We start from the raw sequence: 41,844 nt of genomic DNA, 5'->3' as shown, positions 1-41,844 counted from the left end.
CGCCCGGATCGCATCCTTTCACCTGGCGCCCGGCGGTGCGGAACTCGACCTCGCTCGCTACGCGGGCTCGGGACTCGAACAGTCCTACCCGCTTATCGGGCGCCATGCAAAAGGATAAAGCGCGCCAACCGCCATGGATGGCGGGAATGCAGGTTTTGCAGGAGCAAAAACCTGTCTGATGGAGATGCTGACACCCACCTCCCGGCCCTCGTGCCGCATTTTTAGCTCAGAACAAAAATCGCACTGACGCCGCTGCACCGGCTTCAATGCCTCGGGGGTCGCTTTCGAAAAGGCGATGCTCCTCGCCAGGTTTTTCTCGCTCGCGTTGCATCGACCGTAAGCGCATAGTGCTTTTACCGATCTATAGTGTGGCCGACGCTAGCACAAGGGCAGGGTGGCGGGTAGCAGATTACGACCAATCAGGGCGCGTTTATCCTTTTGCCGGACAGCCGATCAGCGGGAGGACTGTCTGAGTCCTGAGCGGTGAAGCCGCGAAGTCGAGTTCCGCCCCGCCGGCTGTCCGGTGAAAGGATGCGATCCGGTCGTAATCTGCTACCCGGTGCCCGGACCGTTCTCGAGTGGAGTCGATGCTCAGCCGCCAGCGAGCTTGGCAGTGATGCCGCGTTCGGCGAGCAGCTGCTGGATCAGTGTGCGCTGGTCGCCCTGGATCTCGATTGTGCCGCCCTTGACTGCGCCACCGCAGCCGCAGCGCGTTTTCAGGTCTTTAGCCAGCTTCTCCAGATCTGATGCATTCATCGCCAGTCCCTCGACAATGGAGACACCCTTGCCCTTACGGCCTTTGGTTTCGCGGCGGATTCTGACCTTGCCGTCGCCCAGTATCTGTTGGGAGGCGGTTTCGCCACAGCGGCAGTCGTCGAGTGGCATCTGGCACTCAGGGCAGAGGCGTCCCTTGTCGGTGCTGTAGACCGAGCGCGTGGAGAGGCCAGCAAGTTGTTCCTGCAGCGTCTTGTTCATGGCAGCTTGTCAGTTGCGGTAGAGCGGGGGCAAAGCGTAGGGTGCGGCCTGGCGCTCAGCGCGGCGTTGCTGTGCATGCTGGTCACGGTAACGTGTCAGCAGATCCTGCAGTTGCTGTCGCTGTTCGCTGGTATAGGCGTCTTTGCCACTGTTGCCGCTGTACAGGGATGCCTGCAGCTGTGTGAAGGCTTCGCGAATGTCAGCACTGTCCAGCCGTGCCGCCAGGTCGTCCAGGTTGTAGAGGCCGGCATCCATAAAGTACTGACGGCCCCAGGCAATCAGCTGCAGGCGGATCTGCTGAGCGTCGGCATTTTTCAGGCGGTTGCCCAGTTCAGTAAATGCCTGTTTCTCCTGGCCGTCTTCGATATCGCTGGCGTAGGCTTCAGTCTTGTGAATGACAGGTGCTTCGGTCTGCTCATTGCGCTGCTGCTGACGTCGCCACAGCCACCACATCATGCCCAGTACCACAATAATCAGCAGAGCCATCAGATTCAGTATCCAGGCCGGCGTCTGAACTTCGCTGATCAGTTCATCCTGCAGCGAGTCGAGAGAGGCCAGGGTCAGATCGCTGCCTTCCTGGCCGGCTTCAACGGCCTCTTCTGTAACACCGCCCACGGGCGCGATGCGGATAAACGACGACGGTATGACGGCCTCGCGCTGTTCATCTTCGTCTGTATCCCACCAGGGCAGATTGATTTCCGGAATGACCACTGAACCGGCCTCGGTGGCTACCAGCTCGTAGCTCTCTACCCGAGTACCAACAACATTGCCGTCGATAACCGTGCGCTCGATGTCAGCCGGTTCCGGGTAGACATTCATGCCTTCGATTTCGTTTTGCGACAGTGGCGGCAGGGCGGCACCATCGAGGCCACTGGCGACCACGGTGATGGTACGCCGTACTGAATCACCGGGCTGCAGGGTGGTGATGTCGCGACTCCAGTTTTCGGTAATCTGTATGTTCTGGGCGGGCAGCCAGGTGTTCTCCGGGAAGCCGGCAGGCCTTTCTTTCACTTCCACCGTGTAGCCATCGGCGAAGGCGGTGATCGGGCGCATATTGGGGTTGCGGAACACAAAGTTACTGGAGCCGTCGGTCAGCTCGCCGCGGAAGACAATATCGGGGATTTCCAGTTCGCCACTGCGCTGCGGGAAGATCACATAGTTGATTTCGTAAACGCCGTAACGCGTGCCATCGATCAGCCGCTCGTATTGATGGGGTGGACCCAGCGTCTGGACCACAGCACCCTCCGGAGCGACTTCCGTAAAGTTGGGATTGCGGATGCCGGCAATCGTGTAATACAGGCGGATTGTGTAGAGCAACTGCTCCTGAACATAAATGGAGTCTTTACTGAGCACTGTCTCCATAAACACATCCTGGCCGTTGCCAGGGCCGGTGCCGGTTGGCTCGGTTACAGTGATTGTGTAGGAAGGGGTCTGTTCGCCCGCAACAGCGATAGAGGGTATTTCCTGCTCACCCAGGTGGCGGGGAAACAGTACCAGTCGGTAGTCAGTCCAGGATTCTATGCGGTTATTGACCGAGCGCAGATGGCTGGCTGAGCGCGTGGATACGACTTCAAAGGAATCGCGCAGTGGCTCCAGGTCAATCTGCACGCCGCCTTGCTGGCCATGCACGCGAACGGTCAAGGTGACGGTTTCGCCGCGCACGAGCTCAGTGCGGTCAAGCTGGGTTTCTACCCGCGCCTGTTGCCCCAGTGCAGTGGCACTGAACAGCAGAACCGTCATCAGGACGGTCAGTAGGCTTGTCAGGCTAAGCAGACGTTTCATAGTTCACCGTGTCATGTGTATCGTATTGTTGCAGGCATCTCACTGGCTTGCCTGGCGACGTTCCAGCATGCGACGTCGCGACTCGAACTGGAACTTGCGCTGCAGCAGTTCACCAGGATTGTCTTCAATGCGCCGCAGGAACTGTTCAAGAGACTCCTGGTCTTCCTCAAACTCGGTGTTCTCGCTGCGCTGATTCTTCTGCGAATCGTCAGTCTGGGCGTCTTCAGTTTCCTGAGGCGGTGTTTCCTGCTCCTGGGGTTCCTGAGGCTCCTGCTCCTGAGGTTCCTGTTCATCCTCCAGCGCAGGCTCCGCTTCTTCCTCGTTCTCTTCGCTTTCAGCCTCAGCCTCAGACTGCTCCTGCTGTTCCTGTTCCTGCTGTTCCTGCTCCTGTTGCTCCTGCTGTTGTTGCAACAGTTGTTCTACAATTTCTTTGTTGTGCAGTGCATCGGCGTGATCAGGTTCCTGGGCCAGGACGCGATCATAGGCGGCGATGGATTCTTCAAAGCGCTCCGCGTGAGCCAGGGCATTGCCGAGGTTGTAAAGAGAGCGTACGTCGTCTGACTGGCTGAAGCCTTCAATGGCGGCCTGGTAGTTACCGGCTTTATAGTTAGCAGCTGCACGCCAGGCCTCATTCTCGAACAGCATGGCTGCCACGGCCGGGTTGTCTTCTTCCAGCGCGCGGGCGGCGCGCTGATCGCTGTTCAGATAGATGGCACGCCAGTCAAACTCGGGCGGGCCAACCGGCATCTGCATGTCCTGTGGAGCACCGCCAATACCCATTTCCTGGGTCAGGCCCTGAACCTCGTCTGGCGTGGGCAGTTGTGTCTGGCTTTGCGTTTGAGTCTGCACCTGGGTCAGCGGATCAGTTGAGTCGGGCTCCTGCTCATCCTGCTGTGCCATCACAGGTGTCGGCTGCGCCAGGGTGGCCAGCAGGCCGGCAGTAAGCGCCACTTGCAACACCCAGCCGCGACGGAAGCACAGCGCGCAAAGTGGCAGCATCAACAGCAGCAGCCAGGGCCCGGCATCGCGCCACAGCTCAACTTCTTCTTCAGTTTCCAGGAAAGTATCGTTTTCGCCACGACGCAGGCTCTCTGCCAGCACGGTTTCCAGATCGTTACCGTCAACGGTGATGTCATGATAACGGCCACCCAGTGTCGCGGCGACATCCTGCAAAGCACCGCGATCCATGGCGCTGATCACTACCTGACCATTGCTGTCACGCAGGAATTCACCGCCAGCGGCTGGAATCGGTGCGCCCTGACGGGTGCCTACGCCGATGATATGAACGGGGTAGCCACCGGTACCGGCGTCACGCAGCGCGCCGACTTCGTCAGCCGGAACACCCGAGGTTATCAGCAGAATTCGGCCATTGGTGGTACCGGCTTCGCGCATAAGATCGTTGGCCATCGAGACGGCCATCGCCGGATTGTTGCCAATCACGGGCATGATATTGGGGTTAAGGGCGGGTACCATGGCGCGGATACTGACACTGTCGTCCGTCAGCGGTGTCACCAGGTGAGCTTCGCCGGCGTAGACCAGCAATGCCGTCTGGCCTTCACGGCGGATATCAAGGATATCCATGATCTTGCGGCGCGCCACGGTGATTCGGTTGGGTTCGAAATCATTGGCGAACATGCCCAGGCTCAGATCCAGCACAATAACCAGTGCGTCCTGGCGCTGCTGTACTGGCTGGGTCTGTTTCGACCAGGTAGGTCCAGACAGGGCAACAATGCCCAGTACCCATACTGCCAGCAGCAGGTACAGTGGCAGTCGCTGCGAGGTGTTTTTGCTGGCATTGAGCAGGTAGGGAAGCAGGCTCTGATCAATGACCTTGTGCCAGGCTGAACCCTGCGCGTCCAGTTTCCACAGGCGACGGAAAAAAAACAGAGCCGGAATCAGGGCCAGCAGCCACAAGGGGCGCAGGAAATGGAAATCGGCGATCGCCTGTGCGAGTGTCACAGATTCGTTCATGCAGACTCTCCACCGGGGACTGAGTCACGGCTCTGTCCCGCGTTCATTGCTGGCGGCATGGCACGTAGCGCCAGCAGGAAGCTGAGCAGCAGTGCCGCACCCAGCGGCCAGTGGAAAAGCTGCGTTTCCGGTCGGTAAGTCTGCTCGTCCTGCTCGATCGGTTCCATGGCATCGAGTTCGTCGTAGATCTCTACCATGTCTTCCAGCGTGCGGGCACGGAAATACAACCCTCCGGTCAGCTCAGCTGCCTCGGCCATGGCTTCATCGTCGATCTCGGAGACCAGGGCGCCGGGCCGGCTGCCGCCAAACATGGAGCGCTGCGCAAACTGATCAGAGGCGACACCCACAATGTGCATCTTGATGCCTTCGGTGCGCGCCAGTTGTGCGGCCTGCAGTGGAGCCAGTTCACCGGCATTGTTGATGCCGTCAGTCAGCAGGATCAGAACGCGGTTGTTCTCTGGCTGTTGGCGCAGCTGTTTAACGCTGAGACCGATGGCATCGCCAATGGCCGTGGCTGATTCGTCGATCATGCCGATCTCCAGCTCCTCGACCATCTGCTGAACGGTTGCCAGATCATAGGTCATCGGTGTCAGCATGTAGGCGTGTGCAGCAAACAGGGTCAGGCCGAGCCGGTCACCGGTGCGCTTTTCCACAAAGTCGCCAATAACGGCTTTCATGACCTGGAATCGCGACAGCTGGGTGTTGTTCAGGAACATGTCCCGCGCTTCCATACTGCCCGACATGTCCAGGGTCAGCATCATGTCACGCCCGGTCGTGGGAATCTCGATCGGTTCGCCGACCCACTGTGGGCGGCTGGCGGCAATCACAACCAGCGTCCAGATCAGACCGCAGAAAATCAGCGTCAGCAGATTGCGTGTGTAGTCATGTGTTGTGTCAGTGTGCAGTTGGACCAGCTGGCGATAGAAGGGCACGCGCAGCGCTGCGTCCTGGCGTGGTGCCCGAGGCATGAACCAGTAGATCAGCAGTGGCAGTGGCAGGGCCAGAAAAACCCAGGGCCAGGAAAATTCAAGCATGATGTGCGCTCGCCGTGCTTGTTGGTTGCTTGCTGCTTTCGATTCTAGCCATATACATGCCCTTTATCCAATGGGCGGCCATCTCGTGCAGCGCGTCGATATCCACGTCACAGCGCGGTGCAAAACGCCCCTGCGCCAGTGCCGTGGCCAGTTGTGGTGTCAGCAGTCCGCGTGAGTCATGGCGGCGCAGGAAGTCGACCCAGGCATCGCCGCTCAGACCAGCTACCTGGTCATGCGGGAAGTGCGCCAGTGCCACACGGCGCAGTACGCTGTTGACGTTGTTTACGTATAGCAGCCGTTGCTGCATGTCATCACTACCAGCGCTCTGCAGTTGCTGGTGATACTCGTTCAGTGCCTGCTCGGCCTGTTTCAGGCGGCGAGCGCGCTGCATTCTCAGCATCAGGCGCCACAGTCCATACAGTGCCAGTGCCGCTAGCAGCACAATCAGCACCCACCAGCCCGGAGCCAGCGGCCACCAGCCAACTGGTTGCGGGTTGTGTATGTCTGCCAACTGGCTTAAAGCTTCTGCGATGTCCATTGATGTATCCGTTCGACGACTGGCTCGTCAGTTCTGAATGTCAGCAGTGGTATCTGCAGTTTGTTCATTTCGCCCTGCAGAAAGTCCAGCCGCTGCTGAAACACGCTGCGATAGCTTTCCCGTGCCTTTTTATTGAATGTGTTGAGTGTACCTTTGTCCTGGCCATCGGTAATACTGTAGTAACCGGGCACGGGCAGGTTCTCTTCCAGCGGGTCGTAGACAAAGCAGCAGACAACATTGTTATGGCGGGAAATCTGCGACAGATACTGAAAACCTGCATCATCGATGCTGGTGAAATCGCTGATGATGTAAAGCGTGCTGCCCGGTTTCGTGATCCGGCGGATTCGGCCCAGCGTGGTCGCCAGACTGCCTGCCTCAGGGTCAGTATTGGCGGCGCGGCGTGTCGCCGAGGCTGCCAGTTCCATATTAAACAGATGCACCTGGTTGAGCAGGTGCAGGGCAGAACGCCGGCTGCGCTTGGGGCGCACCAGACTGAAATCATCGTCTCCGTATACCAGGCCGCCGACACGGTCGCCGTTGTCGATGGCCATCCAGCAGAAAATGGCTGCCGCCTGGGCAGCAACAACTGATTTAAAGGCGGTCTTGCTGCCAAAAAACATGGTGCTGGACTGGTCGATCGCAACCAGCACCGGGCGTTCGCGCTCTTCTCGGTAGACCTTGGTAAAAGGCTTGCCGATGCGGGCGGTGACACGCCAGTCGATGGTACGGATGTCGTCACCAGGCTGATAGGGGCGAAATTCTTCGAAGTCGATGCCGCGGCCGCGCATCTTGGACATATGCAGGCCCGAGATGCCCGCCACTGAGCGTTTGTGCGAGGCATATTCGATGGTACGCGCCGCGTAGCGCTGCAGCAGCAGATCCTGCAGCGTGATCACGGCGCCGTGAGCCTGATACAGCTCCTGGTGCGGCAGAGTGCTGGCTGTTGGACTCATAAGGTCTCCAGAGACAGGTCGGCAGATGCAGCGTCAGTCAGACAGATCATGACTGCGTTCAAGCCGACGGAACTCGCTCCAGAATCGTGCTGAGAACCTTATCGGGCGTAATGCCGCTGGCTTCCGCCTCAAAGCTGAGCAGTACCCGGTGGCGCAGCACGTCGAACATCACTGCCTGCACATCGTCGGGGCTGACAAAGTCCTTGCCCTTGATCCAGGCATGGGCGCGGGCACAGCGATCCAGAGAGATCGTACCCCGTGGGCTGGCACCAAAGTCAATCCAGCCGGCCAGGTCGTCGCCGTAGGTGGCCGGGTTTCGCGTCGCCATGATCAATTGAATGATGTATTCCTCAACAGCCGGCGTCATGTGCATGGCCAGGATCTCCTGACGTGCAGCAAACAGATCTTCCTGGCTCATCACCTGGGGCGCTTCCGGCGCGACATGGCGAGCCTCTTCGCGGACCAGGTGCAGAATGTCACGCTCTGCTTCGGTGTTGGGATAACCTATGGATACATGCATCAGGAAGCGGTCAAGCTGGGCTTCCGGCAGCGGATAAGTACCTTCCTGTTCGATCGGGTTTTGGGTCGCCATAACCAGGAACAGCGGAGGCAGCTGGAAGGACTCACGTCCGACAGATACCTGATGCTCGGCCATGGCCTCCAGCAGTGCTGACTGCACTTTGGCCGGAGCACGGTTGATTTCGTCAGCCAGAACCAGGTTGTGGAAAATCGGGCCAGGCTGGAATCGGAAAGATCCATCTTCAGGGCGGAAGATCTCGGTACCGGTAATGTCGCTGGGCAGCAGGTCAGGAGTAAACTGGATGCGGTGGAAGTCGCCTTCAACAGCGCGGGAAAGATCTTTAATTGCCTTGGTCTTGGCCAGGCCAGGAGCCCCCTCTACCAGCAAGTGGCCATCCGCCAGCAGAGCGATCAACAGACGGTCAACCAACTTCTCCTGTCCGATGATCTGCTGCGTCAACCAGGTCTTTAATGCTGTTATTGTATTGTGGTGGCTCATAAATTTTCCTGTAACGTGCTGCTGCTTAAACTTGGCGGAAGTCAGCGATTGTAACCAATTCAAAGTTTATGTCTAGCAGCCCGGCCAGTGAGTTTGTCGCAGAGTGTGGCAGCCATGTGACGGCGATTGGCATCGGCTTGAGGCGCCTGGCTGGTTTATAATGATGATTTGCGTTCCCCTGGAGTAATAAGCCGATGTACTCATTGATGCGGTCTGCGCTATTCGCGCTGCCGGAAGAAACGTCTCACAGCGTTGCCCTTGGCAGCCTGGATCTTGCCAACTCACTGCATTTGAGCACGCTGCTCGGCGGCGCCCGCGCCGGCAGGGGCAAGCCGGTCAGCGTCATGGGTCTGGAGTTTCCCAACGCGCTTGGGCTGGCGGCAGGACTGGACAAGAACGCCGATCATATCGACGGGCTGGCGGCGCTGGGTTTCGGTTTTGTTGAAATTGGTACCGTGACACCGCGCCCGCAACCCGGCAACCCGAAGCCACGTCTGTTTCGACTTACCGCGCAGCAGGCCATCATCAACCGCATGGGTTTTAATAATAAGGGTATCGATTACGCACTGTCGCGGATTCAAAACAGCCGCTTCAAGGGCGTGCTGGGCATCAACATCGGCAAGAACTTTGACACGCCGGTCGAACAGGCTGCCGAAGATTATCTGATTGGACTGCGCAAGGCATGGCCACTGGCCAGCTACATCGTGGTCAATCTTTCCTCACCTAATACGCCGGGCCTGCGCACGCTGCAGTATGGTGAAGAGCTGCGACGATTGCTGACGCTGTTGAAGGAAGAACAGCATCGTCTGGCCAGTGCCGACGGTCGCCAGGTACCGCTGGTCATAAAAATTGCACCGGATCTCAATGACGAAGAACTGGGTTTGATTGCGCGGACCTTGCTCGAGTTTGCGGTCGATGGCGTCAGCGCCACCAATACCACGCTGTCGCGCGATGGGGTACAGGACAATCCGCGCCATGCCGAGGCAGGCGGTTTGAGTGGTGCGCCATTGCGCGATAAATCCACACAGGTGATTGCCGGACTGCACCGCGAACTCGATGGTCGCCTGCCCATCATAGGCATCGGTGGAATTGGCTCGCTGCAGGATGCACAGCAGAAGCTGGCAGCCGGTGCATCGCTGGTACAGATATACAGTGGATTTATTTATCACGGACCGGCACTGGTGCGCGAGATAGTTGAGGGGCTATGAGTCAGCAGTCTGACAACAACGCCGGGACACCGGCGATACTTTTGTATACCACCGCAGGTTGTCATTTGTGCGAGCAGGCCGAGGCCTTGCTGGAGCCTGTTGTCAGGCTTAACAAGCTGCACTGGCGTCCGGTGGATATCGCAGAATCCGAGCAGCTGGTAGAGCGCTACGGTTTGCGTATTCCTGTCATTCGCGTCGATGGTGCCAGCCAGGATCTGGGCTGGCCGTTCGATGAGCCGCAATTGCTGGACTATCTGTCACGTCACCTTTGAGGTCGCTGGCGATCAACCCGGCAGTTTAAACAGACGCCGGGCGTTGGCAGTGGTCTCGGCAGCCACCTGATCAACGGGGCGCTGGCAATGCTCTGCCACCACACGCAGTACCTCAGGCAGCCAGGCAGGTTCATTGCGCCGCGTTTTGGGTCGCGGGCGCAGGCTGCGCGGTAGCAGATAGGGCGCATCAGTTTCCAGCAGCAGTCGGTCGGCCGGAATATCCCGGACGAACTCATGCAGGTGTGCGCCGCGCCGCTCATCACATATCCAGCCGGTAATGCCGATATGCATGTCCAGATCCAGATAGTCATACAGGGCCTGCCGCTGGTCAGTAAAGCAGTGCACCACGCCGCCACTCAGCTGATCGCGAAACTCTTTGAGAATGGGCAGGAATCGATCGTGGGCGTCACGCTGGTGCAGAAATACCGGTTTGCCGGTGTCGACTGCCATGGCCAGGTGTTCAGCAAACACCCGTTCCTGCGATGGGCGCGGTGAGAAATCCCGATTAAAATCCAGTCCTGTCTCACCAACTGCCTTGACCAGTGGGTCACCAAGCAGCTCACGGATGCCGGCAAGGACCTCCGCGTCTGCATGCTGCGCTTCGTGCGGGTGAATACCGGCCGTGGCTGACATGTCAGGCCACTTTTTACACAAGGCCAGCGCTTTTTGAGAGGCAGGCAACGTGGTACCTGTCACCAGGTGATGAACAAGCCCGGCAGCATGCGCGCGTTGCAGCACGTCTTCCAGGTCGTGGTCGAATGATTCGTGGCCCAGGTTGGCGCCGATGTCGATTAGCTGTAAATTCATGGCGCGCGATTATAGCAGTGGTATGCTGGCAGATTAAGCGGCTATCTAGGATAATGGCGCGCATGCCAGGCCGCTTGACCGCGAAACACACCGAATAGCATTGGATAGCAGCACATGAATCAGCAACACCTGCCAGAGAAAAAAGCACTCAACTGGGCCGAACTGGGATTTCAGTATCAATCTACCGAGTATCGGTTTCGCGCCGTACACCGCAACGGTGAGTGGTCCGAGGGCGAACTGATTACCGATAAAATGATCAGTGTGCATGAAGGTGCACCGGCATTGCATTACGCCCAGCAGTGTTTTGAAGGCCTGAAGGCACAAACGGCTCCTGATGGCCGTGTATTGTTGTTCCGTCCAGACCTGAATGCAGAGCGTATGCGACAGGCTGCCGGTCGCCTGCTGATGCCGCATGTGCCTGAAGAGCTGTTTATAAAAGGTGTGGAATCAGCTGTGCGCGCCAACTATGCATGGATCCCGCCACATGGCTCCGGTGCTGCCCTGTATATTCGCCCGATGCTGATCGGGGTGGGCGAGAACCTGGGACTGAAAACTGCCAAGGAGTTTGAATTCCGCGTGTTTGTATCGCCGGTCGGACCCTATTACAAGAGCGCTGGTCTGGCGACGATTTCACTGGCGGTGTCTGATCTGGATCGAGCCGCACCGGCAGGTACAGGTAATTATAAAATCGGTGCCAACTATGCTGGTGGTCTGCTGGCCACCCGTCAGGCGCAGGAGCTGGGCGCCAACGAGGCGCTGTTCCTGGATGCGCGCGAACGCCGTTATATTGATGAGGCCGGGTCTGCCAATATCGTGGTTGCCATGACCGGTGGCCGCTTTGTGACGCCTGGCTCCAGTGCAGTGCTGCCCAGTGTCACACGCCGTTCCATCATGGCGCTGGCTGAACAAGAGCTGGGCCTGAAAACAGAGCAGCGCGGTATCGATCTGCGCGGTGAGATAGCTGATTTTGAAGAGGTGGCAGCCTGTGGTACCGCAGCGGTCATCTCTCCGGTTGGCAAGATCCTGGTGGATGGAAACTGGTACAGCTTCTATGGCAACGGCGAAGAGCCGGGCCCGATCACCCAGAAACTTTACGAGCTGCTGGTGGGTATTCAGCGCGGTGAAATCGCTGACAAATACCACTGGACACACGAAGTCAGCATCTGACTGAATTCGCAGTAAAGCTTGACCCCCAGCGACCGAATCTTTATATATGTCGGCTTCATTGCGGATGTGCTGCATAGCCAGCGCACCCCAAAAGCCACGGCGCCGATGTATATCAATTTCAGGAAATCAGTATTTTAATGAGTAAATCTCTAGTCATAGTCGAGTCCCCCGCCAAGGCCAAAACCATCAACAAATATCTGGGCAGCGAGTTTGTTGTAAAGTCCAGTGTTGGCCATATTCGGGATCTGCCGGTATCAGGCAGCGGCAATAATACTGACCCTACCGAACGTGCCAAAGAGGCCGCCAAGACGCGTGCCATGAGCCCGGAGAAGAAAGCGGCCCACAAGCAAAAGAAAGCGCGTGAGCAGTTGATCGCGCGCATGGGTGTGGATCCGGAACACGGCTGGAAGGCGCGTTATGAGATTCTGCCCGGCAAGGAAAAAGTGGTCGCCGAGCTCAAAAAACTGGCCAAGAACGCCGACACCATCTACCTCGCAACGGACTTGGATAGAGAGGGGGAGGCCATTGCCTGGCACCTCCGCGAAGCTATTGGTGGAGACGATACCCGATACCGCCGTGTCGTGTTTAACGAGATCACCAAAAAGGCCATCAATGAGGCATTTTCGCATCCCGGCGATCTGGACATGCGTTATGTCGAAGCACAGCAGGCACGGCGTTTTCTTGACCGTGTGGTCGGGTTTATGGTGTCGCCGCTGCTGTGGAGCAAGGTCGCCAGAGGCCTGTCCGCCGGACGTGTGCAATCGGTTGCAGTGCGCCTGATCGTTGAGCGTGAACGCGAAATTCGCAAGTTCATCCCGGAAGAGTTCTGGGAGATGTATGCCGACACGCTGACGACTCACAAGGACGAGCTGCGGCTGCAGGTTAACAAGCAGGCGGGTGAAAACTACCGCCCGGGCAGTGCCGATGAGTCCGCCCGCGCCGAGAAAGCGCTGGAACAGGCCCGGTTCATTGTCAGTGGGCGTGAAGACAAACCCACCAGTTCCAAACCGCGTCCGCCGCTGATTACCTCAACACTGCAACAGGCCGCAAGTACGCGACTGGGTTTCGGCGTCAAAAAAACCATGACGCTGGCGCAGCGACTGTACGAGGCTGGTTACATCACCTATATGCGTACCGACTCAACTCACCTGAGTGCTGATGCGCTGACCATGTGTCGTGACTATATCGAAGACAATTTCGGCAAACGCTACCTGACCGAGAAACCGGTGCAGTACAGCGCGCGTGAAGGGGCGCAGGAGGCACACGAAGCCATCCGCCCGACTGATGTCAATACAGCACCTACCCAGCTCTCCAATATGGAGCGTGATGCGGAGCGTCTTTACGCACTGATCTGGGCGCATTTTGTAGCCTGTCAGATGCCACCAGCACGCTATCTGAGCTCCGTCATCACAGTTACAGCAGGTGACTTCGAGCTGCGCACCAAAGGGCGTATCATGCAGTTTGATGGTTATCTGAAAGTACTGCCGTCCAAAGAAGAAGACGTGGTACTTCCAGATGTCAGCAAGGGAGAGGAGCTCAAACTCAAGGCGCTGGATCCCAAGCAGAACTTTACCAAGCCGCCTGCGCGCTACACGGAAGCCAGCCTTGTCAAAGAGCTGGAAAAGCGAGGTATTGGCAGACCATCAACCTATGCCTCTATTATTTCCACAATTCAGGAGCGTGGCTACGTCAAGGTAGAAGGCCGCCGTTTCTTTGCACAAAAGATGGGTGACATTGTCACCGAACGCCTGCATGAAAGTTTCACCGAGCTGATGGACTACGACTTCACAGCGCGAATGGAAGACTCGCTGGATGAAGTCGCCAACGGCGATAAAGACTGGAAACACTTGCTGGACGATTTCTATCAGGATTTCACTGGCCAGCTGAGCAAAGCCTCTTCATCTGATGACGAAGGCATGCGTGCCAATACGCCCACCGATACGGACATCAAATGTCCGGACTGTGGCCGTCCCATGCAGATTCGTACCGCATCAACCGGTGTCTTCCTGGGATGTTCTGGTTATGCACTGCCGCCCAAAGAGCGCTGCAAAACAACCATCAACCTGACGCCCGGCGAAGAAGCCATCAATATTGATGACGAGGAAGAGGCCGAAGCGCTGGAGAACCGCCGTCTGCGCGAGCGTCATCGCTGCAAGTTGTGCAACACCAGCATGGACAGCTATCTGATCGACAGCACACGCAAGCTGCATGTGTGCGGCAACAATCCGGACTGCCCTGGTTACGAAGTCGAGCAGGGCAGCTTCAAGATCAAGGGCTACGACGGTCCTGTCATTGAGTGTGACAAGTGCGGCTCTGACATGCAGCTGAAGACAGGCCGTTTCGGCAAGTATTTTGGTTGTACCGGCAGCGAGTGCAAAAACACCCGCAAACTGCTGCGCAGCGGCGAACCGGCGCCACCCAAGATGGACCCGGTACCCATGCCCGAGCTGGCCTGTGAAAAAGTCGACGACCATTACGTACTGCGCGATGGTGCTGCCGGTATATTCCTGGCCGCCAGCAAGTTCCCTAAGAACCGCGAAACACGTGCGCCGCTGCTGAAGGAATTACTGCCGCATAAAGATGAGATCGACAGCAAGTACAGCTTCCTGTTCAAAGGACCGCTGGTCGACGGCGATGGTAATCCCACCATCGTGCGCTTTAGTCGCAAGGCGAAGGAGCATTATCTCCTTACGGAAGTGGACAAGAAAGCCACAGGTTGGAAGGCGGTATATAAAAACGGCAAGTGGGTAGTAGAGAAATAGTCTGTGGAAGGCGCAGTGCCGCGCCATTGCTTCGTTTAAAACCGGCTTAGAATGCTCATTTACAATTTGTAAACTGCGCTTCTGCGCCGGTTTTTGCCTCGCACTGACACGACTCTTCACCTTCCACTCATACGTGTCTCGAAGATTGGAATCAGCTGGAACCTACCACTTCCCACATATTATGCAAAAGCGCAGCAGCCGCCGGCAGTACTAGGCGAAAAGCCGGCGAGGGAGGTGACGACTGCATGGATGCAGGAGTTAGAGCGACGCAGGAAGCCAAAGCCGAGTTTACAATTACGTAAATGATCCTTCCGAGCCGGCTTTTCAACGACGTAATGCCAAGGCTGATGCGCTTTTAGCTGTGGCGGCGAATGACGCCGACACTGATCCCTTCAATCGTAAAGCTGTCGCGGCGTAAATCCACTTCGATCGGTTCGTAGTCGTCGTTTTCGGGCATCAGTCGCAGGCGGTGGCGTTCGCTGGTTTCTTCCAGGCGTTTGACGGTGACATCTTCTTCCAGGCGGGCGACGATGATGTCGCCGTGGCGTGCTTTGCTGGTTTTGTGTACGGCCAGCAGGTCGCCTTCAAAAATGCCGACGTTGATCATGCTGGTGCCTTTGACGGTGAGCAGGTAGTCAGCGGCGGGGCTGAACATGGCGGCAGGCACATTGACGTATTCATCAATGCACTCCTGGGCCAGTATCGGGCTGCCGGCGGCAACCTGGCCAACAACCGGCAGACCCTGATTGGCGGCTTCGTCCTGATCGGCCAGGTCTGGCAGGCGGATGCCGCGCGAGGCGCCCGGCACGATTTCAATGGCCTTTTTGCGAGCCAGCGCCTTGAGGTGTTCCTCGGCGGCATTGGCCGACTTGAAACCCATTTTCTGGGCTATCTCCGAGCGTGTCGGCGGATAACCGGTATCCTGTTGATATTCGCGGATAAACTCAAGAATCTGTGCCTGTCTTGGGGTCAGTGCCTGCATGGTACCCATCCTGTTGATCCATTCAGCCTGTGATTATATACAGTTATGCGATCTGAACAAGCCTTTTGTGGGATTGCTGGCGATAGGCGATAATGTCACACGTCAACAATCCCAGGATTCGAGAGGCCCCGATGAACCCCGCCAAGCAAGGCCCAGGTGTGCTGATGCTGGACCTGTCAGGTCAGACACTCACCGATGATGAACGTGCGCTGCTGCAACATCCGCAGGTCGGCGGCGTGATCCTGTTTTCACGCAATATTGCCGGACCGGCCCAGGTTCAGGCCTTAACCGCAGACATCCGTGCCTGCCGCCCGGACATTCTGCTGGCTGTGGATCAGGAGGGTGGCCGCGTTCAGCGCCTGCGCGATGGATTTACCAGGCTGCCGCCGATGTATGCCCTGCATACGCTGTTCAGCAAGGAGCCTGAGCAGGCGCGTGTCATGTCCCATGACCTGGGTTGGCTGATGGCTTCCGAGGTGCTGGCCGCAGGCTTTGATATCAGCTTTGCGCCGGTTCTGGATCTGCATACCGGGATCAGCGAAGTGATCGGCGATCGCGCATTTTCCTCGCGTCTGGATACGCTGGTAGATCTGGCGACAGCATTCATGGCTGGCATGCACGAAGCTGGTATGGCGACGACGGGTAAACACTTCCCCGGACATGGCAGTGTGGCAGCCGATTCCCATCTGGATCTGCCTGTCGACGACAGATCGCTGTCGCAGATTGAAGAGCAGGATCTGCAGGCTTTTGTGCGGTGCCTTCCGTCACTGGATGCTGTGATGCCGGCGCATGTCGTTTACCCCGCGGCCGATGCGCACTGCGCAGGCTTCTCAAGGTACTGGCTGCAGACGGTCCTGCGTGAGCGACTTGGGTTTGATGGCGTCATTTTCAGCGATGACCTGGTGATGGCGGCGGCCGGTGCGGCAGGTGATATGTCGCAACGGGTTAACCAGGCCCTCAAGGCCGGCTGCGACATGCTGCTGGTTTGCAATGACAGGGCAGCCGCACTGGACGCATTGCGAGCGCTGGACGAAGCGAGGCCCGCTCCATCGCCGCGCCTGCAAGGGATGCGACGCCGCTGTTCGCAGCAGCCAGACCTGGTAGCGCTCCAATCAGATACCCGCGTGATCGATATCCGCAACCGAATTTCCATGCTGTAAACAATCAGAGTTTTAAACGCTATGCAGACCGAAAACATGCAGGACGTGCTGGACAAGGCTCAGTGCCTGTTCAGCGAATCCGAAATTGCCACTGCGCTGGACAGCCTGGCCAGCGAAATCACCGCGGCTGTCGGTGACAAGACCCCGCTGGTGCTGTGTGTCATGAACGGCGGCATCGTCTTGACGGGACATCTGGCACCACGGTTGAAGTTTCCGCTGAACCTGGACTATATCCACGCGACTCGCTACCGTGAGCAACTGACCGGCAGTCAATTGCACTGGCGTGTGACACCTGCCTCATCCCTGCAGGACCGGGTCGTACTGGTGCTTGACGATATCTTTGACGAGGGCGAAACGCTGGCGGCCATCGTCAGCTGGTGCCGGGAGCAGGGTGCAGCGGAAGTCTACAGCGCTGTGCTGGTCGACAAACAGCACGATCGCAAGACGGCCGATCTGAAAAAGGCGGACTTTACCGCTCTGTATGCCGAGGACAAATACCTGTTCGGATACGGTATGGATTACAAAGGTTTCTGGAGGAATGCACCGGGCATTTTTGCGGTCGACTAGTCAGACGGGACACTACCTTACCCAGGAGGTCAGATGAGCAGCTCCGAGATCAAGACTGATAATCTGTTGAAGCACATCAAAACCAATCGGGGCCCGGCACCGGTGCACGACTGGGATCCGCCGTACTGCGGCGAGATGGACATGCGCATTGCAGCCGACGGACGCTGGTATCATGAAGGTTCGCCGATCGGGCGCAAGCGCCTGGTGCAATTATTTTCCTCGATTCTGCGGCTGGATCCGGATGGCTTTCATTATCTGGTGACGCCGGTGGAGAAAGTGCGCATCCAGGTTGACGATTGCCCGTTTGTAGCGCAGCTCGTCGATGTCGTCGAGCGCGATGGGCAGCAGGTGCTTCGGTTTACCCTGAATACTGATGAAGTTGTCGAAGCCGGGCCCGATAACCGGATCGAAGTCACTTTCGACGCTGATCAGCAGCCTCATCCAGTGCTGGAAGTGCGTCATGGGCTCAAGGCACTGATCATCCGTTCGGTTTTTTATTCGCTTGTGGAAGTTGCCGAGACGAGCCCTGTGGATGACAAAAAAAATAACAAAAACAATGATCTGGAGAAGGTTCTAGTCGTGTCCAGTCAGGGCTGCAAGTTTGAACTGGGACGCTTTCAGGGGTAAACCCGGGCCGCGGTTTTATTGACGCGCGCGCTCAAAAACGGCATTATTGTCAGCCTTTTTGGGGCCGCAGGCATTTACCACTGGCACCCACAAGCCATTTTTCTAATCAGTAAAAGTTGGAGAATCCATGAAGATTCTGGTAGCGATCAAACGTGTAGTTGATCCATATGTGAAGGTTCGTGTTAAAGCTGATAACAGTGGTGTGGATCTGGCCAATGCCAAAATGGCGGTCAATCCTTTCTGCGAAATTGCCGTGGAAGAGGCAGTGCGTCTGAAAGAGAAAGGCATCGCCGAAGAAATTATTGTTGTCTCTATTGGCGAGAAGAACTGTCAGGAACAGATCCGTACTGCACTGGCGCTGGGCGCTGATCGCGGCATTCACGTAGAGGCACCCGTTGATGTGCAGCCACTGCCGGTGGCGCGCATGCTGCAGAAGATTGTGGAGAAAGAAGGCGTCGAAATGGTCATTCTGGGCAAGCAGTCCGTCGATTCGGACAACAACCAGGTTGGTCAGATGCTGGGTGCGTTGACTGGCATGCCACAGGGCACATTCGCCTGCAAACTGGAAGTTGCTGACGGCAAAGCGAAGGTCACCCGTGAAATCGATGGTGGCGAACAGACCGTTTCACTGAAGCTGCCGGCCATCGTAACCACTGACCTGCGTCTGAACGAGCCGCGCTACGCTTCTCTGCCAAATATCATGAAAGCCAAGAAAAAGACGATTGACTCCCTCACACCTGAGGAGCTTGGTGTCGACGTCAGCTCTGGATTGAAGGTTATCTCTGTTGAGCCACCACCCGCTCGCTCTGCCGGTATCAAGGTGGAAAGTGTGGACGAGCTGATCAGCAAACTGAAAACCGAAGCAAAAGTTATCTAAGGGGTAGGGCAGAACATGAGCATTTTGGTAATAGCAGATCACGATAACGCCGCCCTGAAACCGGCGACCCTGAATACAGTTACAGCCGCGAAAGAAATTGGCTCAGATATCACAGTGCTGGTAGCCGGCTCCGGATGCGATGCGGTGGCCAAGGCCGCTGCAGCCATCGATGGTGTCAGCAAAGTTCTGGTGGCCGATAACGAAGCCTACAAAAATCAGCTGCCGGAAAACCTGGCCGAGCTGGTGGCTGAAGTTGGTAAAGATGCCAGCCACATTCTGGCCCCGGCAACTACCAGCGGCAAAAACTTCATGCCACGTGTTGCAGCCCTGCTGGGTGTTGCACAGATTTCAGACATCACCGCTGTAAAATCAGAAGACACATTTGTGCGACCAATTTACGCCGGTAACGCGCTGGCTACTGTGCAGTCTTCTGATAGTGTGAAGGTGATTACCGTACGTGGTACAGCCTTTGATGCGGCAGCTGCTGAAGGCGGCTCAGCCAGCGTGGAGACGACTGACGTGGTCAAGACCCAGGAAGTTGCTGAGTTCATCAGCGAAGAGCTGACCAAGTCTGAGCGTCCTGAATTGACCGGCGCCAAGATTGTCATCTCTGGTGGTCGCGGCATGCAGAATGGTGAAAACTTCGCCATGCTGGAAAAGGTTGCAGACAAGCTGGGTGCAGCCATCGGCGCATCACGCGCTGCGGTAGACGCGGGCTTTGTACCGAACGACATGCAGGTCGGTCAGACTGGTAAAATCGTTGCCCCCGAGCTGTACATTGCTGTTGGCATTTCTGGTGCCATTCAGCACCTCGCCGGCATGAAGGACAGTAAGGTAATCGTGGCGATCAACAAAGACGAGGAAGCGCCAATCTTCCAGGTAGCAGACTATGGTCTGGTCGCTGACCTGTTCAAGGCGGTACCCGAGCTCGAAGAGAAGCTGTAAGTCTCACACGCTTTAAGCGCTTACAAAAAAAGGCAGTGGTTTTTCAACCACTGCCTTTTTTGTTGTCTGACATTTGATCCCTGACAGCATCACACGGCCGTCAGGGATCCGGTTCAGTCTTACTGCTTGTTGCTGTCCTCTGAGTCAGTCTGGCTGTCAGATTCAGCCTGCTTGCGAGCCTTCTCTTCTTCCAGGCGACGGCGACGAATCTCCCGTGGGTCGTTAGGCGCACGTCCGCCGCTCGCTGGCGCAGCCTGGGCGCTGGACTCAGGCTTTGATTCAGGCTGCTGCTCTGGAGCAGCGGCTTGCGCTGGTTCAGCCTGCACAGTTTCGGCTTTTTCAGGTTCTGATTTAGCCAGCTTCGCTTCTTCGGCCTTCTCAACTTTCTGTTCTTTACCGGCCTTCTCGGCTTTCTCAGCTGCAACAGCTGCCTTGGCAGGCTTGTCGTCAGCTGCTGCTTTGGGCTCTGCGTCAGCGCTGGCTGCTTCCGGCTTGGCGGCCTGCGGTTTTTTCTCGCCAGAGTCCGTCTCTTTAGACTCTGAAGTCTCTGCCGGCCCGGCAGCCTTCTCCTCAGCTTTTGGCTCAGTCTTTTTGGCTGGTTTCTCGATAGCTGCTTTTTCAGCGACTGTTGCAGATTCAGTCACATCGGCTGCATTCTCAGAATCAGCTGAATCGGTTGAGTTGTCGTCCCCCGTAGACTTGTCAGCGCCTGCCTTGTCTGCGCTGGACTTGCCGCGACGCGAACGTCCGCCACGACTGCGGCGTCGTTTGGGTTTTTCAGGCTGTTCATCGGCATTCTGAGCCTGTTCGTCAGAGTCCTGCGTAGCCTTCGTCGACTCGCTTGCTCCTGCGTCTGCTGGCTGCTCAGCGGCAGCAACTGCCTGCTTGTCCTGTTTGTCCTGCTTGTCGGATGTTGCGCTGGCAGCAGTTTCTGCTTCATTGCCGGCAGTGTCTGTCGCCTGTGCGTCAGCAGCGACCTGCTGATCGTCTGTGCTCTCGGTCTGACCGTCGGGATGCGGGCCGCGCTTGCGCTTGGTAGTGTTGCGCGGCTTGCGCTCGCCCTTGGGTCGACGATTGCTGTTGTCCTGCTGATCGCCAGACTGCTCGTCACTGCTGTCAGACGATGACTTGTCAGCACTGCCACGATCCTGACGGTTGCCGACCTGGCTGTCATCATCAGAGCGGTTACGGCCGCGACCGCCACGACGACGGCTGCGCTGAGGCTTGTTGTCTCCGTCCTTGTCGTTGCTCTTGTCCTGGCTCTTGTCAGCCTGGGCTTTGCCGCCACGTTCGTCTGATTTCTGTTCTTCGCGCTTCTGGTCGTCACGTGGTGCGCGTGAATCGTCCCGGCTGCGTGAGTCGCCACCGCGGCCGCGATTGCCGCGATTGCGATTGCGGTCACTGCCACCGCTGCGCGAGCGATTGCGATTGTTGCCGCTGCCGCGCTGTTCGGTTTTGTTTTCTTCCTCTTCTTCGTCGTTGGCAGCGCCAAACAGCTCGCCAAACACTGACAACAGGGAGCCAAGGAAACCTTTTTTGGCGGGTGCTGACTTGCCTGCCGGCTTGTCACGTGACTCAGTGGCGCGTGGTGCCGGTGCGGCTGGCACTGTGGGTGCCTGCACTGCAGCCTGCTGCACGGGCAGCGGCTTCTGCGTCTGGCCGATTTCTTCGACGTGATCGTGTTCGGTTTCGATTTCAAAGCTGGCCAGCGCCACGCCGCCATCCTGGGCGCTCAGGCTCTGGATTTCGTAGTGGGGAGTCTCCAGCGACGGGCTGGGGATGATCAGCAGGCGGGTCTTGCTCTGCTGTTCGATGGCAGCCACCGCATTACGCTTTTCATTCAGCAGATAAGAGGCCACGTTGAGTGGCACAATCGCACGAATCTCGGCGCTTTTCTTCTTGTTTGCCTCTTCCTGCAGAATACGCAGGATGGACAGACACAGTGATTTCACATCACGGATCGTGCCCTGACCGCTACAACGCGGGCAGACCACAGCATTGGTTTCTTCAAGTGACGGACGCAGGCGCTGACGTGACATCTCCAGCAGGCCAAAGCGGGAGATACGGCCAACCTGAACGCGTGCACGGTCGGCTTCCAGCGCATCGCGGACGCGGTTTTCAACTTCTTTCTGATTCTTGGTGGAGGCCATATCGATAAAATCGATGACCACCAGGCCGCCCATGTCACGCAGGCGCAACTGACGGGCAATCTCATCTGCCGCTTCCAGGTTGGTATTCAACGCCGTTTCTTCGATGTCAGAACCGCGTGTGGCACGCGAGGAGTTGATATCGATGGAGATCAGGGCTTCGGTTGGATCAATGACAATGGAGCCACCGGAGGGCAGTTTAACTTCACGCTGGAAGGCGGATTCGATCTGGTTTTCAATCTGGTAGCGATTGAACAGCGGCAGCGGATCCTGATAGTGCTTGATACGCGCTTCGTAGTGCGGCATCACCTGACGCACAAAGTTCAGGGCTTCTTCGTAGGCTTCCTGGGTGTCAAACAGCACTTCGCCGATGTCCTGGCGCAGGTAGTCTCGGATGCAGCGGATGATGACATTACTTTCCTGGTAGATCAGGAAGGGGGCTTTTTTCTGGTCGGAGGCATCCTTGATGGACTGCCACAGCGACAGCAGGTAATCGAGGTCCCACTGCAGATCTTCCTGGTTTTTGCCAACGCCGGCGGTGCGCACGATGATGCCCATGCCGTCCGGAATATTCAGGCTGTTGATGGCTTCACGAATCTCGGAACGCTCATCACCCTCAATGCGACGTGAAATGCCGCCAGCGCGGGGGTTGTTCGGCATAAGAACCAGATAGCGGCCGGCCAGACTGATAAATGTGGTCAGCGCTGCGCCCTTGTTGCCACGCTCTTCCTTCTCAACCTGAATGATGACTTCGGTGCCTTCGGCAACGGCTTCCTTGATGTTGACGCGGCCGCCGTCAGATTTGCCGGTGAAGTATTCGGGAGCGATTTCCTTGAGCGGCAAAAAGCCATGACGCTCAGCGCCAAAATCGACGAAGGCGGCTTCAAGACTGGGTTCTACGCGGGTGATGCGGCCTTTGAAAATGCTGGCCTTTTTCTGAATGCGGGTGCGGTTTTCGATATCGAGGTCGTACAGTTTCTGGCCATCGACCAGCGCAACGCGCAGTTCTTCTTCCTGCGTTGCGTTTATTAGCATTCTTTTCATAGTGAATTCACATCTCTGTTGAACCAGATCGGTGAATCCAGGTGCGAAACTGACAGGGACCTGTGGCGGGCAGGAACCAACGCGGGGAGCTGCCTGATTCAACTAGTGAATCAGAAATCCTTTTGGAACAATGGCTTGCAGTTGTTGTGCGGCTGCTGTGCTACGGTATTCAGTCAGCCTCAGGCGACAATGCATAACCGTCATTAACCATGTATCCCATCGCTGCGCAATTTGGCGCGCGATACGTTTGTTCGTGCCGCGGTCAAGCCCCGGCCTGCCCGAACCCCGGCTCAGTTGTTGTTGGAAGCCAGTCGGGTAAGGGCTGTGGTGCGCGCTCGTTGTTAACGGTTGCCACCAGCAAAAAATCGCTTTCTGGACTCCGCCCGCTGTGTTGTCACGCGGGTTCCGGATCCGGTTACTTAAGTTAGGTTGTTGGGTTAAAGGGGACGGAGGGATTTAGCACTCTAAATCCCTCCGTCCCCTTTAACACAGTCTTACTGTAAAAACTTGCGTACAAAAATCTTAACAGTTCATCGCCATCGCAATGGCGGAATACTTTAAAATCTGGCTGCTGGCCTTACATGCAGAACAAGCAGCTCCGCGACTATAGCAGTAAGATTTGCATTGTTCAAACATTATGTTTTTATCGAACGGTCGCTGGGCAGCCCTAAACGTCTGGTTTGTTTTAAATTTCCGGCTCGACTAGAATCCGGGCATGAAAATTTTTGCCTACCAGAGACTCAGCAGTTTCGAGCAGGATGACGACGCAGTCGGATTCAGTGATCCGCGCGAGCGCGAGCAACTGCTGGACTACTGTCGTCGGCAGGGCTGGCCGGAGCCGCGCTGGGTGCGCGAGGTCAGCCATGACTGGAGAGAGGGCTTCAGTCAGCGTCTGTTGCCCGATTCGGAGGGTACGCACGATGGCTGGCGACCCCCACCGGGCAGCGATCTGCTGGTGGCCAGTCTGCGCCGACTGGTCAATGGTGCGCAGGACCTGGAACAGACGCTGGAGTGGCTGCGCGGCAATGATATCTGCCTGCATGTCGTCAGTCTTGATGCCGAGCTTAGCCAGACCCGGACATTAAAGCGTACGCGGGTGGATTTTGATGCGATCCTGGCAGAGCTGGCCGTCATTGAAGGCCGGCGCGGAGCCCAGCGTATGCTCAAGGTCAAACATGAGCAGCGCAGCAAGGGGCGCTTCCTGGGAGGCAGCAAACCTTTTGGATATATGATTCACAGCAATGGCAAACTCATCGAAAACCCGCTGGAGCAACGTGTGTTGAAACAGATTCGCCAGTTGCGCTCACAGGGGCTTTCGCTGCGGGCGATCGCCAGCCGTGTCAGCACGCCAATCGCACCGGTCAGCTTCAAGACGGTTCAGCGTGTGCTGCAGCGTGAACAGCAGGAGCAGGACTGATCATGCGCAAACCCCTGGCGCTGTTCATTGGTTTACGCTTCGTTCGCGCTCGCAAGAAAAATCAGCTGGTTTCCTTTGTATCACTTATCTCCATGCTGGGCATTGCGCTGGGTGTACTGGCGCTGATTGCCGTGCTTTCGGTGATTAATGCCTCTACGGGCACCATGCGTGAGGAAACACTGAAGGCCGTTCCGCATGCAGCGGTCACGCTGCCAGACGATCTGCTTGACTGGCGGGAGGCGGCTGACAGCCTTGCAGCCGCGCCTGGAGTGGTTGCGGTGGCGCCATTTCTGGAAAGTGAAGCCTGGCTGCAGTTTGATGGCCGCGGTGAGTTTGTTAATGTCCGCGGTGTAACACCGGAGACTGAAAAACAGATTTTGCAATCGCCGGACAGTCAGCTGCAGGCCATGCTGGATTTCCTGGCGGAAACACCCGATGGCATTATCCTTGGCACCCGGCTTGCCGGTCAGCTGGGCCTTTACCCGGGCATGCAGATGTCGGTCACGCCGCTCAACAGCCTGCTGCAGCGGCGTACCGAGGATGCCCGCAGTTTCCAGATGGTGGGTGTTGCTGATTTTGGTTTCTATGACAATGACGCCATGGCGCTGGTCAACCTGCCAGTCGCCAGCCAGTTACTGACCGGCCGCGACGACGCGGTTCCGCAATTGCGGCTGCGGGTGGACGATGTCCTGAATGCTGGCGTCATCGCACGTGAGGCGGTTGCTGGCCGGTGGCCAGTAGCCAGCTGGAACGAAACCCGTCGCAGCCTTTTCGACGCACTGCGCATGGAGAAAATCCTGACCGGCTTCATGCTGCTGATGATTGTGGTCATCGGCGCCGTGAATATTGTGGCGACACTGGTGATGGCGGTGGCTGACAAGAACGCCGATATCGCCATCCTGCGCACCATGGGGGCCAGCCGGGCAACTGTCATGTCAGTGTTTGTGATTCAGGGTTTCGCCGCGGGCGTGCTGGGCACGCTGCTCGGCGCCGCCGGTGGTGTGTTGCTGGCAATGAACCTGGGGCAGATCACGCGTGCATTCCAGGGAGCACTGAATGCGATGCTGGCACCAGGTGATGTCTATATGATTGCCCATCTGGATGCGCTGATTCTTTGGTCTGATGTCGTGCTGGTCTGTCTGTGTGCGCTGGGTGTCAGTCTGCTGGCCACCCTGTATCCGGCGTGGCGGGCTTCCCGTGTGCAGCCGGCAGATGTACTGCGCTACGAATAAGGTGTCGCCACCAAACATTAATGGAGAGAGTCGTTTTGGAGCAAACCGCTAACGTCATCAGTTGTCGTCACCTGCGCAAGTCCTACACCCAGGGGCCGCAGCAAGTAGATGTGCTGCTCGACATCAACCTGAATGTCCGTCCCGCCGAATGTGTGGCGATTGTCGGCAGCTCCGGCTCCGGCAAAACAACGCTGCTGAATCTGCTGGGCGGGCTGGATGCTCCCAGTGGCGGTGAGATTTACGTTGCCGGTCAGGATCTGTCCAGACTGTCAGAGTCCGAGCGCGGTCAGCTGCGCAATCGTTATCTGGGCTTTGTTTATCAATTCCATCATCTGCTGGGTGAGTTTAGTGCGCTGGAGAACGTTGCCATGCCCCTGCTTATTGGCGGGCAGAGCAGTCGCGAGGCCTATCCGCGCGCGTCGGAGTTGCTGGGTGAAGTGGGTCTGAGCCACCGCCTGAATCACAAACCCTCCGAGCTGTCCGGCGGTGAACGGCAGCGGGTGGCAATTGCCCGGGCACTGGTCGCCTCACCACGCTGTGTGCTGATGGACGAACCCACCGGTAATCTTGACCGTCGCACGGCTGAAGGCATACACACGCTGATGCAAACACTGAATAAATCACTTCAGACCAGTTTTGTGGTTGTGACGCATGACGAGCGTTTTGCAGCCAGTCTGGATCGTGTGCTGGTGCTGAACCAGGGCACTCTGGAAGCTGAGCATGCTTGAGCAGGGCGATTCAGCACGGGCTGGTTTTCTTGCCTCTATGAAGCTGGCCGCACGTATTGCGCTGCGTTATGTGGGCGCGCGCCGACGGCAGGCAGGAGATGCAGGCGGGCAGAGTGGCCAGCTGGTCAACTTCATGTCGCGGCTCACCATCAGTGGCCTTGCCCTGAGTGTTGCCATCCTGATCACTGTACTGTCGGTGATGAACGGTTTTGATCGCGAAGTCAGGGAAAATGTATTGGGCGTGCTGCCGCATGCAGCGGTGCAGACCGAGGACAGCGTCAGTGCTGAGCGCTGGCAGTTGCTGGCGCAGCAGATCGCAGCTATTGACGGGGTGATTGCCACTTCACCGGTGCTGGAGGTCAACGGCGTGCTGGCGAGAGACAACAACAGTCGTGCAGTGCTGGTCAATGGTATCGACGTGGAGCAGGAGCTTCAGACATCCGCGCTGGGCAGCTTCATGCAACAGGGTTCACTGCAGGCACTGACCGAGCGTCGTTTCCAGATTGTGATGGGGCATACGCTGGCTCAGCAGCTTGGCGTTGGACTCGGAGACGACGTCAATCTCTACAGCCTGGACATTTCCATCAACCCGATCGCACCTTTGCCTGTGCAGCGCCGTTTCACGGTCGCCGGAATCTACCGGGTCGGTACGCAGGAGCTGGATGAGCGTCTGGTGATGATTGCGCTGCCGGATGCCCAGGCACTTTATCGGGAGCCGCAGCGATTCAACGGTTTGCGTCTGCGCACGAATGATGTGCTGGCAGTGAATTCATTGCGAGCACCTGTCCAGGAACAGCTGCCACAGGGCTTTTACCTGCAGACCTGGACGCAGTGGTTTGGAGCCATCTACGAGAACATACAGCTGTCTCGCACCATCGTTGGGTTTCTGCTGTGGCTGCTGGTGGCTGTGGCCGCCTTTAATCTGGTTGTCAGCCTGATCATGATCGTGCGCGACAAACGCAGTGACATCGCGATCCTGCGCACCATGGGTGCCTCACCGGGAACCATTGCCCGCATATTCCTGCTGCAGGGTTGTCTGATCGGACTGGTCGGCGCCGGCATTGGCCTGTTTGCCGGCTCACTGCTGGCGCTGAATGTGTCATCCTTGTTCGCGCTGTTTGAGCAGTGGAGTGGCACCCAGCTGTTGAGTGCAGACGTTTATCCAGTCGACTTCCTGCCCTCCCAGCTGATGCTGTCTGATATTGTCGCCGTGTGTATTGGCGTGCTGGTGCTGTGCCTGCTGGCCAGCGTCTACCCGGCCTGGCGTGCTGCGCGAGTATTGCCAGCCGAAGCACTGCGCGCAGCAGACTGACCCAAGAGCAGCTATAACCCCAGCATGGACGTCAGCAATTCTTGGGGTGAGCAGGGATGCGCTCAGCACTGGCCCTGTTCTGCCTGGGTATTTATGCCATCAGTATTATGCCGCGACTGCCCGATATCGGTTCTGGCATCGCAGCGCTGCTGACTATACTTCTGCTTTTTGCGCTGACGGCCATCTGGTGGCGCGCCCCTGCCAGCTCCTGGAAAACCTTTGCCTGCCTGTTGTTATGCCTGAGCCTGGGTGCCGGGCGTGCGGTTTATCACGGACTGATTATCACAGAAAGTCGTTTGCCTGCCGCGCTTGAAGGCCGTGATATCTGGGTAGAGGGACAGGTTGAAGGCCTGCCAGAAGGCGCATCGGCTGGGTCTGTTACATACCGTTCTGGCGGGCAGCAGACTCGTTTTCAGTTGCGCGTGGAACACAGCTGTCTGCGGTTGTTGCCAGAGAACTGTGAGGAGAGTGCGCCGGTTCTGACTGGTCATCTGATCGCCCTGAACGCCTACGGTTCAGTCACCGGTGAGTTTGATGGTGGCGCTGGTGCTGTTCCACAAAGCGGAGAGACATGGCGCCTGCGCGTCCGGCTCAATCGTGTGCACGGGTTCGCAAATCCGGGCGGATATGACTTCGAGGCGGCTCAGGCCCAGCAGGGGATCGTGGCCCGTGGTTATGTGCGGGCGACCACCTTCAATCAGCGGCTGCGACCGGCGGCCTGGTCGATTGATCAGTGGCGCATACAGATTCGTAAGCAGGTTTACGCCACAGACACCTTGCAGTTTCCGGGCTTGCTGACAGCGCTGACGACGGGTCTGCGCAGCGGCATCAGCAACGGGCAGTGGGACACGCTGACTGCCACTGGGACCAACCATCTGATGGTCATCTCCGGACTGCATGTGGGTCTGGTCGCCACTGCCTGCTACTGGATTATCAATCTGCTGGCGCGAATGTCCGCGTCCATGCTGGAGCGCATACCGGCACAGCGTCTCGCTGCGCTGGCGGCGGTGCTTGGCGCCTGGCTTTACAGTGCCATGGCCGGTTTTTCTCTGCCAACGCAACGCGCGGTGATAATGGTCTCGATGCTGATGCTGGTTCAGCTGCTGGGCCGGCAGGTCCTGCCAAGTTATCGAATATTGCTGGCCATGGCTGCCGTGCTGGGCTTTGATCCACTGGCAGTCACACAGGCCGGTTTCTGGCTGTCGTTTGTGGCGGTTGGTGCTCTGCTGCTGTTGTTTGCCGGCCCGCAGCAACTCGCACAGCCGGTCCGTGCACAATCCAATCGGCTGCGTTGGGGGCAACATGCCAGTCTGGTCTGGCTCAAACCACAGTTTGCCGTCAGCATTGCGCTACTGGTTCCGCTGCTGTTGTGGACGGGGCAGGTGTCATGGATATCACCGCTGGTGAACCTGCTGGCAATTCCCGTTGTCAGTCTGTGGGTTGTACCGCTGGCGCTTGTCGGCATCGTGCTGCTGCCGGTGTCGAGCGCAGCTGCGCAGTGGCCGCTTGAGGGCGCCGACACAGGTCTGATCATACTGATGCAGGGGCTGGAGTCTGTTGCCCGCTGGCTGCCACTATGGCAGGGGCCAGTGATTTCACCACTGACAGTGCTGTGTGTTTCAGTTGGCTGTTTGTTGTTACTGCTGCCACGTGGTCTGTTGCCGCGCTGGCCGGCACTGCTGCTGATGCTGCCACTGCTGGCGCCGCCGCGAGCCGATAGACCGGGCCCGGGAGAACTGTGGCTGCAGATGCTGGACGTGGGGCAGGGACTTGCCGTGCTGTTGCAGACCAGTCACCACAGCATGCTGTTCGATACCGGGACGGCACTGGGTCCAGACTACGATGCCGGACGTGCGGCGATTCTGCCGGCCCTTAAACAGGCAGGGATACAGCAGCTGGACGTATTGATCATCAGTCACTGGCATCAGGATCATTACGGAGGCCTGAGCTCAATACTCGATTCAGTACCGGTGACGCGCCTGGTCAGCAGCGCCCCGGTACGGTTCCGGGATTTTAACGGCGTGTCAGACGCCTCAATGCAGCCTTGTCGCAGCGGCCATTATTGGCAGTGGGATTCTGTCGAGTTCCGGGTGCTGCATCCTGACCCGACCGAGCGGGGCGGCGGAGCTGACAACCCCAACAACACTTCCTGCGTCGTTCATGTATCGGCAGGCTCACATGCGCTGCTGCTGACTGGCGACATAGAAGCGCCGGTCGAACGCAGGTTGCTCATACAGCAGGGTGATTTGCTGGCTGCCGATGTCCTGCTTGCGGCCCATCACGGCAGTGACAGCTCCAGCACCGAGGCCTGGCTGCGGCAGGTAGCGCCAGACTGGCTGCTGGTGTCGGCCGGTTATCGCAATCGATTCGGTCATCCGGATCCGGCAGTGCTGCAGCGGGCCCGGGCATTGGGCATCGAGGTGCTGCGTACCGATCACCATGGCGCAGTCACGATGACACTGGGTGGGCCGGGTCAAGCACAATTAAAAGGCCTGCACAGACGCGAGCAGCGGCGTTTCTGGCATAACAACCCGTCTGGCGAATATGGTAAAGTAGCCGGCAAATCAGCGGGAGATTAAGCTTGTGGTAGAAATCGTAATGGCCGGTGGCTGGTTGATGCTGCCAATTATCCTGTGTTCGATTCTGGCAATCGCCATCGTTATCGAACGTTTCTGGACACTCAGCAACAATCGCATTGCGCCGCGTTATGCGGTTGGCCAGGTCTGGACCTGGATCAAAAACGGCGAGCTGGACTCCAACAAAATGCGCGAACTGCGTATGGGCTCTCCGCTGGGGCAGATTCTGGCAGCCGGTCTGCTGCATGCCCGCCAGGGCCGACAGGCGATGAACGATGCCATCGAACAGAGCGCCGCCGCTGTCATCCATGAACTGGAGCGTTATCTGAGCACGCTCGGCACCATCGCCGCCATCACCCCGCTGCTGGGCCTGCTTGGCACGGTAGTTGGCATGATCCGGGTGTTCACTGAAATCATGATTCAGGGCACCGGCAACGCCAATGCGCTGGCCGGTGGTATCTCCGAAGCCCTGATTACCACCGCCGCCGGCCTGACGGTTGCCATCCCGGCGTATGCCTGCCATCGCTATTTTGTCCGCAAAGTGGATTCCCTGGTGCTGTCGCTGGAGCAGGAGTCTGCCAAACTGGTAGAAGCGCTGCACGGTGATCGCCGCGTAGACATCAAGGACTTTGTGACACTGCCCGAAACCAGCGCTGCCCGCGATAATGCACAGCAGCAGGCGGCTGCCAGTGTTGAGGCAACTGGCTCGTGAAGTTTCCGCGTCGCACGCTGGAAGACCCCGCCATCAATCTGACACCACTGATTGATGTTGTTTTCCTGCTGTTGATCTTTTTTATGGTGACCACCACGTTTACACGAGAGACCCGGCTGGCTGTCAATCTGCCAGAGGCGGAAGCGACGGCCGCCGAACCTGCACCCGACCAGATCGAAGTGATGGTCAGCCAGACAGGACGCTACAGCATCAATAATGTGTTGCTGGCCGATAACACCAGCGCCACATTGCAGGCACAACTGCTGGAAGTTGCCGCCGGCAACCGGCAGCAGACCATCCTGCTGGTGGCTGATGCAGAAGCCAGCCACCAGGCCGTAATTACCGCCATGGATGCAATAGGCCAGGCAGGATTCAGTGGCTTCAGTATCGCAACCCGCGAACCCGGTGAAGAGCAGGGTGCCGACAGTACGGTCGAGGGGGGCGGTGTCAATGAGTGATACCCAGCCACAACAGGCACCAGGCCAGTCGCCTCCATCCGGCCCCGAAGCCGCTGCCCTGATGACCGGGGCACAGGTATACGCCCGGCTGCTGCGTTACATCCGACCCTTCCTGGGCTATTTTGCGATCAGCCTGCTGGGTTACATCATTTTTGCGGTCACCACGCCGGCTACTGCAGCCTGGCTGGGCTGGACCATCGATCAGATCGAAGCCAATAACGCCGACGCGCGTATCATCAGTCCCATTCTCTGTGTACTGATTGTGCTGGCGCGCGGTGTTGGCGGGTTTCTGGGGCACTATTCGCTTGAACACACTGCCAATCACGTGGTGCACAAGCTGCGCTGCGAGGTGCTCGACCAGCTGTTGAATGTGCCAATAGCCTATTACGATCGCAACACTATCGGCCGTCTGGTATCCAAAGTCACCTACGACGTCATGCAGATCAAGGGTGCGGCCACAAACGCTATTACCGTTGTGCTTCGCGAAGGCCTTACCGTGATTGGCCTGCTGGCCTGGCTTTTCTGGGTTAACTGGCGCCTCAGCCTGGTTTTCCTGCTGGTGGCGCCGTGCATGGCACTCATCGTTCACATGGCCACCAAACGCTATCGCCGCTACAGTCGGCAGATGCAGGACTCCATGGGTGATGTCACACAGATTGCCAATGAGTCCATCAAGGGCCAGAAAGTGATTCGCACCTTTAACGCTGGTGAATATGTATCGGAGCGCTTTCTGCGCTCCAGCGAGCGCAACCGTCGCCAGAACATGAAGATGGTGGTTACCGAAGCCACCGCCACACCACTGATCCAGTTGATCGTCGCGATGGCCATGGCCATTCTGATCTGGCTGGCGCTGGCGCCGGAATTTCTCGGCGGGGCATCAGCAGGGGAGGTGGTGACCTTCCTGACACTGGCCGGCATGCTCAGCAAACCACTGCGACAACTGTCCGGCGTCAATGCCATCATCCAGCGTGGCATATCTGCTGCCAGCAGTATTTTTGAGCTGCTCGACAATGAGCGCGAACGTGACACTGGCACGCATACAGCGGGCCGGGTCAAAGGTCTGGTGGAGTTTGATCAGCTGCAGTTTGCCTACGAGTCGGCCAAGCCGGTGCTTAACGGCATCACGCTGCGTGTGGAACCGGGTACCACCGTCGCGCTGGTGGGCCGCTCCGGCAGTGGCAAGTCCACGCTGGTGAATATGCTGCCGCGCTTCTATGACTATCAGCAGGGTGAGATCCGTCTCGATGGCGTTCCAATAACAGAATATGCCCTGATTAATCTGCGGCAGCAAATGGCCATGGTGACGCAGGATGTCGTGCTGTTTGAAGGCTCCGTCGCCGAGAATATTGCCTACGGTCTGGGCGAAGAAGTCACGCTGGAAAAAGTACAGCAGGCGGCGCGCAACGCTCATGCCGACGAGTTCATTCAGAAACTGCCGGGCGGCTATGATGCCCAGGTGGGTGATGGCGGCGGACTGTTGTCGGGCGGGCAGCGGCAGCGGCTGGCGATTGCACGCGCCTTCCTGAAAGACTCACCGGTATTGATACTGGACGAAGCAACCTCGGCACTGGACACCGAGTCCGAGCAGCATATCCAGCAGGCACTGGCAGAGCTGATTCGCGGCCGCACTACCTTTGTCATCGCACACCGCCTGTCCACCATCGAGAACGCCGATCTGATTGTCGTCATGGATCAGGGGCGCATCGTTGAGAGTGGCACGCATAAAGAGCTGCTGGCGCTTGATAAACACTATGCACGTTTGCACCGCATGCAGTTCAGTGAGTCGGGCCTCATGAATCCGTTCGACAGTGCCAGTGAAAGCCAATCCAGCGAGACTGCCGACTGATGTGGCTGGTTGATGCCTGGTATCGTGGTGCCTGGTGGTTGCAGCTGCTTCGCCCGCTATCCTGGTTGTTCAATTTGCTTGTCGCGGCACGTCGGCGACGTCTGACGGCACAACAATGTACGTCAGCCTTGCCCGTCATTATCGTTGGTAATCTGACAGTCGGCGGCGCTGGCAAAACACCGGTTGTTCTGGCGCTCGGCAGTGCCCTTCGGCAGCAGGGATGGCGAGCCGGCGTGCTGAGCCGGGGTTACGGTGGTCAGTCCCGCCACTACCCCCTGTTTGTTGAGGCAGACACAGATGTGCGCGCCAGTGGTGATGAAGCGCGACTGCTGCGCCGCCACCATCGCGGCCCTCTGGTCGTCGATCCCGACCGTTGCCGGGGATTGCGGGCACTGGAGGAAAGCGGACTGTGTGATGTCGTCGTGTGTGATGACGGACTGCAGCACTATCGACTGGGACGGGATATCGAGGTCGTAGTGGTGGACGCCGAGCGAGGTTTTGGCAACGGCCTGACACTGCCCGCCGGCCCGCTGCGCGAGCCTGCGCAGCGACTTGCCGGAGTGGATGTTATCGTGTTGAATGGCAAGCAGGCAGAGGCCCAGCTGGCTACCACCTTAGAGCAACAATCCGCCCCGATCGGTTCCGTGCACTTGCAGCCAGCCGCGTGGATCAATGTAAAAACCGGACAGCGTGTCAGCCTGCAGAATTTTCAGATGGTGAAACTCTCCGACGAAAGTGATAAGCGCCAGGTGTATGCAATAGCAGGAATAGGCCATCCGCAACGCTTTTTTGATTCGCTGTCGGCGATGGGGATCACCGCTCACTGTGAGGGTTTTCCGGATCATTACGCCTACCGTGCTGCCGATCTGTCCTTCGCTGGCAAAGACCTGCTGTTGATGACAGAAAAAGATGCGGTCAAATGTGAACGCTTTGCCCAGGACAACTGGTGGTATCTGGCCATTGAACCACAACTGGACAAGGATGTGCTGACTGCCGTGATAAACAGACTGAACACCATTCGCAGCACGTCTGCGAACATGGGAGACAAGGAACATGGATAAAAAACTGTTGAGCATACTGGTCTGTCCCGTCTGCAAAGGGCCGCTGGACTACAAACGCGAGCAGGCCGAACTGATCTGTTACGCAGACGCGCTGGCCTACCCGATTCGCGACGACATCCCGGTGATGCTGGAAAGCGAAGCGCGGACACTGACCGAGCAGGAACGCGAAGATCGCTGACAGTAAGTGTGCAGTCATGCGGTCGCAAGATTCAGGAAAGCGGGGGTAAGACAATGAGTTTTGTAGTTGTGATTCCAGCACGGTTTGCGTCGACACGACTGCCGGGAAAACCACTGCTGGACATCGTGGGCAAACCAATGATTCAGCATGTGTACGAGCGCGCCTGCGAGAGTGCGGCCAGTGCGGTTTACATTGCCACTGACGATGAGCGTATTGCTGAGGTTGTGCGCGGTTTTGGTGGCGAGGTGGTGATGACACGCGCCGACCATCAATCCGGTACTGATCGAATACAGGAGGTTGCCTCACTGCTGGGCCTGGATGCCTCGGCGATTGTCGTCAATGTGCAGGGTGATGAACCATTGATTCCTGCAGCCACGATCAATCAGGTGGCAGAAAATCTTCAGAACAACGCTGATGCGGGCATCAGCAGTCTGTACCACGAGATAGAGGATGCGCATGAATGGCGCAATCCCAATGCCGTGAAAGTTGTCACCGATGGCGAGGGTTATGCGCTGTACTTCAGTCGCTCCCCGATTCCCTGGCAGGACGGTGAAAATATTCAGGCCAAACGTCATATTGGCGTTTACGCATACCGGGTTGCAACATTGAATCAGTTTGTTGGCTGGCCACGTGCCTGGCTGGAAGTCAGCGAGCGGCTTGAACAGTTGCGTGCCATGCACCACGGAGTCCGAATTATCATGGACAAAGCCGTGCAGCATGTTCCCGCCGGTGTTGACACGCCCGAAGACCTGGAAGCGGTCCGTCGCTTCCTGTCGGACACAGAGATCTGATGAGCGCACCAGCTCACTGGCGAGCCAATGCTGATCTAGCCGGACTGACGACGCTGGCCCTGCCGGCGCGCGCCCGCTGGCTGGTGCGAGTTGAGCAGGAAGATGAGCTGCCTGGTGTCCTGGCGCACGCCTCGCGCATGGACCTCCCAGTCATGGTTCTGGGCGGCGGCAGCAATGTGCTGTTCGCCAGAGACTACCCTGGTGTGGTCATTGTCATGGACCTTATGGGCGTGCAGGCGTGTGCCGATGGCAAAGATATGCTGGTGACCTCCGCTGCGGGGGAGAACTGGCACCAGTTTGTGGAGTACACGCTTTCCCGGGGCTGGTTCGGGCTTGAGAATCTGGCCTTGATTCCAGGTCGCGTCGGAGCTGCCCCGGTGCAGAATATCGGTGCCTACGGCGTTGAGCTGGCACAGCGTTTTCACAGCCTGCGCTATCTCGATCGCGACGGTGGTCAGGTAGAAACGCTCACAGCAGAGCAGTGCGAATTCGCCTATCGTGACAGCATCTTCAAAAACCGTCTACGCGACAAAGCCATTATTCTTTCCTGTACTTTCAGGCTGTCTCAGCAGTTTACCCCGGTGCTGACGTATCCTGCTTTACGCAATGCCTTACAGGTGGCTGGCCTTGATTCGGACAACAGCAGCATTGCAGAGTCACACGAAGAAATCAGCGCACAACAGGTTTTCGATGCTGTCTGTGCAGTGCGCCGCAGCAAACTGCCGGATCCGACAGTGCTGGGTAACGCGGGCAGTTTTTTTCGCAATCCTGTTGTCAACCGGCAGCACTATCATGAGCTGAGCCAGCAGTGGCCACAGCTGCCACTGTTTGAGATCCCCGGTGATCCTTTGCATGTCAAACTTCCTGCGGCCTGGTTGATTGAAAAGGCCGGCTGGAAAGGTCTGCGCCGCGGCAATATCGGCGTCCATGATCAGCAGGCGCTGGTGCTGGTGCATGATTTCCGTGCCGATGCCGGTCCTGTTCAGCCAGGTCAGGCGCTGATGGAGCTGGCCGCTCAGATTGCACAGGATGTCTGGCAACGTTTTGCCGTGCATCTTGAGCCGGAAGTTCAGATCATCAACGGAATCTCATGAGCGATATCATCAATCAAAATACCAGTGGTTTCGATGCCAAGGCCGCACTGGCGGTGATGAGCCAGCGGCCCGGCGTCTACCGCATGCTGGATGAGAAAGGTGAAGTTCTTTACGTAGGCAAAGCCCGCAATCTGAAAAAACGGGTCAGCAATTATTTCCGTGCCAGTGGTCTGGATGCCAAGACCATGGCGCTGGTCTCACACATTGCCAATATAGATGTTACGATCACCAACAGTGAAGCCGAAGCGCTGCTGCTGGAACAGAATCTGATCAAGAAGTATCGTCCGCCATACAATATCCAGCTGCGCGACGACAAGACCTATCCTTACATCATGCTGACGCACAAGGATGCCTATCCAAGACTGGCGTTCTACCGTGGCAGCCGCAAACGTGACGCTACGTTTTTCGGGCCATTTCCCAGTGCCAGTGCAGTACGCGAAAGTCTGGCGTTGCTGCAGAAAGTGTTCCGCGTGCGCCAGTGCGAGGACAGCTATTTCCGCAATCGCAGCCGGCCCTGTCTGCAGTACCAGATTGGCCGCTGTACCGCGCCCTGCGTGGGGTATATTTCACCGACGGACTACGCGCAGGATGTCCGCGATGCCACACAGTTTCTGCAGGGCAAAAGCGATTCACTGGTGCAGGAACTGGGACGGCGCATGGAGCAGAAATCTGCGGCACTGGAGTTCGAGAGTGCCGCCAGACTGCGCGACCGCATCAGTGACCTGCGTCGTATCCAGAGCGAGCAGGTTGTCTCCGGTGGCGGCAGTGATGCCGACGTCATGTCTGCCGTGCTGGAGGGCGCCTATACCTGCGTACATGTGATCACCATTCGTGGTGGGCGCATCATCGGCAGCCGCAACTTTTTTCCCAAGGACAAGCTCGCAGAATCGGCGGCTGATCTGCTGGCATCATTTATCGCGCAGTACTACCTGCGGGATGGTGTCACCACCGGCTCGGGTCTGATCCCGGCGGAAATCATTATTGCACCTGCCATTAAGGGCAGTCAGAGCCTGCAGGAGGCGCTTGGCACCGCTGCTGGCAAACAGATTCGATTGACCGCCTCGGTACGGGGTCATCGCGCCCGCTGGCTGGCCATGGCCACCGGTAACGCCGAACAGGCCATTCAAAGCCATATCAATAACCGCCAGACCATGCTGCAGCGCTTTGAGCGACTGCAGGCCGAACTGGAGCTGGATTTTATCCCGCGGCGCATAGAATGCTTTGACATCAGCCACACCATGGGTGAAAGCACGGTCGCCTCCTGTGTGGCCTTTGACCACAACGGTCCGCTTAAATCCGACTACCGCCGCTACAATATCAAGGACATCCAGGCTGGCGATGATTACGCAGCCATGGAGCAGGCGCTGTCACGTCGGTTCCGGGTAGTGGCCGAGAGCCTGCTCGAAGATGCGCCTGAAGGGAGTGAGCAGGCCGCTGCGGGCGAGCAGGCTCCTGAAGTAGGGGATACGGACGTTAAAGGGGACGGAGTAATTTTGCGCGAGCGCAAAAAAACTCCGTCCCCTTTAACCCCAGACATTCTGCTGATTGACGGCGGCAAGGGCCAGCTTGCCCAGGCGGTGGACGTGCTCAATCGCCAGCTCTCGCCCGAGCTGCTGGATCAGATGCTGCTGATTGGTATCGCCAAGGGCATCAGTCGGCGGGCAGGGCAGGAGACGCTGTTTCTGGCCGTGGGCGACAGCTATCAGGAGATTGCCATCCCGGCGCACTCACCCGCCCTGCATCTGCTGCAGCAGGTGCGCGATGAAGCCCATCGCTTTGCCATCACCGGTCATCGTCAGCGCCGCGCAAAAACCCGCACGCAATCACCGCTGGAGCAGATTCCGGGCCTGGGCCCGGCACGGCGTCGGGAGCTATTGAAGTATTTTGGTGGTCAACAGGAGGTAATGCGCGCGAGCGAGGCCGATCTGGCGCGAACGCCCGGCATCAGTAAAAAACTGGCCGCTGTTATTTATGAGTCACTGCATAATGAGTAGAATGCGGCGTCTCCGGGAAGAAGGTGTTACAGATGACAAGGAATAAGCCATGAATGCTGCCAATCTGGTAACCATGTCACGCGTGCTGCTGGTACCAGTGATTGTGATGGTGTACTACAGCGGACAGCCGTGGAGCCAGCTTGCCGCTGCCGTGCTTTTCACGGTTGCAAGCCTTAGCGACTGGCTGGATGGTTATCTGGCCCGACGACTGAATCAGACATCAGCCTTCGGTGCATTCCTGGATCCGGTGGCGGACAAGCTGCTGGTGGTCATGGCGCTGGTGCTGCTGACCGCCAACTTCCCCAGCCCCTGGTTTGTGCTGCCGACCGCTGTCATCATTGGCCGCGAGGTGTTCATATCGGCGCTGCGAGAGTGGATGGCGAGTCGCAATCAGCGTGATGCGGTGGCTGTAGCCTATGTTGGCAAATTGAAGACAACCGTGCAGATGATCGCCATCATCGTGCTGCTGGCCTACTCACCAGAATACCCGTATTGGCTCTTGCAAATCGGGTACGGATTGATATATCTTGCCGCCGCTCTGAGCCTGTGGTCGATGGTGATTTATGTGAAGAATGCATGGCCATCACTGAAGTAAATTAGATAAAAATTTACGGTTTCGGTGCTTGACATCGTAACGAATGGCATTAGAATAAGCGCCTCTTTCGCAGTGATGCAAAAGACGCAGTAAAACCAGTTAAAGCGGGAATAGCTCAGTTGGTAGAGCACGACCTTGCCAAGGTCGGGGTCGCGAGTTCGAGTCTCGTTTCCCGCTCCAAACTTTAGGCCACTGGCCAGTCCGGGTGTTATCTGTCTGCCAGGTAGGTCCCGAAACAATCAAGGCTGGGTGGCAGAGTGGTCATGCAGCGGACTGCAACTCCGCGTACGCCGGTTCGATTCCGACCCCAGCCTCCAACTTCCCTGATTTCGTTCAATCTCCACAAAATTCCTCGTCCAGTCAGCGCGCCCTGTTTAGTGACAGCTTTTTCGTATGCGGTTATTCTGCCGCTATGAAAACAACAACAGCTGGTCACTTCATGAAGAAATTTCCCTCGATCGCCATGCTGATGATGGCATTGGCAGGCACATCCCACGCCCAGCCCTCAGGCGACTGGCAGATGATGGTTCAGGCCCTGGAAACTAAAGTAGCGGCCGCCAGCCGTGACAATATTCGTCTTTCGATTGGAGTCGCCGGTCTGGCAGGCGTCAATAGTGGCGCCATGACTCTGGTTGGTTCCACTGAATCGTATCCTCCCGCGTCCACCATCAAGATGCTGCTGATTGCCACGCTGATGCAGCAGGTCGATTCAGGTATGCTTTCTTTGGAAGATACCACTGTCGTTGTACAGGACGATATCGTAGGTGGTTACGGCGAGATTCAAAATGAGCCGGTCCCCAACGAAGTGACGCTGCGCAGACTGGCAGATCTGACAGTAACCGTCAGCGACAACACCGCTACCAACGTGCTGGTCGATGTGGTTGGTTATGACGCCATGCAGAGGCTGGCGGATGAACTGGGCCTGAAGATCATGCAGTTCGGTCGCAAGATGTTTGAGGCGGCAACGCCACCGGAGAAAGAGAATTACATTACCGCTGAGGACAGCATCCAGTTGCTCAAAGCCATTTACGACGGCAGCTTCCTGAGCGACGAGTCAAGACAAACCATCATCGACTGGATGTCGGCACAGACCGTTAAAACCAAAATTGGGGCAGGGGTGCCCGAGGGCACGCCCATCGCACATAAAACTGGCGAAAATGCCTCGGTGACGCATGATCTGGGCTATCTGCTCTGGCCGGGGAATGAGATCGCGCTGGCCATTTTCGCCCAGTCTGAATCCACAGATGACTTTGATACCGTCCAGGCAACCGTGAACCCGGTGGTGGCAGAGACGGCAGGTATCATTTACAGACACCTCAATCCGTCATCCTCAGAGTAGTCTTTTTCGATTAGTCATTCGTCGCTGATGCGATTGATGGATCAAAACGTCAATTTAACGCCACCATTGATCACAAAGCCGTCCAGTGGCGCATAAATGTCGCGGAACTCGGGATTCTGGATTGGGCCGCCATAAATGGATTCGAATCGTGTCTGGCGCGTGTCAGTGAAGTTCTCAAAATTCAGAAAGACCGAAGAATCCTCATTGATGTACTTCTCCATCATCAATCCATAAATCCAGTAGCTTTTACTGTCGCTGCCATCGTTCAAAGTCTGTGGTCCGTAATAATAAGCTTCAAGCCCTACGCGAAGATCGCCGTGTCGCTCATAGACAAGCACGTTATTAAGACGGCTCCGAGGTACCAGCGGATAGTCGCGAGTCTCATTGCCTCGATGCTCCTGTACGTCGGTGTAGGTGTAACCAAGAAACAGCTTGAGATCGCCCCAGGTAAAACGAGCGTTGATCTCAGATCCTCTGGTGTCCAGCCTGTCATACGGTTGTGCAAACGCATAGGTGTCATCAGCTTGCCGGAGGAGCCGCAGAGGGTCGTCTACTTGCGTGTAGAACAGCAGTAGATTGACATTCAGGTCAACCCCTTGTTCCAGCTCGAATGAACGATTGAGATCCATATTGACCCCGGCAGAACGCTCCGCGTCCAGTCGCGATGCCTCTAAGGGCCGCACGTTCTGATAGTGAAGATCTTCAGCGTCGTCGCTAAACAGTGATGGCGTGCTGTAGCCCAGTCCGCCACCAAGTCTGAGTGTCGTTGCGTCATCAAGCTGATACATCAGTGATACACGTGGCAGCAGAAAGTTACCGTAGTTGGAGCTGTGGTCGATCCGCAGACCGGATTCCACACTTATCGTATCCGTAAGCGAGGCAGTGCCCTGGAAGAAGCCTCCAAATGTCGAGTGACTGAAATCATGATTGAAGTCGTTTGCCGATAGGGGACGATGGTCAAAATCTTCTGTCTGGACAGTGACACCTGCAACCCAGTCAATGGCTCCGAGATAGCCAAGCACATGTGCTTCGCTAAAGCTGGAGAATTGCACGCCAGAGAACTGCCAGTCGGGTAAGATGAGTTCGCGGTCGAAGTGACTGATACTATTGCGAACGACCAGCTCTCTGCCTGACGACAATTGACGGCTGTAGTCAAATTGAGAGCTCAGTCGGCTTGTTTCGCTCTTTTCAAAAAAGGCGGGTCTGCTTCGGTCGCCATTGATGAATGCCATCTCGCCGCCCAGCCGATCCTCAACAACTGCACTTAAACCGATATTGCCTCGAGAACGTTCACCTTCAAAGAATAGTTTAGGTGCAAAAGTCCATCGTTCGAATTTGGGGATGGCGCTGAGTCCATTATCAGCCGGGTCATAACCTTCACTTCGGTTATAACTGGTAAAGACTGTGCCGCCGAGATCTCCACGCCAGCCAGAACTGAAAGCGCTGGCATCCAGTCCGCGGGCAGACGTCGCATTCAGCAGTACTGAAGTTTCTGGTTCGCCAGCGGGTCTTTTGGAAATCAGGTTTACCAGTCCCGAGATAGCGCCACCACCGTAAAGTGTCGAGTTGGCGCCTTTGATTACCTCCACCTGCTGCAAGTCGAGCGGTGCAATCTGCAGAAGACTCAGGCTGCCAGAGAAACCTCCAAACAAAGGCATTCCGTCGCGCAGCAGTT

Annotated in this window: 35 protein-coding genes and 2 tRNA genes (1 of these 37 only partly in view); 26 read left to right on the top strand and 11 right to left on the bottom strand. The window is 57.3% G+C overall.

The genetic code is table 11. The features are described 5' to 3' along the window. Nucleotides 1–591: 591 nt before the first annotated feature. The 7 genes from yciH to QGM61_RS14420 are packed head-to-tail and all read right to left on the bottom strand — an operon-like array spanning nt 592 to nt 8,271. The gene (gene yciH / locus QGM61_RS14450; RefSeq protein ID WP_281133396.1) at nt 592–975 is read right to left on the bottom strand and encodes a stress response translation initiation inhibitor YciH; all 384 of its coding nucleotides are present in this window, start codon (nt 973–975) and stop codon (nt 592–594) included. A gap of 9 nt (nt 976–984) precedes the next feature. After that, nucleotides 985–2,757, bottom strand: a complete 1,773-nt coding sequence (locus QGM61_RS14445; RefSeq protein WP_281133395.1) for a BatD family protein — start codon at nt 2,755–2,757, stop codon at nt 985–987. Between the two features lie 39 nt (nt 2,758–2,796). Continuing rightward, complete coding sequence (locus QGM61_RS14440) at nt 2,797–4,728, bottom strand: VWA domain-containing protein (protein WP_281133394.1); 1,932 nt, start codon at nt 4,726–4,728, stop codon at nt 2,797–2,799. Next, nucleotides 4,725–5,762 (bottom strand): vWA domain-containing protein, encoded by a 1,038-nt coding sequence (locus QGM61_RS14435; protein ID WP_237134399.1) that lies wholly within the window; start codon nt 5,760–5,762, stop codon nt 4,725–4,727. The genes QGM61_RS14440 and QGM61_RS14435 overlap by 4 nt, the downstream gene beginning before the upstream one ends. Continuing rightward, on the bottom strand, nt 5,755–6,300 hold the full coding sequence (locus QGM61_RS14430; RefSeq protein WP_237134398.1) for a DUF4381 domain-containing protein: 546 nt from the start codon (nt 6,298–6,300) through the stop codon (nt 5,755–5,757). Before QGM61_RS14430 ends, QGM61_RS14435 begins: the two co-directional genes overlap by 8 nt. Then, entirely contained in the window at nt 6,279–7,253 is a 975-nt protein-coding gene (locus tag QGM61_RS14425; RefSeq protein WP_237134397.1) for a DUF58 domain-containing protein, read from the bottom strand. The genes QGM61_RS14430 and QGM61_RS14425 overlap by 22 nt, the downstream gene beginning before the upstream one ends. Nucleotides 7,254–7,311: 58 nt before the next feature. After that, on the bottom strand, nt 7,312–8,271 hold the full coding sequence (locus tag QGM61_RS14420; RefSeq protein WP_237134396.1) for an AAA family ATPase: 960 nt from the start codon (nt 8,269–8,271) through the stop codon (nt 7,312–7,314). A 194-nt stretch (nt 8,272–8,465) separates the two neighbouring features. On the opposite strand from QGM61_RS14420, the gene QGM61_RS14415 reads away from it, so the two are divergent. Both QGM61_RS14415 and QGM61_RS14410 read left to right on the top strand, forming a co-directional pair. Further along, nucleotides 8,466–9,479: a quinone-dependent dihydroorotate dehydrogenase gene (locus QGM61_RS14415; protein ID WP_281133393.1), complete on the top strand. Its 1,014-nt coding sequence runs from the start codon at nt 8,466–8,468 to the stop codon at nt 9,477–9,479. Then, on the top strand, nt 9,476–9,751 hold the full coding sequence (locus QGM61_RS14410; protein WP_237134394.1) for a glutaredoxin family protein: 276 nt from the start codon (nt 9,476–9,478) through the stop codon (nt 9,749–9,751). The genes QGM61_RS14415 and QGM61_RS14410 overlap by 4 nt, the downstream gene beginning before the upstream one ends. A gap of 12 nt (nt 9,752–9,763) precedes the next feature. On the opposite strand, the gene QGM61_RS14405 is transcribed toward QGM61_RS14410, so the two are convergent. Further along, complete coding sequence (locus tag QGM61_RS14405; RefSeq protein WP_237134393.1) at nt 9,764–10,558, bottom strand: TatD family hydrolase; 795 nt, start codon at nt 10,556–10,558, stop codon at nt 9,764–9,766. A 114-nt stretch (nt 10,559–10,672) separates the two neighbouring features. Here QGM61_RS14405 and QGM61_RS14400 point away from each other — a divergent pair, with 114 nt between their 5' ends. Together QGM61_RS14400 and topA are read left to right on the top strand one after the other, a co-directional pair. After that, a complete protein-coding gene (locus QGM61_RS14400; protein ID WP_281133392.1) occupies nt 10,673–11,725 on the top strand; it encodes a branched-chain amino acid aminotransferase in 1,053 nt (350 codons plus the stop codon). 137 nt (nt 11,726–11,862) lie between these two features. Then, nucleotides 11,863–14,487 carry a type I DNA topoisomerase gene (gene topA / locus QGM61_RS14395; RefSeq protein WP_281133391.1) on the top strand — a complete coding sequence of 875 codons (2,625 nt, stop codon included), beginning with the start codon at nt 11,863–11,865 and terminating at the stop codon, nt 14,485–14,487. 355 nt (nt 14,488–14,842) lie between these two features. Here the strand turns inward: topA and lexA are convergent, their stop codons facing one another. Next, complete coding sequence (lexA, locus tag QGM61_RS14390) at nt 14,843–15,469, bottom strand: transcriptional repressor LexA (RefSeq protein WP_237134390.1); 627 nt, start codon at nt 15,467–15,469, stop codon at nt 14,843–14,845. A gap of 131 nt (nt 15,470–15,600) precedes the next feature. Between lexA and nagZ the strand changes: the two genes are divergently transcribed. From nagZ to QGM61_RS14365, 5 genes are all read left to right on the top strand, one after another. After that, nucleotides 15,601–16,629 (top strand): beta-N-acetylhexosaminidase, encoded by a 1,029-nt coding sequence (gene nagZ / locus QGM61_RS14385; protein ID WP_281133390.1) that lies wholly within the window; start codon nt 15,601–15,603, stop codon nt 16,627–16,629. 21 nt (nt 16,630–16,650) lie between these two features. Continuing rightward, nucleotides 16,651–17,196: a hypoxanthine-guanine phosphoribosyltransferase gene (locus QGM61_RS14380; RefSeq protein WP_237134388.1), complete on the top strand. Its 546-nt coding sequence runs from the start codon at nt 16,651–16,653 to the stop codon at nt 17,194–17,196. 33 nt (nt 17,197–17,229) lie between these two features. Next, nucleotides 17,230–17,823, top strand: a complete 594-nt coding sequence (locus tag QGM61_RS14375; RefSeq protein WP_281133389.1) for a DUF1285 domain-containing protein — start codon at nt 17,230–17,232, stop codon at nt 17,821–17,823. Between the two features lie 127 nt (nt 17,824–17,950). Continuing rightward, nucleotides 17,951–18,700 carry an electron transfer flavoprotein subunit beta/FixA family protein gene (locus QGM61_RS14370; protein ID WP_237134386.1) on the top strand — a complete coding sequence of 250 codons (750 nt, stop codon included), beginning with the start codon at nt 17,951–17,953 and terminating at the stop codon, nt 18,698–18,700. Nucleotides 18,701–18,715: 15 nt separating this feature from the next. Further along, on the top strand, nt 18,716–19,645 hold the full coding sequence (locus QGM61_RS14365; protein ID WP_237134385.1) for an electron transfer flavoprotein subunit alpha/FixB family protein: 930 nt from the start codon (nt 18,716–18,718) through the stop codon (nt 19,643–19,645). Nucleotides 19,646–19,764: 119 nt separating this feature from the next. On the opposite strand, the gene rne is transcribed toward QGM61_RS14365, so the two are convergent. Continuing rightward, nucleotides 19,765–22,836 carry a ribonuclease E gene (gene rne / locus QGM61_RS14360; protein ID WP_281133388.1) on the bottom strand — a complete coding sequence of 1,024 codons (3,072 nt, stop codon included), beginning with the start codon at nt 22,834–22,836 and terminating at the stop codon, nt 19,765–19,767. 715 nt (nt 22,837–23,551) lie between these two features. On the opposite strand from rne, the gene QGM61_RS14355 reads away from it, so the two are divergent. From QGM61_RS14355 to QGM61_RS14275, 17 genes are all read left to right on the top strand, one after another. Beyond that, nucleotides 23,552–24,253, top strand: a complete 702-nt coding sequence (locus QGM61_RS14355; RefSeq protein WP_237134383.1) for a recombinase family protein — start codon at nt 23,552–23,554, stop codon at nt 24,251–24,253. Between the two features lie 2 nt (nt 24,254–24,255). Further along, nucleotides 24,256–25,485 carry an FtsX-like permease family protein gene (locus tag QGM61_RS14350; protein WP_281133387.1) on the top strand — a complete coding sequence of 410 codons (1,230 nt, stop codon included), beginning with the start codon at nt 24,256–24,258 and terminating at the stop codon, nt 25,483–25,485. A 20-nt stretch (nt 25,486–25,505) separates the two neighbouring features. After that, nucleotides 25,506–26,213 (top strand): lipoprotein-releasing ABC transporter ATP-binding protein LolD, encoded by a 708-nt coding sequence (gene lolD, locus QGM61_RS14345; RefSeq protein ID WP_281133386.1) that lies wholly within the window; start codon nt 25,506–25,508, stop codon nt 26,211–26,213. Further along, nucleotides 26,206–27,525, top strand: a complete 1,320-nt coding sequence (locus QGM61_RS14340; RefSeq protein WP_281133385.1) for a lipoprotein-releasing ABC transporter permease subunit — start codon at nt 26,206–26,208, stop codon at nt 27,523–27,525. The genes lolD and QGM61_RS14340 overlap by 8 nt, the downstream gene beginning before the upstream one ends. A 56-nt stretch (nt 27,526–27,581) precedes the next feature. Then, nucleotides 27,582–30,104, top strand: coding sequence for a DNA internalization-related competence protein ComEC/Rec2 (locus QGM61_RS14335; protein WP_281133384.1), 2,523 nt, complete (start codon nt 27,582–27,584; stop codon nt 30,102–30,104). A 4-nt stretch (nt 30,105–30,108) separates the two neighbouring features. Then, a complete protein-coding gene (locus QGM61_RS14330) occupies nt 30,109–30,813 on the top strand; it encodes a MotA/TolQ/ExbB proton channel family protein (RefSeq protein ID WP_281133383.1) in 705 nt (234 codons plus the stop codon). After that, complete coding sequence (locus tag QGM61_RS14325) at nt 30,810–31,271, top strand: ExbD/TolR family protein (RefSeq protein WP_237134377.1); 462 nt, start codon at nt 30,810–30,812, stop codon at nt 31,269–31,271. Before QGM61_RS14330 ends, QGM61_RS14325 begins: the two co-directional genes overlap by 4 nt. Continuing rightward, a complete protein-coding gene (gene msbA / locus QGM61_RS14320) occupies nt 31,264–33,117 on the top strand; it encodes a lipid A export permease/ATP-binding protein MsbA (RefSeq protein WP_281133382.1) in 1,854 nt (617 codons plus the stop codon). Before QGM61_RS14325 ends, msbA begins: the two co-directional genes overlap by 8 nt. Next, the gene (gene lpxK, locus QGM61_RS14315; RefSeq protein WP_281133381.1) at nt 33,117–34,178 is read left to right on the top strand and encodes a tetraacyldisaccharide 4'-kinase; all 1,062 of its coding nucleotides are present in this window, start codon (nt 33,117–33,119) and stop codon (nt 34,176–34,178) included. Before msbA ends, lpxK begins: the two co-directional genes overlap by 1 nt. Then, complete coding sequence (locus QGM61_RS14310) at nt 34,171–34,356, top strand: Trm112 family protein (RefSeq protein ID WP_237134375.1); 186 nt, start codon at nt 34,171–34,173, stop codon at nt 34,354–34,356. The genes lpxK and QGM61_RS14310 overlap by 8 nt, the downstream gene beginning before the upstream one ends. Before the next feature lie 53 nt (nt 34,357–34,409). Then, nucleotides 34,410–35,147: a 3-deoxy-manno-octulosonate cytidylyltransferase gene (gene kdsB / locus QGM61_RS14305; protein WP_281133380.1), complete on the top strand. Its 738-nt coding sequence runs from the start codon at nt 34,410–34,412 to the stop codon at nt 35,145–35,147. Further along, a complete protein-coding gene (gene murB, locus QGM61_RS14300) occupies nt 35,147–36,241 on the top strand; it encodes a UDP-N-acetylmuramate dehydrogenase (RefSeq protein ID WP_281133379.1) in 1,095 nt (364 codons plus the stop codon). The genes kdsB and murB overlap by 1 nt, the downstream gene beginning before the upstream one ends. Further along, complete coding sequence (gene uvrC, locus QGM61_RS14295; protein ID WP_281133378.1) at nt 36,238–38,235, top strand: excinuclease ABC subunit UvrC; 1,998 nt, start codon at nt 36,238–36,240, stop codon at nt 38,233–38,235. Before murB ends, uvrC begins: the two co-directional genes overlap by 4 nt. A gap of 49 nt (nt 38,236–38,284) precedes the next feature. Next, nucleotides 38,285–38,830, top strand: a complete 546-nt coding sequence (pgsA, locus tag QGM61_RS14290; protein ID WP_237134371.1) for a CDP-diacylglycerol--glycerol-3-phosphate 3-phosphatidyltransferase — start codon at nt 38,285–38,287, stop codon at nt 38,828–38,830. A 104-nt stretch (nt 38,831–38,934) separates the two neighbouring features. Beyond that, nucleotides 38,935–39,010 (top strand) — tRNA-Gly (locus QGM61_RS14285). A gap of 63 nt (nt 39,011–39,073) precedes the next feature. After that, nucleotides 39,074–39,147 (top strand) — tRNA-Cys (locus QGM61_RS14280). A gap of 122 nt (nt 39,148–39,269) precedes the next feature. Continuing rightward, on the top strand, nt 39,270–40,169 hold the full coding sequence (locus QGM61_RS14275; RefSeq protein WP_281133377.1) for a serine hydrolase: 900 nt from the start codon (nt 39,270–39,272) through the stop codon (nt 40,167–40,169). Nucleotides 40,170–40,210: 41 nt separating this feature from the next. Here the strand turns inward: QGM61_RS14275 and QGM61_RS14270 are convergent, their stop codons facing one another. Next, on the bottom strand, nt 40,211–41,844 hold the 3' portion of the coding sequence (locus QGM61_RS14270; RefSeq protein ID WP_281133376.1) for a TonB-dependent receptor plug domain-containing protein. 364 nt of this gene lie beyond the right edge of the window; 1,634 of the gene's 1,998 nt are visible here — the last part of the coding sequence; the start codon falls outside the window, past its right edge — the gene reads right to left on this strand; the stop codon is at nt 40,211–40,213.

The organism is Pseudohongiella sp. SYSU M77423, assembly GCF_029911965.1.
Taxonomy (GTDB): Bacteria; Pseudomonadota; Gammaproteobacteria; order Pseudomonadales; family Pseudohongiellaceae; genus Pseudohongiella.
This window is presented reverse-complemented; position numbering and strand designations above follow the sequence as displayed.

Coding starts and splice junctions, on each gene's coding strand:
- yciH (WP_281133396.1), bottom strand. CDS start 975: ATGAACAAGACGCTGCAGGAACAACTTGCTGGCCTCTCCACGCGCTCG.
- QGM61_RS14445 (WP_281133395.1), bottom strand. CDS start 2,757: ATGAAACGTCTGCTTAGCCTGACAAGCCTACTGACCGTCCTGATGACG.
- QGM61_RS14440 (WP_281133394.1), bottom strand. CDS start 4,728: ATGAACGAATCTGTGACACTCGCACAGGCGATCGCCGATTTCCATTTC.
- QGM61_RS14435 (WP_237134399.1), bottom strand. CDS start 5,762: ATGCTTGAATTTTCCTGGCCCTGGGTTTTTCTGGCCCTGCCACTGCCA.
- QGM61_RS14430 (WP_237134398.1), bottom strand. CDS start 6,300: ATGGACATCGCAGAAGCTTTAAGCCAGTTGGCAGACATACACAACCCG.
- QGM61_RS14425 (WP_237134397.1), bottom strand. CDS start 7,253: ATGAGTCCAACAGCCAGCACTCTGCCGCACCAGGAGCTGTATCAGGCT.
- QGM61_RS14420 (WP_237134396.1), bottom strand. CDS start 8,271: ATGAGCCACCACAATACAATAACAGCATTAAAGACCTGGTTGACGCAG.
- QGM61_RS14415 (WP_281133393.1), top strand. CDS start 8,466: ATGTACTCATTGATGCGGTCTGCGCTATTCGCGCTGCCGGAAGAAACG.
- QGM61_RS14410 (WP_237134394.1), top strand. CDS start 9,476: ATGAGTCAGCAGTCTGACAACAACGCCGGGACACCGGCGATACTTTTG.
- QGM61_RS14405 (WP_237134393.1), bottom strand. CDS start 10,558: ATGAATTTACAGCTAATCGACATCGGCGCCAACCTGGGCCACGAATCA.
- QGM61_RS14400 (WP_281133392.1), top strand. CDS start 10,673: ATGAATCAGCAACACCTGCCAGAGAAAAAAGCACTCAACTGGGCCGAA.
- topA (WP_281133391.1), top strand. CDS start 11,863: ATGAGTAAATCTCTAGTCATAGTCGAGTCCCCCGCCAAGGCCAAAACC.
- lexA (WP_237134390.1), bottom strand. CDS start 15,469: ATGCAGGCACTGACCCCAAGACAGGCACAGATTCTTGAGTTTATCCGC.
- nagZ (WP_281133390.1), top strand. CDS start 15,601: ATGAACCCCGCCAAGCAAGGCCCAGGTGTGCTGATGCTGGACCTGTCA.
- QGM61_RS14380 (WP_237134388.1), top strand. CDS start 16,651: ATGCAGACCGAAAACATGCAGGACGTGCTGGACAAGGCTCAGTGCCTG.
- QGM61_RS14375 (WP_281133389.1), top strand. CDS start 17,230: ATGAGCAGCTCCGAGATCAAGACTGATAATCTGTTGAAGCACATCAAA.
- QGM61_RS14370 (WP_237134386.1), top strand. CDS start 17,951: ATGAAGATTCTGGTAGCGATCAAACGTGTAGTTGATCCATATGTGAAG.
- QGM61_RS14365 (WP_237134385.1), top strand. CDS start 18,716: ATGAGCATTTTGGTAATAGCAGATCACGATAACGCCGCCCTGAAACCG.
- rne (WP_281133388.1), bottom strand. CDS start 22,836: ATGAAAAGAATGCTAATAAACGCAACGCAGGAAGAAGAACTGCGCGTT.
- QGM61_RS14355 (WP_237134383.1), top strand. CDS start 23,552: ATGAAAATTTTTGCCTACCAGAGACTCAGCAGTTTCGAGCAGGATGAC.
- QGM61_RS14350 (WP_281133387.1), top strand. CDS start 24,256: ATGCGCAAACCCCTGGCGCTGTTCATTGGTTTACGCTTCGTTCGCGCT.
- lolD (WP_281133386.1), top strand. CDS start 25,506: ATGGAGAGAGTCGTTTTGGAGCAAACCGCTAACGTCATCAGTTGTCGT.
- QGM61_RS14340 (WP_281133385.1), top strand. CDS start 26,206: ATGCTTGAGCAGGGCGATTCAGCACGGGCTGGTTTTCTTGCCTCTATG.
- QGM61_RS14335 (WP_281133384.1), top strand. CDS start 27,582: ATGCGCTCAGCACTGGCCCTGTTCTGCCTGGGTATTTATGCCATCAGT.
- msbA (WP_281133382.1), top strand. CDS start 31,264: ATGAGTGATACCCAGCCACAACAGGCACCAGGCCAGTCGCCTCCATCC.
- lpxK (WP_281133381.1), top strand. CDS start 33,117: ATGTGGCTGGTTGATGCCTGGTATCGTGGTGCCTGGTGGTTGCAGCTG.
- QGM61_RS14310 (WP_237134375.1), top strand. CDS start 34,171: ATGGATAAAAAACTGTTGAGCATACTGGTCTGTCCCGTCTGCAAAGGG.
- kdsB (WP_281133380.1), top strand. CDS start 34,410: ATGAGTTTTGTAGTTGTGATTCCAGCACGGTTTGCGTCGACACGACTG.
- murB (WP_281133379.1), top strand. CDS start 35,147: ATGAGCGCACCAGCTCACTGGCGAGCCAATGCTGATCTAGCCGGACTG.
- uvrC (WP_281133378.1), top strand. CDS start 36,238: ATGAGCGATATCATCAATCAAAATACCAGTGGTTTCGATGCCAAGGCC.
- pgsA (WP_237134371.1), top strand. CDS start 38,285: ATGAATGCTGCCAATCTGGTAACCATGTCACGCGTGCTGCTGGTACCA.
- QGM61_RS14275 (WP_281133377.1), top strand. CDS start 39,270: ATGAAGAAATTTCCCTCGATCGCCATGCTGATGATGGCATTGGCAGGC.